Raw genomic sequence first — 57,671 nt, 5'->3', positions numbered from 1 at the left:
CGGGAGCCGCTTGAACACCATGCCGACGATCAGAAAAGCCCACGAGATCGCCTCGAGCACCGCGATGAAACGAAACCGCTTCGCGACGGTGCTCAGGTCGAAGATATTGCCCATGCGCACCATTGTGCCGGATGCACTACGACGCGTCGTAGTGGGACGGGTCACATCGCGATCTTGCCCGCTGGAACGACACAGCCCGGTGCACCAAACGACAGAGCCCGCGCACGAAACGACAAAGCCCCGCGAACGAAATTCGCGGGGCCGTCGAGGACTCGGGCGGGGACTAGACCCGGACGATCAGCGCATCACCCTGGCCGCCACCACCGCACAGGGCGGCAGCGCCGACGCCACCACCGCGGCGCTTCAGCTCGAACACCAGATGCAGCAGAATGCGCGCGCCGGACATGCCGAGCGGGTGGCCGACCGCGATCGCGCCGCCGTTGACGTTCACCTTCGCCGGATCAATGCCCAGCTTCCTGGTCGAGGCGACACCGACCGCGGCGAACGCCTCGTTGATCTCCACCAGATCCAGGTCGGCAGGCGAAATGCCTTCGCGCGCACAAGCCTTCGCGATGGCGTTGGCCGGCTGGTCCTGCAGCGTCGAGTCGGGACCCGCGACGACGCCCGCGGCGCCGATCTCGGCCAGCCAGCTCAGGCCGAGTTCCTCGGCCTTGGCCTTGCTCATCACCACCACCGCGGCGGCGCCGTCGGAGATCTGCGAAGCGGTGCCCGCGGTGATCGTGCCGTCCTTGCGGAACGCGGGGCGCAGCTTGGCCAGCGACTCGACGGTGGTGTCGGCGCGGATACCCTCGTCGGCGGCGACCAGCAGCGGGTCGCCCTTGCGCTGCGGCACCGACACCGGTACCACCTCGTCGTCGAAGATGCCGTTCTTCCACGCCTCGGCCGCACGCTGGTGCGAGGCCGCCGCGAAGGCGTCCTGGTCCGCGCGGCTGACCGGCTCGGTGTCGTTGCGCTGTTCGGTCAGCGCGCCCATCGGCTGGTCGGTGAAGATGTCGTGCAGGCCGTCGTAGGCCATGTGGTCACGCAGCGTGACATCGCCGTACTTGAAACCCTCGCGGCTCTTTTCGAGCAGATGCGGGGCCTGGCTCATCGACTCCTGGCCGCCCGCGACGACGATCTCGTACTCGCCCGCCCGGATCAGCTGATCGGCAAGGGCGATGGCGTTGATGCCGGACAGGCACACCTTGTTCACGGTCACCGAGGGCACGTCCATCGGAATGCCCGCGGCCGTGGCCGCCTGCCGCGCCGGCATCTGGCCCGCACCCGCGGTGAGCACCTGGCCCATGATCACGTAGTCGACCTGCTCGGGCGCGACGCCGCCGCGTTCCAGCGCCGCCTTGATGGCGAAGCCGCCGAGATCGGAACCGCTGAAGTCCTTCAGACCGCCGAGCAGCCGACCGACTGGGGTACGTGCACCTGAGACGATCACGGAAGTGGTCACGACTAGCCTCGCTATCTTGTTTCACAGGATTCGTACTCCACGGTAACCGCTGCGCCCCGGTTGCCGGTACGCAGGTACGGGCTACCTTCGAGGGGTGAGCAACGTCAGCGATTCGTCCGATTTCATCCCCGCCGACTACGTCGTCGCCATCGACCACGTCGGGGTCGCGGTGCCCGACCTCGAGGTCGCGGTCGCCTGGTACGCCGAGAATCTCGGCATGATCGAGACCCACCGCGAGGTCAACGAGGCCCAAGGCGTGCACGAGGCGATGCTTTCGCTGCCCGGCGCCCCCGATCGCGCGACTGCCCTGCAGTTGCTAGCCCCCCTCGACGACGAGTCCACCATCGCCAAGTTCATCAACCGTAACGGGCCGGGCCTGCAGCAACTGGCCTACCGTGTCACCGACATCGATGCGGTCTCCGCGCACCTGCGCGCGCGGGGCCTGCGTTTGCTGTACGAGGCGCCGAGGCCTGGAACAGCGGATTCCCGCATCAATTTCATCCATCCGAAGGATGCTGGCGGTGTGCTGATCGAGTTGGTCGAGCCGAACGCGAATGTTACGCACTAGTATCAAGATCGGGTGCGAAAAACTCTTCGGAATCACATTCGCGGTCGAGTCACCATCAGGTCTCTGTAGGCTGTAGTTTGTGTGCCATGTCGTCACCTGAGTCCGATCGCAATCGCTTCGTTGCACTGCCCTTCACCGTTGTGCGCAAGGGTTATGCGCAAGACGAGGTACGCAACTACTTCGACCGCTTCGACGCCGAACTAAGGGTCACCGCTACCGACCGGGATGCTGCTGCGGCACAAGCCCGTAACCTCGCGAGCCAGCTCGAGGACGCGCGTGACGAGATCGACGAGCTCCGCAAGGAGGTCGACCGTCTCTCGGTGCCGCCGACCACCGCGGAAGGCATGTCCGACCGCATCTCCCGGATGCTGCGGCTGGCCTCCGACGAGGCTTCCGAGGTCCGTGCCCTGGCACAGGCCGAGGCCGCGGAAATGGTGTCGATCGCGGAGCAGCAGGCCACCGAGATGCGTGGCAAGTACGAGTCGTTGCTGGCCGAAACCAAGGAAAAGCGCGAGGCGCTCGAGATCGAGTTCGAGCAGACCCTTGCCAACGCGCGCACCGAGTCCGCCAAGATCATCGAGGCCGCCCAGGCCGAGGCCGATCGTCTCGGCAAGGAAGCCGACGCCAAGCGCAAGGCGACCCAGCAGGACTTCGAGGTCACCATGGCCGAGCGGCGCACCAAGCTCACCCGCGCCATGGAAGAGCTGGAGGCCACCAGCCGCGCCGAGGCCGCCCAGCGGATCAAGGACGCGACCGACGAGGCCAACCGCCTCATCACCTCCGCGACCCAGACCTCCGAGCGCAAGATCGCGCACGCGAAGGAACTGGCCGAGGAGATGCGCGTGCTGCGCGGCCGCGTGCTCGCCCAGCTGCTCGGCATCCGCGGCCAGCTCGACTCGGTGCCCGCGATGCTCGCCGCGGTCAACCGGGAAAGCGAACTGCTGGACGGTGTTCCGGATCAGCGCAAGTCGATCGGCAACAACACCAAGCAGGTCTCCGGTTCCAGCCGCAAGGCCATCCCCGAGGTTTCCTCCGAAGAGGATGACATTGTCGACGAGGAGCGCGAGAACGCCGACATCAGCAACTAACGGCGGGCCACGCGGCGACTAACGCAGTACCCCAACCGAATTCAGCTCGAAGGCCGTCCCACACCGGGGCGGCCTTCCTAATTCCCGGGGTCGGCCACGTAAGCCTGCGCAGTAAAAAGATTTGCGACAAAACGCGCGTTTCGAAGAATTAACTTCTACGCCACGGACATTCGGAACAAATGCCACGTTCCGGACGAATCTCCTTGTCCGGCACAGTTCCTTATGACCAGCGCCGGGTGATGCCGCGGGTCTGGCGGCCGTTCCAGCAACCACGGTGCCAATGCCTGCGATCGTCCTCGCCGCCATAGGCGGGCCAGGCGACGATGTGCGCGACGCCGATCGCGATCTCGTGGTCGCACCCCGGGCAGCGGTAGATCTTCACCGCACGGGCGCCTGGGATGGTGCGAACGACGTAGGTCTCGTCGCCACCCGGCCCCGCCTCGGTCCGGCCGAAGACATCCCCCAGCGGTGCGCCGCCCGTCCGCGAGCGACCCACCTGACCGGCTGCGCGCGGTTTCCGACGGGGCATGCCGTCCAGACTATTACTCGATCGAAAGCGCGCCTCAGCCCGTGTGAACCCGACCGGTCAGCGGTGACCGCTGCCGAAGCTCAGAACAGCCGGAATTCGGTACTCTCGGTGCCGCGCAAGGCGTCGTAATCCAGTGTGAGACAGCGGATGCCGCGATCCTCGGCGAGCGTGCGGGCCTGCGGCTTGATCTGCTGGGCGGCGAAGACGCCCGCCACCGGCGCGAGCAGCGGATCGCGGTTCAGCAGCTCGAGGTAGCGGGTGAGTTGCTCGACACCGTCGATCTCGCCACGGCGCTTGATCTCGACCGCAACCGTGGCGCCGCCTGCGTCCCGGCACAACAGATCCACCGGGCCGATCGCGGTCATGTATTCGCGGCGGATCAGCGTGTAGCCGGGGCCGAGGGTCTGCACGTGTTCGGCGAGGAGAACCTGAAGATGCGCCTCCACACCGTCTTTCACCAAACCCGGGTCGACGCCGAGCTCGTGCGAGGAGTCGTGCTCGATGTCCTCGATGGTGATGCGCAGTTCCTCGCCGCCCTTGTTGGTGACGACCCAGAGCGCTTTCGCGCCGTCGGGAAGATCGGCGGCCCCACGCTCTTCCAGCCAGCACGGCGGGCTCATCCAGTTCAGCGGCTTGTACGAGCCACCATCGGAGTGCACGAGGACCGAGCCGTCGGCTTTGATCAACAGCAAGCGACGGGCCATCGGCAGATGGGCGGTGAGTCGCCCCACATAGTCGACCTGACAGCGAGCAATCACTAGGCGCACCCCAGCACTCTAGGTGAATGATCGACGGCCGTTGACGTCAGCCCGCCTCGACTCGCGGCCCTTGCCGCTCAGCCGAAGAGCACCGCGGCGGCCAGAATCACGCTGGTACCGAGCAACGCTCGCTCAACCTTGGTGAACCGTCGAGTGACCGGCGTCTTGGTCCGGATCATGCCGTAACCGACGGCCGAGCCGATGCAGAAGGCCAGCAGATGTCCGACATTGGTGAACGTCTGCCCGAGCAGCACGCCGGCGACCGCGGCCGCGAACCACACTGTGGCCCAGGCGATCCGCAGCCGGTGCGGCACGACGAAGACCAGCGCGCCGATCAACGCCATCGCGCCGTAACTGATACCGACATCCTCGCTCCAGCGCACGCTCGCGGGCAGCCAGTCGAACTCGACGGCCACCCAGAGCCCGACCGCGACGAGCAGCGTCGCGCCGATGTGCCCCGCCAGGAAGACGCGAACCATGTGCAGCGCGCCGAACCGCAGTTCCGCCAGTGCGAGCAGGCAGGCCAGCAGCGGCATGATCAACCACGCGGTGCCGACATCGCCGATCACCAGCGCACTCGACAGCAGCGTGACGACCCGCCCCTGAAGCAGATTGTGCAGATTGGTGCTGGCCTGCAGCACCACCTTCGACCGAGCCGAATCACTCAGCCCCGAAAAGATCGACGTGACAATGACCAGCGCGGCCAGGTAGCCGACGGTCGCGGGCACCCTCGGTCGCCACCAACGAGAACCGACGACCGCTGTCCGGTCGTCCGTGGTCGTAGCGACGGCCATGCACACCTCCATTGTCCTGCGATATCGCTCCATGATCGAGGCCTGTGCCGGGCTCGACCAGGGGTATTTCCTGTGAGATTGCTGCGAAACCGACCACCGGTGAACGACGAGCAGGCGTTACGGCGGTGCCCTACTGTGCCACAACATGGCGATCAGGGCCGGTTGAGACCACCCTACTGATTCGCGGCTCATGCCACGTCGCGCGTCCACGGTCAGCCAGCCGTTGCAGCCCGCCAACTCCAGGCAGCGGACAAAGCCGCCCGAGCACCGGCATGCCCGGTGGCACCCGCCACCGGGCCAACCGCTCACGTCAATTCTTCAAGGCGGGGACAGCGTCTGGTACTCGTTCGGGTCGATCGATCGGGCTGTGCTCTCGGGGCCCGCCGCGGCCACCGCCCGCCGAGCTGCGGAATGCGGGAAACCACCAGTTCCAGCGACCCATGATCTGCATCAGCGCGGGTACCAGGATGAGCCGGATCAGGGTGGCGTCGATGATCAGCGCGCAGGCGGTGGCGAACCCGAATTGCTGCAAACCGCTGATGTCGGAGATCAACAGGCTGCCGAACGCGACCGCGAGAATCGCGGCGGCCAGGGTGATGGGTCGAGCGGTACGCACCAAACCGGCCACTACCGAACCGCGGTTGTCCCCGGTGGCCTGGTATTCCTCCTGGATCCGGCGAACGAGGAACAACTCGTAGTCCGTGGAGAGACCGAACAGCAGAACGAACATGATCAACGGCACCTGCGGCCAGATCAGGCCCGGGTCGTACCCGCTCAGTGCGTCGTGGTCGCCATCGCCCTGGAAGATCAGGACGGTCAAGCCGAACGCCGCGCCGGTCGACAGCAGACTCATCAGAATCGCTTTCAGTGGTAGCAGCACACTGCGGAGAACGGCGACCAGCATCAGGAACATCAGCGCCAGCACAGCGCCGATGACCCACCACAGTTTCGTGGAGGTCTCGGTGAGCAGATCGGCGACGAGGGCGCTGGAACCGCCCACCAGCACCGGTGTGCCGGGTGGAACCGCTGAAGGCACAACCTCCCCGCGGATCCGCCGCACCACCTCGACCACCGCCGGCGAGTCGGTGGTATGCCGCGGAATGACGAGGATGGCGGTTAGGTCGACGCCGTTGCCCAGCGTGCTGGCCGCCGCCACGTCGGGATCCGCGCGCAGGGCGGTCAATAGCGGCACGGTGTCCGGTTCGCCGGAGTCAGCGGGGCGACTCAGGAGAATGAACACCGCGCTCGCCAAGCCGGGCACGTCAGGGTCCATCAACTGGTGGCCGATACGGTCCGGTGTCCCGTCCAGTGCACGGCGTTCCAGGTTGATACCCAGCGCCATGTCGGGCACGGGTGTCGCGGCCAACAGGAGGCCCGCGGTGACCGCGACGGCGTACGGCCAGGGGTGGCGCATCAGGTGCCCGGCCCAGCGGGCAAGCCACTCCGTACCTGTGGACGTGCTCTCGGTGCGAAGGACAGAACGAGATGTCCACCGTGGACGCCATTCCAGCCACCGCGTCAACGACACCAGCGCGGCCGGCAGCAGTGAGAGCGAAGCCGCCAACGCGACCGCGGTGACCGCCAGGACACCGACTGCGGCCTCCGCGAATACGTACCAACGCACCATGAACAGGCATACGACCGCCAGGATCAAGAGCAGTCCTGAGTACACCACCGTCCGTCCCGTGGTGGCACCCGCCGTCGCGATCGCCTGCTCTTGGTCGGCGCCGGCCGCCAATTCCTCCCGGTAGCGGTTGGTGACGAACAACGCGTAGTCGATCCCGATACCCAGCCCGACCGCGTTGACCCCGACCAGCAGCATGCCGTCCACCGGGAACACCTCGGTCAACAGGGCGAACAATCCAAGGGTGGTCACCACCGAAGCTCCAGCGATGCCCGCGGGCACCAGGGCGGCAACCGGAGCTCGCAAGCCCAACAACAGCACCGCGATCGCGACGGGCACCGCGATCAATTCGATACGCAGCAGATCCGCGATCTCGGCGCGCTGCATTTCCTGCCCGAATGCGGAGACGCCGACAAAATAGGTCCGCACAGTACCGTCGGACGCGGCTTGGGTTGCCTGGTCGACCGCCGCCTGCTGCGCCGGTACTCGATCTTGGCGCTCCCGGTCCGAGCCAGTAGTTCCAACCATCAGGTAGGCGGTGTGTTCATCATGGAACAGCGGGCGAAGTGGTTCCAGCGTTTCGGCCATCGCCGATACCGGTTTCGGATCACCGACCAGCGGAAACACTATCGATCCCGTGACGCCCGCCTGGTGTCCGAGAGCGCGAATGGCGGCACTGATCGAGGCGCGGAAAGCCGGATCCGTCGATCGGTGCTTGTCGGAATGCAATACCGCGATCATCGGTTCGTTGCCCAGGGACGGCAGGCCATCCTCGAGAACCGCTGCGGCCCGTTGTGATTCGGAGCCGGCGACCTCTACCGACGGCGAGACCAGCGAACCCAGCAGGTGGGGTAGCCCCAGCATGCCGACTGCGACCGCGATCAGCCAACCCGCGAAAACCCGACGCCGATATCGGGCCATCGTGACTGCCAGACGTGCCAAAGCATCCCTGCGCCCGATAGGCACACGCCACCCCTTCTCTGAACGAATCCCTGCCTCGCGCAAAGCGCTTCGATGCCGAACGCCGCGTCGAACGTTGACGGCGCGGCGCGGCAACGTCGCTGCTTACTTGCCCTTCATTTCGCCCGAAATGTTGGTCACCGTGAAATTACCTTCCGGGACCGTTGAGCAGTCGGACAATTTCAAGCCCTGCACAGATCCGGTGCCGGTCACTTTCGCCGACTCACTCTCTTTGTCCTCGGTGCTCGTGGTGAGAGTGACTTTTGCATCACCCTCACTCAGCGGGGCCATCATGGTGACTTGACCGGAGTCGGCTTTCTCCTTCTCGGTCTCATTTCCTTTGCCCTGTTGCACTTCGGCTTCACCGTCGGCGATTTTGGCCTTCAGCTCGCAGCCTTCGCCTTTTTCCTTGATGGAGATTTCCCCCGATGAGCCGATCGGATCGTCACTGGGACCTGGGCAGCCGTCCTCTTTGAACTCGCCGGTCAGAAAGGCCTCACCGATGTATTTTTCGCCCTTCTTGGAGATGGTGATCTTGCCCTCGCCGCCCGTGCACTTGATGTCTTCCGACTTCGTGGAGTCACCCTCCTCCTGGGCCGAGGAATTGGGGGCAGACACGACACCGTAACCGACCGCCGACGCCGCCAGCGCTCCCGCGGCCACCAGCACCAAGCGGCTCGGCCGCTTGCGCTTCCTCGCCGACTCGACTTCTTCCGCGCGTTCTATTGCCATCGCAAACCTTCCCATCGACTGTGCGGTCATTCGAACGACAACCCCGTGCGTGAATGACCAAGGCAGGGTTGTCACGGATCCTGCTCGGAGCCGGTAAGCAATTGGCTGCGGCAGAACCTGCCATCCCGGAATGGTCATGAAGCATTCGTTGCCAAAGTGCTTCCGGATGGGCCGTTTACCCAGTCATTCGGTTCATTTCCGGATCAAGGTGGAAACAGGCTCATGTATCCGGAGGGCTCGATCTCCCCGGGGGCACGAGCGCTTGACCGAAGACGGGAACCACCAGTTCCAGCGGCCCATGATCTGCATCAGCGCGGGCACCAGGACGAGCCGGATCAACGTGGCGTCGATGATCAATGCGACGGCGATGGCGAAGCCGAAGGACTTCAAGCCGTTGATCTCGGACACCAGCAGGCTGCCGAACCCGACCGCGAGGATCACCGCGGCCAGGGTGATCGAACGTGCGGTGCTCTGCAAGCCGGTGGCGACCGACCGTCGGTTGTCCCCGGTGGCCAAGTACTCCTCCTGGATCCGGCGAACGAGGAACAACTCGTAGTCCGTGGACAACCCGAACAGCACGACGAACACGATCAGCGGCACCTGCGGCCAGATCATGCCCTGGTTGGCCAACCCGGACGCCTGGTCACCCCCATCATGCTGAAACACCAGCACGGTGAGTCCGAAGGACGCTCCGGTAGCCAGCAGGCTCATCAGGATCGCCTTCAACGGCAGTACCAGGCTGCGGAGCATGACGACGAGCACGGCGAACATCAGGGCGAGCACCCAGCCGAATACCCACCACAGCTTCGTCGAAGTCTCGGTGAGGATATCGCTGATGACCGCGCTGGGACCGCCGACCGTCACCTGAAGACCGGATGGTGCGTAGGTCGGTGCGATGTCGCTACGAATCCGGCGCACCAAATCCACGACTGACGGTGAAGTCGGTAGATGCTTCGGTATCGCGAGTACGGCGGTGAGGTCGATCCCGTTGTCCCGCTTCGAGACCGCGGCCACTTCCGGATCCGCACGCAGCGCTGCCAGGAGGGGCTCGGTGTCCGGTTCAGGAGTGTCGGCAGGCCGGCTGAGCAGGATCGTCACCATTGCCGCAAGGCCGGGAACGTCTCGTTCTGTGATGACGGAACCGGTGATGACCGGCGAGCCTGCCAAGGCCCGGGCTTCCGCATCGAAACCCAGCGTCATGTTCGGTGCCGGTGTCGCCGCCACCAACAGACCGGCGGTGACCGCGATTGTGTACGGCCACGGATGGCGCATCAGATGGTTCGCCCAGCGCGTCAGCCGTCCTTCCGTGCCAACTTCCTCGCCGAGTTGGGCAGGCCCCGGCCGCGCTATCCCGCCGGATCCCCATTCCAGCCACTTCGTCAGCGATACCAGAACGGCGGGGAGCAGGGTAACCGCGGCCACCGCGGTTACCGCGATCACTGTCAGGGTGCCGACCGCGGCCACGGCGAAAATATGCCAGCGAACCAGAAATAGACTCGTGCAGGCGAACAACAAGATCAGTGCGGAGTAAACCACCGTCCGTCCGGTGGTGGCCGAGGCCGTCCTGATGGCCGCCAGCGGATCGGCGCCGACCGCCAATTCTTCGCGGTAGCGGTTCATCACGAACAGCGCGTAGTCGATGCCGATGCCCAACCCGATCGCGTTCACCCCGATCAGCAGCATTCCGTCGACCGGAAATATGCCGCGGATCAACGCGAACAGGCCCAATGTGGTGAGCACTGACGCACCGGCGATGACCACCGGCACCAGCGCGGCGACCGGCGCGCGCAGACCGATCAGCAGGACCAGAATCGCGGCGGGCACGGCGACCAACTCGATGCGCATCAGGTCGGCGATCTCGGCCTCCTGCACCGCCTTGCCGAAGGCGGCGCCGCCGAGCAGATGGGCCCGGACGGCACCGGCCGACGTGGTCTGCATCGCCTCGTCGAGAATGGCTTGGTGGCGAGGTACGCGGTCTTGGCGTTGCCGATCGTCGCCGGACGAGCCGATCAGCAGATATGCCGTGTGCTCGTCCCGGAACAGCGGGCGCAGCGGTTCCAAGGTGGACGTCAGCGCCGGGACCGGGCGAACGTCGCCGACCCGCGGAAGTAACACCATGCCGTCGACGCCGTCCCGGGGTCCGAGGGCGGCGATGGCGGCGTTGATCGCCGCGTCGAAGACCGGGTCTGTCGTCCGATGGTCCGGCGAATGCAGAACCGCGACCATCTGATGACTGCCGAACGAGGGCAGACCCGCGCTGATCACCGCCGCTGCCCGCTGCGAATCGGAGCCAGAAACCTCCATCGGTGGGGACGCCACCGACCCGAGCAAGAAGGGCAGTCCGATCAGGCCGGTGACGACCGCGACCAACCAGCCCGCGTAAACGCGGTGCCGCTGCCGGACCATCAGGACTGCCAGCCGTGCCAACGGATCGCTATGACCAGTGGACACCCTCCACCCCCTATTTCCGGTGATTCACTACGCGTGCCGCACAACGTCGATATTCGGCGACGCTGTGCGGCGACAAGCGCGAACGCGTTCTGCGGGAGGCCTACTTATCCTCGTTCGGTGATTCGGATTGGCTGCTGCTGATGTCCGTCACCGTGAAGTCCCCGGTCGGGACGGTGTCGCACGACGTCACACCGTGGTCTTGAACCTTGCCGGTCCCCTTGAAAATGTCTTCGGCCGACGGGCCACTGTCGTCGGCTTTGATCGTCGCAGCCACGGTTCCCGACTTACCATCCAACTTCAGAGTGGCCGTCACCTCACCATTGGCGACCTCGAACTCGTCCGGCTCACCATCTTTGTTGTCGTCGTTCTCTTCCTGGCCCCCGCCCTTGATCTTCTTGGTCGTGAGAACACAAGATTTGCCGTCCTCGCTCAGCGCGGCGGAGATGTCGGTCGCACTGCCCTTCCCGCCGCCCTCGCAATTGGCCGGGAATTTGCCCTCCGCGACCGCTTTGAAGCCGGAGCCATTCTTGGAGATGGTCACCGAACCCGTTCCCTTGGAACATGATTCGTTCGGCGCCTCCTTCGTCTCTGCTTCTTGTGCCGCTGAACCGGGGGCGTTGACCACGGTGTAGCCGAGAGCGGCCACCGCCATCATTCCCGCCGCGACAAGTCCGAAATGCCGGGTCCCCCGGCGGAAACCGCGAGTCGCGCCGGTCGAGTCGAAGCCTTCTGTCCGTGTGCTTGCCATCGCAAACCTTCCCATCGACTATGTGGCCATTCGAACAACGCCTCTGTGCCCGGATATCCCGAGGCGGAGGTTGTCACGATCCTGCTCAAAGCCTGGCGAAGAATTCGACTGCGGGCAGAACCTACCATCCGGAATCGTCACCTAGCATTCGGAGCCGCTGCGCATCTGGATGGAAATCTATTTGCGCCACTACTCGGCTCGCGTGCGGGTGCGGACAGGCGGGGACTCCAGGGAAGCCACCAGTTCCAGCGGCCCATGATCTGCATCAGCGCAGGCACCAGGACGAGCCGGATCAGCGTGGCGTCGATGATCAGGGCCGCGGCAATGGCGAAACCGAATTCCTGCAGGCCGTTGATGCGGGAGACGAGCAGGCTGCCGTAACCGACCACAAGGATCACCGCGGCCAGTGAGATCGGTATGGCCGTGCGCTGCAGGCCGATCGCGACCGAGCCACGGTTGTCTCCCGTGGCCTGGTATTCCTCCTGGATGCGGCGTACCAAGAACAACTCGTAATCGGTGGATAGCCCGAAGAGCAGCACGAATACGATAAGCGGCACCTGCGGCCACAGCGCCGCCGTGCCGGATCCGTGCCCGAACACCAGTACGGTGAGCCCGTAGGCGGCGCCGGTGGCGAGCAGGCTCATCAGGATCGCTTTCACCGGCAATAGCAGACTTCGCAGTACGACGACGAGCACGAGGAACATCAGGATCAGCACGTAACCGATTACCCACCAGAGCTTCGTCGAGGTCTCGATCAGAATGTCGGCAGCCAGCGCGCCCGGCCCTCCTACCAGCGTTGAGACGCCGCTGGGTGCACTCGCGGGGACGATGTCCGTGCGGATCCGCTGGACCAGATCCACGACTGCCGGCGAGTCGATCGACTGCTTCGACCACACGAGAATGGCCGTGACATCATCGCCGTCGTCCATGGCAGTCACCGCGACGACGTCCGGGTCAGCGCGCAGGGCCGCTTGCAGCTGTCGGCTGTCCACCTCCGCGGTGTCGGTCGGCCGGGACAGCAGGACGGCGATCGCTCCCGACGAACCGGGAACCTCGTTCTCGGCGAGGGTGAGACCGGCGAAGTACGGCGTGCCGCCGATCGCGTCGCGTTCGAGGTCGATACCCATCGACATATCACTGACCGGTATTGCCGCACACAGCAATCCGGCAGTGACGCCGATCGCGTACGGCCACGGGCGGCGCATCAGATGCTCTGCCCAGCGTGCCAACCGGCCCGTCCTGCGGTTGGTCCCCGGAGCCGCCGAGTCCAGCCACGGAGTCACGCGAACCAGAACGGCGGGCAGCAACGTGACCGCCGCCAGCGTGGTAACGACGATCACCGCGATGGTCCCGATTCCAGCCTGGGCGAAAACGTGCCAGCGGACCATGAACAGACTGGTGCAAGCCAGTAGCAAGATCAGTCCGGAATACAGCACTGTGCGGCCGGTCGTGGCCGCCGCCACGGCGATCGCACGTTCCGGTGCTGCCCCAGCGGCCAGCTCCTCTCGGTAGCGACCCATGATGAACAGGGCGTAGTCGATACCGATGCCGAGTCCGAGCGCGTTTACTCCGACGAGCAGCATGCCGTCCACTGTGAAAACGCCGGTCAGGAGAGAGAACAACCCCAGAGTCGTCACGATGGACGCGCCGGCGACAAGCACGGGCACCAACGCCGCCACCGCTGCACGCAACCCCCACCACAGAACCGCGATCGCGAGCGGAATGGCGATCAATTCGATTCGCAGCAGGTCGGCGATCTCGATCTGCTGCACTAGGTGGCCGAACGCGGACACACCGACCAGATACGCCCGCACCTCGCCGTTCGATGCCGCCTGCGCCGCCCGATCGACCGCGATTTGCAGCAGCGGTGCGCGTTCCTGGCGTTGCCTGTCGTCGCCGGTGGCACCCACCATCAGGTATGCGGTGTGCTTGTCATGAAACAGCGGACGCAGCGGTTCAAGCGTGTCGGCCAATGCGAGCTTGCGGTCGGGATCACCGGCCACCGGCATCAACAGCACGCCGGATACGCCGTCTTCTTGGCGTAATGCCTTCGTGGCGGCCGTGATCGCCGCGCGGAACATCGGATGAGCCGTCTCGCGAACGGATGAGTGGAACACCACGGTCATCGTTTCGTCACCGAGCGTCGGCAGATTGTCGGCCATGAGCCGGCTCGCCCGTTGCGATTCGGAGCCGGAAACCTCGATCGGCGGCGCCAGGACCGATCCCAGCAGGTGGGGCAACCCGGCCAGCCCGACGGCGACCATGATCAGCCACCCAGCGAAAACGCGGCGGTGGTGGCGAGCCATGGTCACGGCGAGTCGGGCTAGGACGCCGTGGCATTTGCCGCACGACATAAGATCCGGCCTAAGACTTCGGAGTGAAGCCGCCCTTACCTTCCGCCGTCACCGTGGCAGCCTCCGGAACACCGCTGCTGTCACACGTTTCCAGTTTTATGCCGGTGCCCTTCCCTTCAGCATGGATGGTGCCTGCCCCGTTCTCGCTGTCCGCGGTGGTCGTGACCTCGACCTTCACCTTCGCCGGCCCGCCCCCGATCGGAACGGTGATCGAACCTTTTCCACCACTGACCCTGTCTCTGTCACCGTCATCGTCTTTCCCGTTCCCGACGACTTTCGATGCCGCTATTTCGCAAATGTCGCCCTTTTTGGTGAACGTGACGTCGGAGTACTTCACTTCGCCGAGTACCTTCACCGCATCACATCGGGGGTCCTGGTCATCCGCGAATTCGATCTCGGTCGAGACAGCAGTGAAAACCTCACCCTCCGTGTCGTTCCCGATGTCGACCGTCGCCTTGGTGACCTCGCAGTTGAACGGCCCCTTCTCATTGGCCTGTGCCATCGAGGTTGGCGTCGCTATGACGCCGAATCCGAACGCGGACAGAGCGAACAGTCCTGCGGTGAGGAGGGTACCGCGCAGCATGCGGTTGTCGTGGCGCCCCTTCGAGCCCGCGGACACCGGTGGTACTGATCGTTCGATTGCCATCGCAAACCTTCCCAGCGGCTGAGTGGTCATTCACGCAATCTCTGCGGTACCGCCCCGCTCGGCGGCTGTCGCGGACCTGCCGCGAGGCCGTTGAAGAACGGAGAGGTCATGTAGCATTCGATGCCGGATCGTGTCTGGATGGAATCAGTTGCGCATTGGTTCCGAACGAGGCGATCATCGCTGCGGATGCCGATACCACCGCACGTCCTGCAGGGAACGGGGTAGCGATTCCGCTCTCGGAGATCCGGCTATAGAGACGACGAAAGCCCCCCAGCACAGCTGGGGGGCTTTCGTGAAGGATGTTCCGGCGGTGTCCTACTCTCCCACACCCTGTCGAGTGCAGTACCATCGGCGCTGGCAGGCTTAGCTTCCGGGTTCGGAATGGGACCGGGCGTTTCCCTGCCGCTATGGCCGCCGTAACTCTATGAAACTGTCCACACTCCGTGTCCCAGGTTCACCAGGGGAGGGAAAATGCTCAGGGGCCTGCGGCCCCTGAAACCCCACCTCGAACCCGTGGACACGGATCAGTGTGTGTTGTTTCAGATACTGCACAGTGGACGCGTAGCTTCTTTGTTGGTAAGTCCTCGGCCGATTAGTACCAGTCACCTACACCCGTTACCGGGCTTCCAGTTCTGGCCTATCAACCCCATGGTCTGTGGGGGGCCTTAACCACTCGAAGGTGGTGAGAAACCTCATCTTGGAACAGGCTTCCCGCTTAGATGCTTTCAGCGGTTATCCCTTCCGAACGTAGCTAACCAGCGGTGCTCCTGGCGGAACAACTGGCACACCAGAGGTTCGTCCGTCCCGGTCCTCTCGTACTAGGGACAGCCTTCCTCAAGTTTCTGACGCGCGCGGCGGATAGAGACCGAACTGTCTCACGACGTTCTAAACCCAGCTCGCGTGCCGCTTTAATGGGCGAACAGCCCAACCCTTGGGACCTACTCCAGCCCCAGGATGCGACGAGCCGACATCGAGGTGCCAAACCATCCCGTCGATATGGACTCTTGGGGAAGATCAGCCTGTTATCCCCGGGGTACCTTTTATCCGTTGAGCGACACCGCTTCCACTTGCCGGTGCCGGATCACTAGTCCCGACTTTCGTCCCTGCTCGAGCTGTCGCTCTCACAGTCAAGCTCCCTTGTGCACTTGCACTCGACACCTGATTGCCAACCAGGCTGAGGGAACCTTTGGGCGCCTCCGTTACATTTTAGGAGGCAACCGCCCCAGTTAAACTACCCACCAGGCACTGTCCCTGAACCAGATCATGGTCCGAGGTTAGAAGTCCAATACGATCAGAGTGGTATTTCAACGATGACTCCACAAACACTGGCGTGCCCGCTTCACAGTCTCCCACCTATCCTACACAAACCGTACCGAACACCAATACCAAGCTATAGTGAAGGTCCCGGGGTCTTTTCGTCCTGCCGCGCGTAACGAGCATCTTTACTCGTAATGCAATTTCGCCGAGTCTGTGGTTGAGACAGCAGAGAAGTCGTTACGCCATTCGTGCAGGTCGGAACTTACCCGACAAGGAATTTCGCTACCTTAGGATGGTTATAGTTACCACCGCCGTTTACCGGGGCTTAAATTCTCAGCTTCGCGCCGAAGCGCTAACCGGTCCTCTTAACCTTCCGGCACCGGGCAGGCGTCAGTCCGTATACATCGTCTTACGACTTCGCACGGACCTGTGTTTTTAGTAAACAGTCGCTTCTCTCTGGTCTCTGCGACCACCCCCAGCTCAGGAAGCAAGTCCCGTCACCGGTTGTGGTCCCCCTTCTCCCGAAGTTACGGGGGCATTTTGCCGAGTTCCTTAACCACAGTTCTCTCGATCGCCTTAGTATTCTCTACCTGACCACCTGTGTCGGTTTGGGGTACGGGCCGTGTACCAACTCACTAGAGGCTTTTCTCGGCAGCATAGGATCACTGAATTCGCCTCAATCGGCTACGCATCACCTCTCAGGCCATATGAACGGCGGATTTGCCTACCGTTCGCCCTACAGGCTTACACCAGTACAACCACTGACTGGCCCAGCTACCTTCCTGCGTCACCCCATCGCTTGACTACTACCAGCCGGGGTCATGTGCAGCCACATCCGGCTCCCCGAAGGGAGTCCATCCGCTTTTGGACACTTAGCACAACTGATTCATCATGGGCGCGGATACACGGGTACGGGAATATCAACCCGTTGTCCATCGACTACGCCTGTCGGCCTCGCCTTAGGTCCCGACTCACCCTGGGCGGATTAACCTGGCCCAGGAACCCTTGGTCATTCGGCGGACGAGTTTCTCACTCGTCTTTCGCTACTCATGCCTGCATTCTCACTCGCGTCACCTCCACAGCTGGTTCACACCGCTGCTTCCATGGTGACACGACGCTCCCCTACCCATCCACACCACTGGACACACCCCCGCAGGAATGTGCCGGTGTTAAGCATGAATGCCGCGGCTTCGGCGGTGTACTTGAGCCCCGCTACATTGTCGGCGCAAAATCACTTGACCAGTGAGCTATTACGCACTCTTTCAAGGGTGGCTGCTTCTAAGCCAACCTCCTGGTTGTCTTCGCGACTTCACATCCTTTTCCACTTAGTACACGCTTAGGGGCCTTAGCCGGCGATCTGGGCTGTTTCCCTCTCGACTACGAAGCTTATCCCCCGCAGTCTCACTGCCACGCTCTCACACACCGGCATTCGGAGTTTGGCTGATTTCGGTAAGCTTGTAGGCCCCCTAGACCATCCAGTAGCTCTACCTCCGGCGTGAAACACGTGACGCTGCACCTAAATGCATTTCGGGGAGAACCAGCTATCACGGAGTTTGATTGGCCTTTCACCCCTACCCACAGCTCATCCCCTCAGTTTTCAACCTAAGTGGGTTCGGGCCTCCACGACGTCTTACCGTCGCTTCACCCTGGCCATGGGTAGATCACTCCGCTTCGGGTCTAGAACATGCGACTCAAACGCCCTATTCGGACTCGCTTTCGCTACGGCTACCCCACACGGGTTAACCTCGCCACATGCCACTAACTCGCAGGCTCATTCTTCAAAAGGCACGCCATCACCCACAGCCGACCAAACGACTCGCAGGCTCTGACGGATTGTAAGCGCACGGTTTCAGGTACTATTTCACTCCCCTCCCGGGGTACTTTTCACCTTTCCCTCACGGTACTAGTCCGCTATCGGTCACCAGGGAGTATTCAGGCTTACCGGGTGGTCCCGGCAGATTCACAGCAGATTTCACGGGCCCGCTGCTACTCGGGTACTCACTACAAGAGCCGTCAGGTTTTCGTCTACGGGATTCTCACCCTCTACGACAGGCCGTTCCAGACCACTTCGACTAACCCAACGGTTTCTGACTCCCGCTTGGCTCGGCAGAACCAAGAAAGTGAGCCCCACTACCCCACATACACAACCCCTGCCGGGTATCACATGTACATGGTTTAGCCTCATCCGCTTTCGCTCGCCACTACTCACGGAATCACAATTGTTTTCTCTTCCTGTGGGTACTGAGATGTTTCACTTCCCCACGTTCCCTCCACACACCCTATATATTCAGATGCGGGTAACACGACATCACTCGTGCTGGGTTTCCCCATTCGGAAATCCTCGGATCTCAGCTCGGTTGACAGCTCCCCGAGGCTTATCGCAGCCTCCTACGTCCTTCATCGGCTCCTGGTGCCAAGGCATCCACCGTACGCTCTTAAACACTTACTAACAAAGATGCTCGCGTCCACTGTGCAGTTCTCAAACAACACACAAAGCTGAAACCCTCTGCAGCACCAGCCAGAACTCTCGCCCTGCGGTATGACTACGGAATCAACCTTGTCGTTATCTTGCCCAGAGAAACACTCGCGTGTTCTCTCAGGACCCAACAGTGTGTCGACTACATCCAACCCCGAAGAGCTGGCACATATCAGTGTTCCACCCATGAGCGTCCGCCGGATGACGTATGCATCCGAAACGGTCTCTGCCACAAGACGTTTAACATCCCACCTATGTGGGTGTCCGTGGAGATGTGCTCCTTAGAAAGGAGGTGATCCAGCCGCACCTTCCGGTACGGCTACCTTGTTACGACTTCGTCCCAATCGCCAATCCCACCTTCGACGGCTCCCTCCCACAAGGGGTTAGGCCACCGGCTTCGGGTGTTACCGACTTTCATGACGTGACGGGCGGTGTGTACAAGGCCCGGGAACGTATTCACCGCAGCGTTGCTGATCTGCGATTACTAGCGACTCCAACTTCACGGGGTCGAGTTGCAGACCCCGATCCGAACTGAGACCGGCTTTAAGGGATTCGCTCCACCTCACGGTATCGCAGCCCTCTGTACCGGCCATTGTAGCATGTGTGAAGCCCTGGACATAAGGGGCATGATGACTTGACGTCGTCCCCACCTTCCTCCGAGTTGACCCCGGCAGTCTCCTGCGAGTCCCCGCCATTACGCGCTGGCAACACAGGACAAGGGTTGCGCTCGTTGCGGGACTTAACCCAACATCTCACGACACGAGCTGACGACAGCCATGCACCACCTGTACACCGACCACAAGGGGGCCTACATCTCTGCAGGTTTCCGGTGTATGTCAAACCCAGGTAAGGTTCTTCGCGTTGCATCGAATTAATCCACATGCTCCGCCGCTTGTGCGGGCCCCCGTCAATTCCTTTGAGTTTTAGCCTTGCGGCCGTACTCCCCAGGCGGGGTACTTAATGCGTTAGCTACGGCACGGATCCCGTGGAAGGAAACCCACACCTAGTACCCACCGTTTACGGCGTGGACTACCAGGGTATCTAATCCTGTTCGCTACCCACGCTTTCGCTTCTCAGCGTCAGTTACTTCCCAGAGACCCGCCTTCGCCACCGGTGTTCCTCCTGATATCTGCGCATTTCACCGCTACACCAGGAATTCCAGTCTCCCCTGAAGTACTCTAGTCTGCCCGTATCGCCTGCAAGCTTAAGGTTGAGCCCCAAGTTTTCACAGAAGACGCGACAGACCGCCTACAAGCTCTTTACGCCCAGTAATTCCGGACAACGCTCGCACCCTACGTATTACCGCGGCTGCTGGCACGTAGTTGGCCGGTGCTTCTTCTACAGGTACCGTCACTTTCGCTTCGTCCCTGTCGAAAGAGGTTTACAACCCGAAGGCCGTCATCCCTCACGCGGCGTCGCTGCATCAGGCTTTCGCCCATTGTGCAATATTCCCCACTGCTGCCTCCCGTAGGAGTCTGGGCCGTGTCTCAGTCCCAGTGTGGCCGGTCACCCTCTCAGGTCGGCTACCCGTCGTCGCCTTGGTGGGCCGTTACCCCGCCAACAAGCTGATAGGCCGCGGGCCCATCTCGCACCGATAAATCTTTCCACCAACCAGCATGCACTGGAAGGTCATATCCGGTATTAGACCCAGTTTCCCAGGCTTATCCCGAAGTGCGAGGCAGATCACCCACGTGTTACTCACCCGTTCGCCGCTCGTGTACCCCGAAGGGCCTTACCGCTCGACTTGCATGTGTTAAGCACGCCGCCAGCGTTCGTCCTGAGCCAGGATCAAACTCTCCGTTGAAGACTCTCGAAACACTCCGAAGAGCGAATCAGAAATATCTAACTAGAGTCCGAAAACCTAGCAAAACAAAACGCCAGCAAAAAGTATTTGCTGACTAAATGTCCAACCTCATCAACCGGGGGGTATGAGAGGCCGGAACCAATAAAATAATTGGCACTGACATTCATCGACACACTATTGAGTTCTCAAAGAACACACGCACACACCACCGCCCGGAGTTCAATCCGCTTGGTCAGTGAGGCAACTTATCCAGCTTAGCTCAGCCGCTCCCCCAGATCCAAATCAGGGTCCCGATCAAGCCAGTGTGAGCGTCAGGCGCTCCTCGTACTACCTCGTGTCCCTGGCCTCGCTCAGCGTTTCCGCTCAGCTCGCGGCCCCGGGTCGGTGTCCGTGTCGCTCTGACTTGAATAAAGTTACGTGTCTGCGTGCATCATGTCAAATCGCCTGGTCAGGAAGCGTTTTCGGCGTTAGCGCCTCATTCGGCAGCGCCGACGCGCTTCACTTCACCGCCCAAAGCCTGTAGCTGCTCGACGAAATTCGGGTAGCCACGGTCGATGTGGAAGACGTCGTGCACTTCGGTCGTCCCGTCGGCAACCAGACCGGCGAGTACCAATCCGGCGCCTGCCCGAATATCGGACGACCACACCGGCGCGCTCGACAAGCGCGGAATACCGCGCACCACTGCGTGATGCCCATCGGTTCGCGCGTCGGCGCCGAGCCGGATCATCTCCTCGACAAAGCGGAAGCGCGCCTCGAAGACATTCTCGGTAATCATCGACGTGCCGTCGGCGATCGCGGCGAGGCCGATCGCCATCGGCTGCAGATCGGTCGGGAAGCCGGGGAACGGCAGCGTCGAGAAGTTCACCGCACGTGGCCGCTCGGCCTGCACCACTCGGAAGCCGTCCTGCTCGAATGAGATCCGCGCGCCCGCCGAACGCAACTTGTCCAGCACCAGCGACAGATGCTTGGGATTGACGCCGGTCACCCGGACATCGCCCATCGTCATTGCCGCCGCGATGCCCCACGTCGCCGCGACGATGCGGTCGCCGATCACCCGATGCGTCGTCGGGGACAACCGCTTGACGCCCTGCACGGTCAGCACGGAGGTACCCGCACCGGTGATCCGAGCACCCATCTGCACCAGCATGTTGCACAGGTCGACGATGTCGGGTTCGCGTGCGGCGTTGTCGATCACCGTCTCGCCCTCGGCGAGCACGGCCGCCATCAGGATGTTCTCGGTCGCACCGACCGACGGAAAGTCGAGTCGAATCTTGGCGCCCTGCAGTTCGTCCGCCCGCGCGACCACACAGCCGTGCTCGATCTCGCTGGTCGCACCGAGCAGCCGCAGGCCGGCTTGGTGCATGTCCAAGGGACGGGAGCCGATCGCATCACCGCCGGGCAGCGCCACGACGGCCCGCTTGCAGCGCGCCATCAGCGGCCCGAGCACACATACCGACGCACGGAACTGGGTCACCGCCGGAAAGTCCGCGTGGTACTTCGGTTCCGCCGGGGTATTGATGGTGACCACCCCGGCATCGATCGCGACATCGCAGCCGAGGCCGCGCAGCACGTCGCCCATCAGCGGCACGTCGAGGATGTCCGGGCAGTTCGTGATCGTGGTGGTGCCCTCGGCCAGCAAGGCAGCGGCCATCAGCTTGAGGACGCTGTTCTTCGCGCCCCCCACCGCGACTTCACCGACGAGTCGATTCCCGCCGGTAACCAAAAACCGTTCCATGCCGCCTCTCCGCGTATTCGGCGCACTGTTGGGTGCAAGGATAGTTGCGGCACTGTTCCGCCACTCCGGGTATTCAGCGCACCAGTGGGTGCCACGGTAGTTCGGTTGCGGGCCGGCGGTTGGGTGCGCTACCCATGTACTCAGGACGGGTGTCCTCGTGTCTCGAGCATTATCAGGTGCTCGACCTGGTTCCGCCGGGCTTCCACAGGATATCGCCGCCCGGATTGGCGACCCGGCTCAGGATGAACAGCAGGTCCGACAGCCGGTTGAGGTATTTCGCAGGCAAGGCGTTCGTATCGTCCGGGTGTGTCTCGATCGCCGCCCAAGCGGAGCGTTCCGCACGGCGGGCAACGGTACGCGCTGTGTGCAGCAGCGCCGCCAGCGGTGTCCCACCCGGCAGAATGAACGAATTCAGCGCAGGCAGTTCGGCATTGAACTCGTCACACCAGCCCTCGAGCCGGTCGATATAGGGCTGAGTGATGCGCAGCGGCGGATACTTCGGCTCCGCGACAACGGGGGTAGACAAATCAGCACCCGCATCGAACAGATCGTTCTGTATCTGAAGCAGGACCCCACGCAGGTTCTCCTCGGGCTGCCCGAGCGCGATCGCCACCCCGATGGCGGCGTTCGTCTCATCGCAGTCGGCGTAGGCCACGAGGCGCGGATCGGTCTTCGCCACCCGCGAAAAATCACTGAGACCGGTCGTCCCGTCATCGCCGGTACGCGTATAGATCCGCGTCAGATGCACACTCACAGCCCCCACCATATCCGCTGCTCACGCAACAACTGATTTCGCGAGTACATGGGTAACTCCTCGGGCACCAGCGAACCCCGCAACACCGCGACCGGCAGCCGCCCAACCATCGTCCCCCCGCACCTGAATCCGGCCTGAATACGCGGAGAGGCGGGTAAGCGAGGCGGGTAAGCCCCGCGCTAGCGCATCCTGCGGGTTCGGTCCGACGGGCGGGATTCGACCCAGGACAGAAAGGCGGTCCGCGACGCGCGATCCAGGGCCAGCTCGAAGCTGCCGTCCCGATCGGAAACGGCGATCACCGCGATGTCGTCGCTCATGATGTCGTATTCGTCGCCGACCGGGCCGCGACGTTCGCCGATCTCGATGCCTTGCCGCTGAATTGTGCAGTCGGGTCCGAGTTTTAGACTGGTCAGCTTGAAAAAGACCATTCGGTCCTCGTCGTAGCGGATGAGTCCGTGCCGCCAGCCCTGCCCACCGCGGGCGGGCAGTACGCGCAGCAGGGCGGCAGTTCCGCCGCGCCGCAACATGATCAGGCGATAGGTCGAGGCGAGGGCCAAGAACACGAGCGTGAGCACCAGAATGATCAGGAGAACCATCCCGGTCTGCAATGCAGTTCGTCCCTTCGCTCTGTCGCCGTGTCGTCGACACCCCGCGGTCATTCAACCACGGCGCCAAGTTTACAAACTGGGGGGCCGTGTATTAAGACGACCGTCAACCGTCTTTAGACGACTGTCGGCGGCGAAGAACCCTTCGCCGCCGACAGTGTCGTGCGCATTATTCGGTTGTCGCTTACGCGTTCGCGATCTGCTCCACCGCGCGGACCTGGGCTTGCGCCGCCAGCTGGTCCTCTTCGCTGGCCGCCGAGTCGGCCAGCACGCGACGTGCCGCCTCGACATCCACCTCGTCGGCGAATTCCGCGGACTCGGCCAGGATCCGGACCGTCGTCGCGGTCACCGAGAAGAAGCCGCCGTGCACCGCCGCGACGATGCGCTCGCCGTCGGTGGAGACGATGGCCACCGTGCCGCCCTCGACCAGCTGGCCGAGCAGTGGCTCGTGGCCCGGCATGATGCCGATCTGACCCTCGGTGGTCTGCGCGCTGACGAACGTCGCCTGCCCGGCCCAGAGCCGTCGTTCGACGGCGACCAGGTCAACTGACATTTCCGACATCGGTGACTACTTTCCGGCGATCTTCTTCGCGGCCGCCTCGACATCGTCGAGACCGCCGCAGCTGTTGAACGCCTGCTCCGGGAAGTGGTCGAACTCGCCCTTGCAGACCCGGTCGAAGTCGTCGATCGTCTGCTCCAGCGGAACCACCGAACCGACCTGGCCGGTGAACTTCTCGGCCACGATGAAGTTCTGGCCGAGGAACTTCTCCAGGCGACGGGCGCGGCCGACGAGGACCTTGTCCTCTTCGGAGAGCTCGTCCATGCCGAGGATGGCGATGATGTCCTGCAGTTCCTTGTACTTCTGCAGGATTCGCTTCACCTCGTTGGCCACGGCGAAGTGCCGGTCGCCGACGATCGAGGCCTCCAGGATGCGGGAGGTCGAGGTCAGCGGGTCGACGGCCGGGTAGATGCCCTTCTGCGAGATCGGGCGGGAAAGCTCGGTCGTCGCATCGAGGTGGGCGAAGGTGGTCGCCGGGGCCGGGTCGGTGTAGTCGTCGGCGGGCACGTAGATCGCCTGCAGCGAGGTGATCGACCGACCACGGGTCGAGGTGATGCGCTCCTGGAGCTCACCCATCTCGTCCGCGAGGGTCGGCTGGTAACCGACGGCGGAGGGCATCCGGCCGAGCAGGGTCGACACCTCGGAACCGGCCTGGGTGAACCGGAAGATGTTGTCGATGAACAGCAGCACGTCCTGGTGCTGCACGTCGCGGAAGTACTCGGCCATGGTGAGGGCCGAGAGGGCGACGCGCATACGGGTGCCCGGCGGCTCGTCCATCTGGCCGAAGACGAGGGCGGTGTCCGGGAGGACGCCCATCTCTTCCATTTCCAGGCGGAGGTCGGTGCCCTCACGGGTGCGCTCGCCGACGCCGGCGAACACGGAGGTACCGGAGAACTCCCGCGCGATACGGGTGATCATCTCCTGGATGAGCACGGTCTTGCCGACACCGGCGCCACCGAACAGGCCGATCTTGCCACCCTTCACGTACGGGGTGAGCAGGTCGATGACCTTGATGCCCGTCTCCAGGATCTCGGTCTTACCCTCGAGCTGGTCGAATGACGGGGGCTTGCGGTGGATGCCCCACTGCTCGCCGTCGCGGCCCAGGCCCGGGCTGTCCAGGCAGTCGCCGAGGGCGTTGAAGACGTGGCCCTTGACGACGTCGCCGACCGGCACCGAGATCGGCTTGCCGGTGTCGGTGACGGGAGCGCTACGGACCAGGCCGTCGGTGGGCTGCATCGAGATGCAACGCACGATGCCGTCGCCGAGGTGCTGGGCGACCTCGAGGGTCAGGGTCTTGGCCACCGAGGTGAGCTCGATCTCGGCGTGCAGAGCGTTGAACAGCTCTGGGATCGAGCCCCGCGGGAACTCGACGTCGACGACGGGGCCGATGACTCGGACGACGCGACCTGAGTCTGCGCCGGTCCGACTCGTGTTGTCTTGCGTGACTGCTGCGGTCATTTTTCTCTTCCTGCGCTTAGTCGCGGTCCGAGCTCGAAGCCAGGGCGTTTACGCCGCCGACAATCTCACTGATTTCCTGCGTGATCTGGGCCTGCCGCACCGAGTTCGCCTGCCTGGAAAGAACATTCGCCAGGTCGTTGGCATTGTCGGTGGCTGCCTTCATTGCGGTGCGCCGAGCCGCGGACTCGGATGCCGCTGCCTCGAGCAACGATGAGTAGATACGCGTGTTGATGTACTTCGGCAGCAGGGCCGCCAGCAGCACATCGGCGTCGGGCTCGAACTCGTACTGCGCGTGCACATCCGCCGTCGGCGAATCGGACACGAAGTCCTCACCCATGTCGAAGTTCTCGTCGACGTAGCTCACCTGGATCGGCGCCAATCGGCGCACCTCCGGTGTCTGCGTCAACATCGACACGAACCGCGTGTACACGATGTGCAGCTCGTCGACGCCGGCGATGTTGCCCGATCCGTCCGGAGCGGGCACCTCGCCGTCGGCGCCTGCCATGAAGGCGTCCACCAGGTGGTGGCAGGCTTCCGAGGCGTCGCTGTACTTCGGCTGCTGCGAGAACCCGGACCACGCGGCGACCAGCGGGCGGTTGCGGAAGGTGTAGTACGTGATGCCCTTGCTGCCCATCACGTAGATCACCGGCTCTTTGCCCTCGCCACGCAGGGTATGCATCAACTCTTCGGCGCGCTTGAGCACGTTCGAGTTGTAGCCACCGGCCATGCCGCTGTCACTGGTGATCACCAGCACCGCTGCCCGGCGCGGGTCGGCGCGCTCGGTCAGCAGCGGGTGGGTCAGGTTCTGCGACGCGTTCGCCAACTCGCCGAGGACCTTGGTGATCTCCTCGGCGTACGGCTTGGCGGCCGCGACCCTGGCCTGCGCCTTGGAGATTCGCGAGGTCGCGATCAGCTCCTGGGCCTTGGTGATCTTCTTGATCGAATTCACACCACGAATGCGGGAGCGCAATTCACGCAAACTTGCCATCAGCGGTTCACACTCCCTTCATTCGTTTGCATTGAACGAATAGCTCGCATCAGTCCCGAACCTGGGTCACTTCTCGACGTGCTTGCGGGTGACCGACAGCGTCTCGACCTCTTCGTGCTCGAGATCGGCCGCCTCGGCCTCGTTCACCACACGGCTGCCGTCGGAGGCGAGGAAGCCCTGCTTGAATTTGTCGGTGGCCGCCTTGATCTGATCGGCCGCCTCGTCCTGGAGCACCTTGCCGCCCTCGATCGACTTGAAGGCGTCGGCCGCGGACCGGTGCAGGTCTTCCAGCAGTTCCTTGGTGAAGCGACGGATGTCGCCGACCGGAACCGAGTCGAAGTAACCGGCATCGACCAGGTAGATCGAGACGATCTGGTCCTCGACCGGGACCGGCGAGTACTGGTCCTGCTTGAGCAGCTCGACCCAGCGGGCACCGCGCTCGAGCTGCGCCAGCGACGCGGCATCGAGGTCGGACGCGAAGGCGGAGAACGCCTCCAGCTCGCGGAACTGCGCCATTTCCAGACGCAGCGAACCGGCGACCTTCTTCATGCCCTTGGTCTGGGCGGCGCCACCGACACGGGAGACCGAGGTACCGACGTTGATCGCCGGACGGACGCCCTTGTTGAACAGGTCGGACTCGAGGAAGACCTGACCGTCGGTGATCGAGATGACGTTGGTCGGGATGAACGCCGAGATGTCGTTGGCCTTGGTCTCGATGATCGGCAGACCGGTCATCGAGCCGGCGCCCATCTCGTCGGAGAGCTTGGCGCAACGCTCCAGCAGCCGCGAGTGCAGGTAGAAGACGTCACCCGGGTAGGCCTCGCGGCCCGGCGGGCGGCGCAGCAGCAGCGAGATGGCGCGGTAGGCCTCGGCCTGCTTGGTCAGGTCGTCGAACACGATGAGGACGTGCTTGCCCTGGTACATCCAGTGCTGACCGATGGCCGAACCGGTGTACGGCGCAAGCCATTTGAAGCCGGCGGAGTCGGACGCGGGGGCGGCGACGATGGTGGTGTACTCCAGCGCACCGCGGGCCTCCAGCGCGGACTTGACGCCCGCGATGGTGGAACCCTTCTGACCGATGGCCACGTAGATGCAGCGCACCTGCTTGGCCGGGTCGCCCGAGTCCCAGTTCGCCTTCTGCGCCAGGATCGCGTCGATGCAGACCGCGGTCTTGCCGGTCTTGCGGTCGCCGATGATCAGCTGACGCTGGCCACGGCCGATCGCGGTGAGCGCGTCGATGGCGGTGATGCCGGTGGCCAGCGGTTCCTCGACCGGCTGACGCTCCAGCACGGACGCGGCCTGCAGCTCGAGCACGCGGCGCTCGTCGGACTCGATCTCGCCGAGGCCGTCGATCGGGTGACCGAGCGGGTCGACCACGCGGCCGAGGAAGTTGTCGCCGACCGGAACCGAGAGCACGTCGCCGGTCCGGCGGACCTGCTGGCCCTCTTCGAGGTCGGCGTACTCACCGAGGATGACCGCACCGATCGAGCGGTCCTCGAGGTTCAGCGCCACGCCGAGCACGCCACCCGGGAACTCGAGCAATTCGTTGGCCATCGCCGACGGCAGACCGCTGACATGCGCGATGCCGTCGCTGGTGTCGGTGACAACACCGACTTCCTCGATGGAGGTTTCCGGGGTGTAGCTCTGCGTGTAGCTCTCGATCGCGCTACGGATCTCGTCGGAGGAGATCGTCAGCTCCGCCATGTTCTTCCTGCTCTCGCTGTGTCGAATGTCGGGGGGTTGGGGGTCAGGTCAGAGACCGACGCAGCCGTTCCAGTCGGCCGATGGCGCTGCCGTCGATCACGTCGTCGCCGACGTGTACGACGAGCCCGCTCAGCAGACTCGGGTCGACCTGCACGTGCACCTGGACCGGCTTGCCGTAGATGCGATGCAACGAAGCGGCGAGCCGCTCGCGCTGCTGCGCCGACAGTTCGATCGCCGCGCGCACGTGCGCCACGATCTGGTCGCGACGGGCCGCGGCCAGGTCGGACAGTTCGTCGAATGCCACCCCGACGGCCGTCTTCTGCCTGGTCACCACCTGCTCAGCCAGGGTGAGTGTGATGGATTCGGTCTTGCCGGTGAGCAGGCGCTCGATCAGTTCCCGCTTGGCCTCGGCCGGCTTCGTCCGATCGGAAAGTGCCTGCTCCAGCTCGGGGTTGTCGCTGATGATCCGACCGAGCCGGAACAGCTCGTCCTCGACCGCGTCGAGGCGGCCACTATCGGCCGCCGACTCCAGCAACGCCTCCTGCCCGAGCAACACCAGGGTGTCGACCAGGTCGGCGGTCCGGGACCAGTCCTGGGCCACCGCGGTGGTCAGCACGGCCTGCGTGGCCGGGCTGACCTTGCCGCCGAAGACCCGCTCACTGAGCTCGGCCCGTACCGAACCGGGCACCGACACGTCCGCGAGCGCAACACGCAGCGAACGCTGGTCGTCCAGCACGGCGACAACGGCGAACAGTTCGGACCCCGTCGTGGCCGCGACACTGTCGCTTCCGGTCAGAGCGGCCCTGAGCGCCTCCCGAGACCGGGCGCAGGCCTCGCGGCTCGCTGCGTACATGCTTCTCACTTTCGCGTCGCTACCTTCCGACCCCGATGCCGGCTTTCGACTCGTCGTCGAGCTCGGTCAGGAACCGCTCGATCGACGCCGCCTGCTTAGCTTCGTCCGAAACCGACTGCCCGATAATCTTTTCGGCCAAATCTACGGCGGTATGGCCGAGTTCGGTGCGCAGTTCGGTCAGGATCTGCTGGCGCTGTGCTTCCAGCTGGCTGTGGCCCGCGGCGACGATGCGGTCACTTTCGGCCTGCGCGTCCGCGCGCATCTGCGCGAGGATCTGCTGGCCCTGGGTGCGCGCTTCCTCACGGATGCGTGCGGCCTCTAGCCGGGCTTCGGCCAGCTGCTGCTGATACTGCTGCAGCGTGAGCTGGGCCTCTTCCTGGGCGATCTCGGCGCGCTTGATGCCGCCTTCGATCTTGTCGGTGCGCTCGTCGAGCGTCTTCATCAGACGCGGGATCACGTACTTGTAGAAGAGGACCGCGATGATCGCGACGCAGACGATCGACCAAACGATGTCGTACGTCTCGGGGATAAGAGGATTCACATCCTCTCCGCTTTCCGCTGCGAGAACAGAGAACTCGTTCATCGGAATCAGAAGATGAAGCCGGCGACGAGGCCGATCAGGGCAAGCGCCTCAGTGAACGCGATGCCGAGGAACATGGTGGTCCGGATCTGGCCCTGCAGCTCAGGCTGACGGGCGATGCCTTCGATGGCCTTGCCGACGACGATGCCGACGCCGATGCCGGGGCCGATAGCCGCCAGACCGAAGCCGATGGCGCCGTATCCCTTGACCTTCTCAGAGGTGGTTGCGGCTTCCTGGGCCAGGTACGCGAGGCTCATGAGTCTTCCATTCCCTTTCTGTTGCACACCCGCCGGTCGGCGAGGTGTAGCAGGTTTTCCGGTAGGTAATCAGGCAGGTCAGTGTGAATCCGCGTTTTGCGCGAGTCCGATGTAAACGGCGGTCAACAGCGCAAACACATAGGCCTGCAGGAAGATGACCAACATCTCGAAGAGGGTGAACCCGAGGCCTGCCGCCAACGAGAACGGCGAGAACACCTTCATCCATGCCACGGCGTCGAACAGGAAGAACCAGGTAGCGCTGAAGAACAACACCAACATGATATGTCCGGCCAGCATGTTCGCCATGAGTCGGACCATCAGCGTGAACGGACGCAGGATGAACGTCGAGAGGAACTCGATGGGAATCAGCAGCAGATGCAGCGCGGGCGGCACATTCGGCACCACGATGCTGCTGCGCATGTACTTGAGGAATCCGTACTTCTTGATACCCACGTAGTTGAAGGCGATGTACGCCACAGCGGCCAGCACCAGCGGCATGCCGATTCGGGCGTTCGACGAGATGTTCAACCCGGGAATGATGCCGGAGAAGTTCAGAAAGAGGACCGTGAAGAAGACCGTCGCGATGAGCGGGAAGAACTTGCGGCCGGATTCCTTACCCAATACTTCGTCGGAAATTTGTTCCTTGACGAAGACGAGACCGGTTTCGGCGACGTTCTGCAGCCCGCGCGGGATGATGCGGGGATTCCGAAATGCGAGGAGCATCACGATGACCAGAACCGCCGTCATCAAGAGCCGGATACCCATCAAACGATCGATTTCGAACGGCGTACCCTCGAACAGCAGCGCTGGAGGGAAGAAGTCGGACAGCGATGGCGCGTGGAACTCGCCCGCCAAAGTGGTGACGCTCAGCGTTCTCTCCCGTGTTCGGGCCGTGGGTTCGGTTGATCCCGCGGTTCGATCGGACATTGACGATCAATTTGGGTCGACTCAGGTCGGCTCGAAGTTCGTCAGCAGCTGTGCGGCGGGTTTTGATTCCACCTGGCGTCTGTACGTGTGTCGGCGACATCGTCGACATGCAGAACCGGAACCCTCAGAGCCCGGCACGGCAGTAAGCATAGCGGCACTCGGAGGGATCTTGGCGATCCCCCCTCGTTTGGTTGCTTGCTTACCAACACTTTACCAAGTTATCTACGACAGCGTGTAGGTGGGTGGGATCAATCTTCCCGAGCAGGGGATTCCGGATCCGCATCGGGCACCGTCACGTACGGAACCCGCTGGCGGACAACGCCGTACGTCTCGGCCCCGAGCACGATGACCAGGGCGCCGATCACGGTAAGGAAAAGGACCATTCGGTCATAAAAGTCGAATTGATTCAGTATCGCTATGACCAAAAGCGCCACCAGCATTTTGCCCACCCAGCTGGCCAGCATGACCATCCCCGCGGTGGACGGCGGCAACTTCGCGCCGTACAGCACCACGGCCGCGGTGGTCAGGATGAAGCCACCGCCGATGGCCGAGCCGATCAGCGCGCCCCACAGGCCGGGCATGCCCGCCGCGATGGCGCCGATCGCGACGGACAGCACCACCAGCACGCCGAGTCCGATCAGGCCGTAGCGCAGCGCCGCCTTGAGCGGGGCGTCGGGACCGGGGACCGGGGTGGGAGTAAAGCTCACGTCTGCGAACCTTACCCGGACGTCGGCCGGTCCTCCGCCGCCTCCCCACGGCGCAGCCCCGGAACGGCCGTCACGACGAGCGCGAAGATCAGCCCGCCCGCCATCAGTAGGACGACCAGCGTGCGGTCCATCAGCGCGCTGCCGACCGCGCCGAACGCGAGGATGCCGACCCACAAGTAGATGAGCAGCACCACGCGCCGATGCGAATGCCCGATCTGCAGCAGCCTGTGGTGCAGGTGCATCTTGTCCGGAGTGGAGAAGCTCACACCGGCCCGGACCCGCCGCAAGATCGCCAGCACCAAGTCGAGCACCGGAATGAACATCACCGCACCCACCAGCAACAGCGGCGACAGCAGGCCGACGATGTCCCGCGGCCCGAAACCCTGCAGCGGAATGCGCCCGGACGCACTGGTCGATACCGCGGCGAGCACCAGGCCGATCAACATCGAGCCGGAATCGCCCATGAATATCCGCGCGGGCTGGAAGTTGTGCGGAAGAAAACCGAGACAGGCACCGGCCAACGCGGCGGCAAGCAATGCGGGCGGATAGGTGTCGACCGAGCCGCCCTGTTCGTTCATCAAGCCGAGCGCGAACACGAATACCGCGATCGCCGCGATCAAACCCAACCCGGCCGCGAGCCCATCGAGCCCGTCTACGAAATTCATCGCGTTGACCAGGGTTACGGTGACCGCCACCGTGATCAAACCGCCTTGCAGCGCGTCCAGAAATACCGTGGTGTTGTTGAACGGGTTGTAAATGCTGTACCAGCTCAAACCCATCACGGCCATCACGCCCGCCGCCGTCACCTGTCCGGCGAATTTCGTGAGCGCGTCCAGTCCCCAGCGATCGTCGACGATGCCGACCAGCACAATGATCGTGCTGGCCACCAGCACCGCGGCCGGAATGTTCGGGCTGTAGTCGAATCCACGGCGCAGCGCGGGAAGTTGGTGCGCGAACAGCATCGCCGCCACCACGCCGATATAGATGCCGACGCCGCCCATGCGGGGAATCGGCTTGACGTGCACATCACGCTCGCGCGGCACCGCAACGGCGCCGAATCCGATGGCGAGCACCCGGATTCCGCCGGTGGCCAGGAACGTCACGACCGCGGAAATGAGCAGTACGAGCAGTAATTCCCGTAGGGGGACGACTGCGCCCGAACCGGTCATCCGCGGCACCCAGCGATCATCGGGTGGAGGCGCTGCTCAGCGCCTCCGGCGACATTCCGAGGACGTCGGCGATATCGCCGATGGGCACCGCGCCCTCGCGCAGGATGCGCGGCTGGTCGGCGGTCAGGTCGACGATGGTGGAGGCGACGGCCTGTGCGGCGGGGCCGCCGTCCAGGTAGACGTCGACGAGCTCGCCCAGCTGGTCGCGGGCTTCGGCGGCGATCTTGGCGGGCGGTTGACCGGAGATATTGGCGCTGGAGACCGCCAGCGGGCCGACCTCGCGCAGCAGTTCCAGCGCGACCGGATGCAGCGGCATCCGGAGCATCACCGTGCCACGCGTGTCGCCGAGATCCCAGGCGAGCGAAGGTGCTTGCTGCACAACGAGACTCAGACCGCCGGGCCAGAACGCCCGGATCAGCTCGCGCGCCTGCGGGCGCACCGAGAAGACCAAGCCGTCGATGGTGTGCCAGGAACCGACCAGAACCGGCACCGGCATGTCGCGACCACGGCGCTTGGCGGCGAGCAGCAAGCCCACTGCGGTGGAATCGAAGGCGTCGGCGGCCAGGCCGTACAGCGTGTCGGTGGGCAGCACGACGAGCCGCCCGGATTTCAGGGCGCTGGTGGCTGCGGTCAGTCCGGCGGCGCGCGTGTCGGGATCCGCGCAGTCGTAGACGGTACTCACGGCCCCCATCCTGTCACGGGCATCCGCCGAGACCATCATCCCCTGGCCGGTGGTCATGGGAAATGCCGCAATCCGGGCAGCACCGCCGGGTCAAGATCGGATTGCGGCGACGAAGCGGGGCTTGCCCGCGAGGTCGGGGTGTTCGACGATGTCGGTGAAATCGCCTTGTTTGCCCAGCAGAGCGGCGAGGTCCGAGCCGTTGGCGTCGTCGTGTTCGATGGCGGTGGCGCCGCCGGTGCGGAGCAGACGGGTGATGGTGGGGATCATGCCGCGGATCACGTCGAGGCCGTCGGCGCCGCCGAACAGAGCTAGATGCGGGTCGTGGTCGGCGACTTCGGGATCCAGCTTCGCGTCCTCGGGGATGTAGGGCGGGTTGGCCACCACCAGGTCGACGCGTCCGGTGAGCTCGCTCAGCAGGTTCGGATCGGTGACGTCGTCGGCGTGCAGGGTGATGGGGGTGTCGCCGTCGGCGATGCACCGGTCGGCGTTGCGGCGGGCCCATCGCAGTGCCGCGGCATCGATTTCGACAGCATGGACGTCGGCGTCGGGTCGCGCGTGCGCGATGGCCAGAGCCAGCGCACCAGAGCCGGTGCACAGGTCGACCACGATCGGGCTGTGATCGTGCGGCAGCGCTTCGAGTTGTGCCAGGGCCCACGCGAACAGCAGCTCCGTTTCCGGCCGCGGCACGAAGACACCGGGCCCGACCGCGAGGTCGATATCGCCCATCGCCGCGGTTCCGGTCAAGTGCTGCAACGGAATTCGCTGCGCACGCCGATCGACCAGCGCGCGATACTCGGTCAGTGTGTCCGGGGCAACGAGCGGGGTCAGCGCCAGCCGGGTGCGCTCGACACCGAGCACATGCGCGGCCAGGTGCTCGGCATCGGCCTGCGGACTGTGCACCCCGGCCGCCCGTAACGTCTCGACGGCGGCGTTGATGGCGGGGCGCAGCGCTACGCGGGTCATGGACATGGCCTCGACTCTGCCGGACTGTCGCTTATTCCGCGGCCATTCGCGCTTCGCGGTCCGCCTTGCCGAGGGCGTCCAGCAGCGCGTCCATGTCGCCGTCCAGTACGGCGTCCAGGTTGTGCGCCTTGAAGCCGATGCGGTGGTCGGCGATCCGGTTCTCCGGGAAGTTGTAGGTGCGGATGCGTTCGGATCGGTCGACGGTGCGGATCTGGCTGGCCCGGCCCGCCGCCGCTTCCTGATCGGCCTGCTCCTCGGCGAGTGCTTGCAGCCGGGCGGCGAGCACCTGCATGGCGCGGGCCTTGTTCTGCAGCTGCGAGCGCTCGTTCTGGCAGGTCACCACGATGCCGGAGGGCAGGTGGGTGAGGCGGACGGCGGAGTCGGTGGTGTTGACGCCCTGCCCGCCCTTGCCGGAGGAACGGTAGACGTCGATGCGCAGGTCGCTTTCGTCGATCTGCACCGCCTCCACCTCGTCGGGTTCCGGGTAGATGAGAACACCGGCGGCCGAGGTGTGGATGCGGCCCTGCGACTCGGTGACCGGCACCCGCTGCACCCGGTGCACGCCACCTTCGAATTTGAATCGCGACCACACACCGTCGCGCGCGGCGTCGCGGCTCTTGATCGACAGCGTCGCTTCCTTGTACCCACCCAGCTCCGAGAAGGTGTAGTCCAGCATCTCTACCTTCCAGCCGTGCCGTTCGGCGTACCGGATGTACATGCGCGCCAGATCGGCGGCGAACAGCGCCGATTCCTCGCCGCCCTCACCGGATTTCACCTCGAGCACTACATCGTCGCCGTCGTGCGGGTCGCGCGGGGCGAGCAGGTCCGCGAGGGTCTGCTCCAGCTCGGCGACCTGGCGTTCCAACTCGGGAACCTCGGCGGCGAAAGTCGCGTCGTCGGCGGCGAGTTCCCGCGCGGCGGCGAGGTCGTCGCGGGCGGACTTCAGTTTGGTGTAGGCGGCCATGATCGGCGCGAGTTCGGCGAACCGCTTGCCGACCCGGCGCGCGGCGCCCGGATCGTTGTGCAGCGCCGGATCGGACAGCTGCGTTTCCAGGCCCGCGTGCTCGGCCAGAATGTCGTCGATCGCGGACGGTTGCGTCACGGTGCTTCCTCTTCCTGTTTTTCCTGTCGCAGGGGCCCCATAGAAAACACCGACGCCCGGCCTGCTGAGCAGGACCGGGCGTCGGCGAGGAAGCTACTTGGCTGCGGTTTCGTCCGCGTCCGCCTTCTTGCCGGCACGCTTGCCGTAGCGGGCCTCGAAGCGGGCCACGCGGCCGCCGGTGTCGAGGATCTTCTGCTTGCCGGTGTAGAACGGGTGGCACTGCGAGCAGACCTCGACGTTGATGTGTCCCGACTCCTTGGTGCTGCGAGTCTGGAACGTATTGCCGCAACCACAGACGACCGTGGTGTCGACATACGTCGGGTGGATTCCTGCCTTCATGGGTGTCCTCTCGATATTGGTCGCCGGGTCGCTCGCACGGGAATCGCGGGAACGTGAACCGGAACCGACTTAGGCGGGAGGTCTGCTCTAAGAGAGCAGACGCAACGACCGTTCAGTATGCCAGAACAGTCCTTACGCTCCCAAAACGCCCCCTGCGCGCGGTTTGTTCCCGCCCCAGGTACTCCCCCTATCGGCACCGCCCCAGGAAGTCCGGGCACGCGCATCCCCGCTGTCTCAGGAACCCTGAAGTCGGGTAGTCCGCTACTCAGGAATGCGAACAGCTTCGTTCATAGAGTTGGAGACCAATGCACAGTGGCGTGCCCGTGACAGAGAGAGGAGAAGTTATGAGCACCCGAATCGCTTCCGCGGTCTTCGGTCTGCTGATTCTCGCTGTCGTGGGCGGCTGGTGCGCCCTGCCGGACACCACGACCACGGCCGCCCCGGAGACCACCGGGTTCTTCGAGGCCTCGAGCACCGCCCCGGAGGGGAGTGCGGTGACGACCTCGGCGATCATTCTGAGTTTCCTGATCGGCGGCGCGGCCATCATCGGGCTGATGTTCTTCAGCCCGCAGACGCCGAGAGGGCCCCGCTCGTCCGGAGCCCTCTCGGCAGAGGCCAGCGCATCAACTGATTTCGCGAGCACATGGGTAACTCGCCGGGTACGCCCAGAACTCCGACGAGCACTTACCGTCGGCCGCCAACGCCACCGTCGCGGCACCCGAGTCTGGCCTGAATACGCGGAGAGGCGGGACAGCCTGATGTTCTTCAGCCCGCGGACGCCGAAAGGGCCCCGCGAACGCGAGGCCCTTTCGGCGGAACAGTTTGCGAACTTACTCGTCCAGTGCGCCAGGCGCGGTCTTGCTCACCTGCATCAGGAACTCGAGGTTGTTCTTGGATTTCTTCAGGCGGTCGATCAGCAGATCGATCGCCTGGTGCGAGTCCAGGCCGGACAATACGCGGCGCAGCTTGTGCAGCACCGCCGCCTCGTCGGGGTTGAGCAGTAGCTCGTCCTTACGAGTGCCGGACGGGTTGACGTCCACCGCGGGGAACACGCGCCGTTCCGCGATCTTGCGGTCCAGCTTGAGCTCCGCGTTGCCGGTACCCTTGAATTCCTCGAAGATCACCGTGTCACCGGTCGAACCGGTCTCCACCATGGCGGTGGCGATGATGGTGAGCGAGCCACCGTTCTCGATGTTGCGGGCCGCGCCGAGGAACCGCTTGGGCGGGTACAGCGCGGTGGAATCGACACCACCGGAAAGGATTCGACCCGAAGCGGGCGAGGAGTTGTTGTACGCGCGACCCAGTCGAGTGATCGAGTCGAGCAGCACCACAACGTCTTTGCCCATTTCCACCAGCCGCTTGGCCCGCTCGATGGCGAGTTCGGCGACCGAGGTGTGGTCTGACGGCGGACGGTCGAAGGTCGAGGCGATGACCTCACCCTTCACCGAACGCTGCATGTCGGTGACCTCTTCCGGCCGCTCGTCGACCAGCACAACCATGAGGTAGACCTCGGGGTTGTTGATGGCGATGGCGTTGGCGATGTCCTGCATGATCGTCGTCTTACCGGCCTTCGGCGGCGAGACGATCAGGGCGCGCTGGCCCTTACCGATCGGCATGATCAGGTCGATGACGCGGGTCGTCAGCTTGTTGGGCTGAGTTTCCAGGCGCAGTCGCTGGTTCGGGTACAGCGGGGTGAGCTTGCTGAACTCGGGGCGCCGCTTGGCCGCCTCGACCTCACCACCGTTGACCGTGTCGAGACGCACCAGCGGATCGAACTTCTGCCGCTGGTTGCTCTGCTCGCCGTCGCGCGGGGCGCGCACCGCACCGGTGATCGCGTCACCGCGGCGCAGGCCGTTCTTGCGGACCAGGTTCATCGAGACGTAGACGTCGTTCGGTCCGGCCAGGTAGCCCGAGGTCCGGACGAAGGCGTAGTTGTCCAGCACGTCGAGGATGCCCGCGACCGGCTGGAGCACGTCGTCTTCGCGGATCTCCAGCTCGCGCGCCTCGCCGCCACCGCTACCCGGCTCACGGTCGCGACCACGACGACGCTCACGGAATCGGCGTCCCCGCCGGCCGCGACCGCCTTCTTCGTCGTCGTCACCGCGGGTGTTGTTGCGGTCGTTGCGGCCACCGCCGGCGTTTCCGCCGCCGTTGCCGTTCTGGTTGTTGCGCTCACCCGACTGACCACGGTCACTCGACTGACGCTCACCCGACTGGCCACGCTCACCGGACTGCGTGCGCTCGCCCTGATTGCGCTCACCGGACTGCGTGCGCTCGTTCGTCTGAGTGCGCTCGGACTGGTTCCGCTCGCCCGACTGATTGCGCTCGCGGCGCCGCTCGCCCTGCTCGGTGTCCTGCTTCGGCTCGTCACCACGCGCATCGGCCGACGCGGTCTCGCCGCCGCCGGATCGCGCCTGGTCACGGCCGCGCCGCTGCCGACCACGCCCACGCTGACCGCTCTCCCGGCCGGAATCCTCGGTGGATTCGGGCGCGGTGGACGGTGTGGCCTCGGCCGGGGCCGAGTTCACCGGAGCGGATTCCTTTGCCGGAGCCGCGGCTTCGGCAACCGGAGTTTCCTTCGCCGGGGCGGGAGCTACATCGAGGGTCCCCTGCTCTGCCCGAGCGGGTGCAGACGCGGTGGCCTGAGCTTCCGCATTAGCGGGTGTGTCGGCCTTGGCGGAAACCGCGGACTTGGCCTGTCCCCCTTCGGGCTTTTCACCCTTGGCCGGTTTACCGGCCTGATTTTCCTTGATTGCGGCGATCAAATCGCCTTTGCGCATTCCGGAGGTGCCTCGGATACCGAGCTCCCCCGCGAGCGCGCGCAACTGCGGCAACAACATTCCAGTCAGCCCCGATCGTGCGACGTCGGTTTGTTCGCTCATCTTCGAAATCTGTCCGGAGTCACTTTCGCTGTCGCCCGGAGATGTTGGGTTGGATTCCACCCCGGGTGTGGCGAGCAGGTCCGTATCTGTCACGGAAATCCTTTCCTTCCCCCGATTGCCGTGTGCTGTTTCGAGGGTTCGTCCCGCAGTCCGGGCATTCTGCCGGACTCGGATGCGTCCGTCCGCTTCGCCACCGGTGGTGTGAGGTGGGAGAGATCATTCCAGTTGCGCAGCTACGCAGCACCCCCATGGCCTGGAGGCTCGAGCCTGGAGCCTGCTGGAGCGATTGCCCTGATGAAGCACCGGCGTCTGATGCGCACGATGTACGGACTCGCTCAGGATAGCTGCCCATTGTGAATCTCGGCAAGCCAGACGCGCCGTCAGTCGATCAGGACTCCATCGGCCAACCCTGGTTCGACTACCCGCAAGCCGTCCAACGCCGCGAGTTCACGTAATTCTGCGGGAAATTCGCAGGTACCAAGGGCAAGCACGGTCGGGCCAGCCCCCGAGACGGTGGCCGCGATACCCGCCGCTCGCAGCCGGGAAATCCAGGTGGTGGTCAGCGGTAGCGCGGGCGCGCGCTGCGCCTGGTGCAGCCGGTCCGCCGTCGCGGGCATCAGCAGGTCGGGACGCTGGGTCAGCGCCACCACTGCCAGCGCGGCCCGGCTGACGTTGAACGCGGCATCGCCGTGCGGCACGACCTCGGGCAACAAACCCCTGGTGTGCGCGGTGGCCGAGCGCACATCCGGGATGAGCACCACGGGCCGCAGCGAGGGATGCGCCGCTAGCCGGACGGCGCGATAGACCCGGCCGTGATGCTCGGCCACCGGAACCCCGTCCTGGCCGATGTCGGCGGCCCGGTCGGTCTCGGTCCAGGACACCACGATGCCGCCGAGCACGCTGGCCGCCGCGTTGTCCGGATGACCCTCGAATTCGGCTGCGAGCTGCACTAATTGGTCGGTGGATGCGGCCAGCGCCGGATCGAACTCGGCGGCGAGGGCACAGCCGGCGGCGAGCCCGCCGACCACCGCCGAGGCCGAGGAGCCGAGTCCGCGCGAATGCGGAATCACGTTGCGGCACACCACTTCGAGGCCGTCGGCCCAAACGCCCGCCGACTCCAGTCCGCGCTCGATCGCGCGTACCACGAGATGCGAAGGGCCCCATGGCACATCGTCCGCGCCCTCACCTTCGACCCGGATGTTGAGTCCGGAATCGGTAGTGCGTACCTCGATCTCGTCGTAGATCCCCAGCGCCATGCCGAGCGAATCGAACCCGGGCCCGAGATTCGCGCTGGACGCGGGCACCCGCGCGGTCACCGAAAGACCCGCGGGCAGCGTGCGACTCATCTTCGCGCCGCGTGCACGCTGTGCTGCAGCAGCTGGCTGAGCCCCGGCATATAGCTGGCCTTCGCGCGAATTCAACTCAGGCCAGCTCTAGTTCGGCGGCGACCGCGACCGGGTCGACCGGAATCGCCTGCACCTGCGGCATTCCCAGCAAGGCGGTGTCGGGATCCTTGAGTCCGTTGCCGGTGACGGTGCACACGACGGTGAGGCCGGAATCGAGCCAACCCTCCTTGCGTGCGGCGAGCAAACCGGCGACGCTGGCCGCCGACGCGGGCTCGACGAACACGCCCTCCCGCGCCGCGACCAGGCGGTATGCCTCCAGGATCTCGTCGTCGGTGGCGGCGCGGAACGCACCACCTGACTCCTCCTTGGCCGCCACAGCGGCGTTCCAGGACGCGGGCGCGCCGATCCGGATGGCCGTCGCGATGGTCTCCGGGTTGCTCACCGGAGCGCCGTTGACCAGCGGCGCGGCACCCGCGGCCTGCACACCGAGCATGCGGGGCAGCTGAGTGGTGACGCCGTCGGCGTAGTACTCGCGGTAGCCGCGCCAGTACGCGGTGATGTTGCCAGCGTTGCCCACCGGCAGCGCGTGCACGTCGGGAGCCTTGCCGAGCACGTCGCAGATCTCGAACGACGCGGTCTTCTGCCCCTCGATGCGGGCCGGATTCACCGAGTTCACCAGGCCGATGCTGGGAAAGTCCGAGGTGACCTTGCGCGCCAGCTCCAGGCAGTCGTCGAAGTTGCCGTCCACCTGAATGATCTTGGCGCCCAGCATGACCGCCTGGGCCAGCTTGCCCATCGCGATCTTGCCCTGCGGGATCAGCACGGCACAGGTCATACCCGCGCGGGTGGCGTAGGCCGCGGCGGATGCCGAGGTGTTGCCGGTCGAAGCACACAGCACCGCCTGCTGACCCTGGTACTTGGCGTCGGTGATCGCGACGGTCATGCCGCGGTCCTTGAACGACCCGGTCGGGTTGAGACCCTCGACCTTGAGATATACCTCACACCCGGTCAGCTCGGACAGGTGCGGTGCGGGCACCAGCGGCGTACCACCCTCGAACAGGGTGACCGGCTCCCAATCGGCCGCGCCCGCGATCCGATCGCGGTAGGCCGCGATCAGACCTGGCCAGCGGGAGTGCACTCCCGCCTGCGGTGCGACGCCAGCGCTCACCCACCCCGCCGGCTCCGCCGTCTGCCGTCCCCGGGACGTGTTCATTCTTCGGTGCCTTCCAATCGCAAAACGCTGGTGATAGATGTGACGGATTCCATTTCCGCCAGGGCGGCGACGGTGTCCGCGAGCGCCGACTCCACGGCGTGGTGGGTAACCACGACCAAGCGAGCACCCGTGCCGTGCCCCTCTTGGCGGACGGTCGAAATGCTCACCCCGTGCTTGGCGAATTCGCCCGCCACCGCGGCCAGGACCCCGGGACGGTCTGCCACCTGCAGGTTCACGTGATAGCGGGTGGGTGTATCGCCGATCGGCGCGATCGGTAGCTCAGCATAAACCGATTCGCCGGGAGCGCGGCCACCGTAGAACTTGTTGCGCGCGGCCATCACCAGATCGCCGAGCACGGCGGAAGCGGTCGGCGCTCCGCCCGCGCCCTGTCCGTAGAACATCAGCCGTCCGGCGTTCTCCGCCTCGACGACGACGGCGTTGAATGCGCCACTCACCGCGGCCAACGGGTGCTTGCGCGGCACCAGCGCCGGGTAGACGCGCACGGAGACGCGCTCCTTGCCGCCTTCGTCGGGTCCCGGCTCACCTGGGCCCGCGGCCACCCGCTCGCAGATGGCGAGCAGCTTGACCGTGCAGTTCAGCGCGGACGCGGTCTCCAGGTCCTCGGAGCTGATCTTGGAGATGCCCTCGCGGTACACGTCGGCGGCGGTCACCCGGGTGTGGAACGCGAGCGAAGCCAGGATGGCGGCCTTGGCGGCGGCGTCGTAGCCCTCCACATCGGCGGTCGGGTCGGCCTCCGCGTAGCCGAGGCGGGTGGCCTCCTTCAGGGTGACCTCGTAATCGGCGCCGGTCTCGTCCATCGCGGAGAGGATGAAGTTGGTGGTGCCGTTGACGATGCCGACCACCCGGTTGACCCGGTCACCGGCCAGCGACTGGATGAGGGGGCGGACCACCGGGATGGCGCCCGCGACCGCTGCCTCGAAGTAAAGGTCGGCGCGGTTGCGTTCGGCGGCCGCGGCGAGTTCGCCGGTGTAATCGGCGAGCAGCGCCTTGTTCGCGGTCACCACGGATTTGCCCGCGTTCAGTGCGGCCAGGATCAACCGGCGCGGCGGATCGATGCCGCCGATCACCTCGACCACGATATCGACGTCGTCCCGGGCGACCAGGGCGTCGGCGTCGGTGGTCAGCAGGTGCGCCGGGAGCCCTCGGTCGTTGTTCAGATTGCGGACGGCGACCCCGCGCAGCACAACCGGCGCGCCGACGCGGGACCGCAGGTCTTCGGTGTGCTCGCGCAGAATCCGCACGACCTCCGTGCCGACATTGCCCATGCCGAGGACCGCAACCCCAATAGGCTGATCCCTCCCCCAGGTACCGTTCTTCGCGGGATCGGTCATGAATCCACCTCCAGGCTGAGCAAGTCCGCCACCGTTTCTCGGCGCAGAATGAGTCGCGGTTGTCCGTCACGCACCGCGACCACCGCAGGGCGGGTCAGCTGGTTGTATCGGCTGGACATCGAGTAGCAATACGCACCGGTCGCGGCGACGGCGACGAGATCGCCGGGCCCGACATCGGCGGGCATCCAGGTGTCGCGGATGACGATATCGCCACTCTCGCAATGCTTTCCGACGACCCGCGCGACCACCGGCGCGGCCTCGGACGATCGGGAGACCAGACGGCAGTCGTAGTCCGCCTGGTACAGCGCCGGCCGGATGTTGTCGCTCATGCCGCCGTCGACGCTGATGTAGCGCCTGCGCAGGCCGCCGTCGAGCGAAACGTCCTTGGTGGTGCCGACCTCGTACAGGGTGACGGTGCCAGGCCCGGCGATGGCCCGGCCCGGCTCCACCGCGATCTTCGGCTGCGGCAGGCCGATACTCGCCGCCTCGGCGGCGACCAGGTCGCATACCTTCGCGGCGAAGTCGTCCAGCGGCGGCGGATCGTCGCTCGGCAGGTACGAAATGCCAAGTCCGCCACCGAGGTCGAGCGTCGAGATCTGCGCGGTGCGCTCGACGCCGAACTTCTCGATGGCGTCGTGCAGCAGCCGCAGCATGCGGCGCGCGGCGATCTCGAAGCCGTCGATCTCGAAGATCTGCGACCCGATATGGCTGTGCAGGCCGACCAGGCGCAGGTTGTCGGCGTCGAAGACGCGGGCGAGCGCCTCCATAGCGTCGCCACCGGCGATCGAGAAGCCGAACTTCTGATCCTCGTGCGCGGTCGAAATGTATTCGTGGGTATGGGCTTCCACGCCCACAGTGACGCGCACCAGCACGTCCTGCACCACACCGGCGCGACCCGCGATGGCCTCCAGCCGTTCGATCTCGATCAACGAGTCGACGACCACGTGGCCGACACCGGCGGCGACCGCGGATTCCAGCTCGGTCGCGGATTTGTTGTTGCCGTGCAAAGCAATTCGCTCCGCCGGGAAGCCCGCATGCAGGGCGACCGCGAGTTCGCCGCCGGAACACACGTCCAGCGAAAGCCCCTCGTCGCGAATCCAGCGCGCGATCTCACCGCACAGGAAGGCCTTGGAGGCGTAGTGAACTCGGGCGTTCGGGCCGAACGCGCGCACCATATCGCGGCAGCGCGAACGGAAGTCGTCCTCATCGACCACGAACAGCGGGGTGCCGAATTCGGCCGCCAGCTCGTGCACCGGCACGCCGGCCAGCCGCACCACGCCGTCGGCATCGCGGGATGCGTTGCGCGGCCACACATTTTCGGGCAGATCGATCATCTGCCTGGCCTCACGCGGGCGCTCCGCCAGGCTCGGCGCGTGCGGAATCTCGGCATGGCGAGGTCCGGCCGGATGGGCACTCATAATAGTCGTTCCTTCCTGGCGCTCGTCTGAAAGTCCTTGTGCCCGTTCACATGCGCTCCGGCGCACTGACGCCGAGCAGGGCGAGGCCGTTCGCGAGGACCTGACGGGTCGCGTTGACCAGCACCAGGCGTGCGGCGTTGGTCGGGCTTACGGGCTCGTCCCCGAGGGGAAGCACGCGCAGGTTCTTGTTGGTCTGGAAGCGGTGGTAGGCGCCGGCCAGTTCCTCCAGGTAGCGGGCCACCCGATGCGGCTCACGCAGGACCGCGGCGCTGCTCACCACCCGGGGATACTCACCGAGGGTGCGAATGAGTTCGCCCTCTTCGTCGGAAGCGAGCAGCGCGAGATCCGGGGTTACCTTGTCGTATTCGAACTCGGCGGCATTGCGAGCGATCGACGCGGTCCTGGCGTGCGCGTATTGCACGTAGTAAACGGGATTCTCGTTACTTTGACTGGTCCAGATGCTCAGGTCGATATCGATGCTCGAATTCACCGACGAGCGCACCAAGGAATACCGCGACGCGTCGACGCCGATGGCCTCCACCAAGTCGTCGAGGGTCACCACGGTACCCGCCCGCTTGCTCATCTTCACGGCGACACCATCTTTGAGCAGATTCACCATCTGCCCGATCAACACCTCGACCGTGGCCGGATCGTCGCCGGAGACCGACGCGATCGCCTTCAACCGGCCGATGTAGCCGTGATGGTCGGCGCCGAGCATGTAGATACACAGGTCGAAACCGCGCGCCCGCTTGTCCTGGAAATAGGCGATATCACCCGCGACGTAGGCCGGTTTGCCGTCGCTCTTGATGACGACGCGGTCCTGATCGTCACCGTATTCGGAGCTCGCGATCCACCACGCGCCGTCCTTCTCATACAGGTCGCCGGAATTCTTCAGCTTCGCAACGGCCGCGTCCACCGCACCGGACTGGAACAGCGAGCTCTCGTTGAAGTACACGTCGAAGTCCGTGCCGAACTCGTGCAGCGACTGCCGGATCTGCGCGAACATCAGCTCGACACCCTCGGCGCGGAACAGCTCCAGCCGCTCGTCCTCCGGCAGTGCCACCGCGTCCGGATGCGCGGCCACAATGGTGCCCGCGATCTCGCCGATGTAGGCGCCCGCGTAGCCGTCGTCCGGCGTCGGCGCTCCGGTGGCCGCCGCGACCAGCGACCTGGCGAACCGGTCGATCTGCGCGCCGTGATCGTTGAAGTAGTACTCGCGCACCACGTCGGCGCCCTGCGCGGCCAGAATCCGGCCGAGCGCGTCACCGACCGACGCCCACCGGGTACCGCCGAGATGAACCGGCCCGGTCGGGTTGGCCGACACGAACTCCAGATTGATCCGGGTGCCCTTCAGCGCCTCCGAGGTGCCATAGGCAGTACCGGCGGCGAGCACCTGTTCGAGAATGGCGCCCTGCGCGGACGCGGCCAGCCGGATGTTCAGGAAACCGGGCCCGGCCACCTCGGCGGAGGACACCTCGTCGGCCGCATCCAGCGCCTCGGCGAGCCAGGTCGCCAGCTCGCGCGGATTCGTTCCCGCCTTTTTCGCCACCTTCATCGCCACATTCGTGGCATAGTCACCATGTTCCGGGTTGCGAGGGCGCTCGACAGTGACCTCGTCGGGGAGGACAGCGGGGTCCAATCCACGTTCGACAAGCACCTTCGCGGCAGTGGCACGAAGGAGATCTGCAAGGTCAGCTGGAGTCACGAGTCTCTATCCTATGGTCTTGGCGGGTGTACACCTCTAGTGGGCACTGCGCCGGAACCGTCCGCAACCCAGTTACGTCCCGCGGATCCATCACGTCGAGAGAGCACCACGAGCGATGCCGAGCAGTCCCAGCGCCAAATCTGCCAAAGCCGCCGCCAAGTTGTCGGGTTCCCGCAAAGGGGGTGGCCGGGGTCAACTGCCCAAGAAGAACCGTCAGATCCCCTGGCTGGCCATCGGCGCGGCCGTAGTCATCATCGCATTGATCGGTGCCCTGGCTTACAGCCTGGTACCCAAGTACCAGGAGAAGGCCGAACTGGAGAAGTTCACGCCGAGCGCGGAGCGCAAGGATCCGTCCGACTCGATCGAGGGCGTGGTCAAGAAGGAGTACCCGGCCGGGCTGCACATCGGCCCGACCCAGCGGGTCGCCTATGACCAGAGCCCCGCGTTCGGTGGTCCGCACGACAGTTCCTGGGCGACCTGCACCGGCGTCGTGTACGACAAGCCGATCCGGATGGAGAACGCGGTGCACTCGCTCGAGCACGGCGCGGTGTGGATCACCTACAACCCGGACAAGGTGGATGCCTCGGGCCTGGACTCGCTGAAGAGCAAGGTGCAGGGCAAGCCGTACTCGATGATGTCGCCGTATCCCGGCCTGGACACCCCGGTTTCGCTGCAGTCGTGGGGGCACCAGCTGAAGTTGGACCGCGCGGACGACAAGCGCGTCGGCCAGTTCATCACGGCACTGCGCCTGAACAACTACACCTACCCCGAGGTCGGCGCGGACTGCTCGACGATCGCGTTCGACACCGACAACCCGCCGCCGTTCGACCCGACGCCGCCCGGACCTGACGCGGTGCCGATGGACGGCAAGGGCTTGCAGCCGGATCCGTCGGAGGTGCCCGGCGGTCTGCCAGGAGTGCCCGGGGTGCCCGGACTGCCAGGTCTGCCGCTGCCGAACCAGCCGCGGCCTGCGCCGGGTCAGTCTGCACCGGGTCAACCCGCGCCAGGTCAACCCGCACCGGGCCAGCCCGCACCGGGTCAACCCGCGCCAGGGACCGACCGCTAGTGGCCAACCAAGTCGAGCCGGATGCCACGGCGTCCGGCCTCGGTGCCCAGGTCCGTCGTCAGCGCACCGCATTACTGGTCCTCGGCGTGATCGGCGCCATTCTGATCGGCGTCGCCATCGGCGCGCTGATTCGGCTGCCGCTGAACAATTCGTCCGAACCGGACCCCGGCGCGGTAGACATCGGCTTCACCCAGGACATGTCGGCACACCACGCGCAGGCCGTCGAAATGGCGGGCGTCGTGCTGGTCCGTTCCACCGACACCGACGTGCGCCGCCTCGCCTACGACATCATGACCACCCAGCAGAACCAGGTCGGCCGCATGCAGGGCTGGCTCCAGTTGTGGGGCAAACCCGCGCAAGGCGTCGACGGATACATGGGCTGGATGAGTACACAGTCCGGCGGCCACGGGCACGCAGGCACCGCCGAAACCCCGTCCGGCCCGATGCCGACCATGCCGGGCATGGCCACCCCCGCCGACCTCGCCGCGTTGCGCCAAGCCACCGGCCCCGAGCTCGACACCCGGTTCCTGCAACTCATGCTGCGCCACCACCAGGGCGGCTTCCCGATGATCCAATACGCCGCCGAACACGCCGAAACCACCGCCGTGCGCACCCTCGCCGACACCATGAACAAAACCCAGCGCGGTGAGGCCCAACTCATCACCACCATGCTCACCGCCCGCGGCGCCACCCCCCTCCCCCCGAGCTGACCCGAACCCCCGCCCTATCACCCTTTTTGGCCAACAGCACCCGATGCGATACGCTTTCCCCGCCCGATCGGCGGCGTCAAACCCCCGATCGAGTCCTATCCCGCCCTCGTAGCTCAGGGGATAGAGCGTCTGCCTCCGGAGCAGAAGGCCGCAGGTTCGAATCCTGCCGAGGGCACCAATGAGGAAGGCCCCTGATCAGCACATTCGCTGACAGGGGCCTTCCTTGTTCGAACACGCAACCCGCCTCGATGTCACGTTTTCCATCGTTGTGGTCACCAAATGTGGTCGGTTTTCCGCGTCTGCCAGCGGGGGTTTCCGCCGCCACGTGGGACAGAGCTACTGCATGAGTTGGATGTGCGGGTGATCGGGCGATGCTGGGCAGACGCGCAGGATCATGTTGTAACCGCGAGCGATTGTGACGCCGGGACCGATGGCTGTTCCAGCTTCCAGGGCTTGATCTTCGTACGGTATCCAGCTGCGTGTTGCGCCGTCCCATTCGGTCGAGGCGATGGTGAGCAGTGGCTCGGTTTCGGTTCCGCAGGTGGGACATGGCTGCGGAAAGGGGTCCGTGAGCCCCCACCTGATATGGCCGCCGACTTTCCACCCGGGGGCTACACACAGCTCGTCGAAGTGTTCGAAGCCCGCCTCCACCTCGAGGCCATCCGGAACATCGACCCCGGCATGCTGGACCGCCCACCGTCGCACCTGCTCCAGCGGCTCACCGCCATGCACGCGGAGGTCACCCGAGTTCGGGTACTCGACAATGCATTCCGGTTCCACCGTGCACGGCACGGGCACGTAGTCGCAACCGTATTCCACCGCCGCGGGCTCCGGCGGAGCAGCCAGAATATCGGTGACGTCGGCGGCAGAGCGCCACACCACGGTGGTCTCGGGCATACTTTCGGCGTTGTCCAACGGGCACCACAGAATCTGCAGCAGATCCTTGCCCGGAGGCGGCCGCAACCCGGGCACATCACGCGTATACAACTGCGCCACAGGCAACATGGCGTTCGGCCCCTCGGGCAGCGGAACCCCCTGCGCCAGCCTATCGATTGTTTGCCACTCCTCCGCAGTGAAGGTCCCCCCACTCGAGGCATGGATTTCAGCCATCCGCCGCGACGGTACCGGGCTGTCCCGCTGCAGCTTGGCATCCGCAAACGACTGCAATGGGTTCAGCCCGTGCGGATTCAACGGGTCGGTTACCAAGTGCCACCCGTGCGGGCCGTGACAGTGTGGCCACGGCTCGTCGGCTGGCCACAACAAAGGGCCGCCGATCGAACTGTCGTATGCCGATGGTGTGCCGCGGCGCGGGTGCAGCCGGGTCGCCGGACGAGCCAGCGGTACCAGTGCGGGACACACGGCTGCGACATCAACAGCTCTGGGTGGCGTGGTGCGGGTCATGAACAAACCTCATCGAATCAGGGTGTTCGAACTGTAGTTCGGATCGTATCGAACCCCACGATGGGAGCATTCGGTCGGACGCCTTACCTTCTCCCCCTTGACTATCCCTCCCCTCAGCACAGGACAGCCAGTATGAGGAAGCAGGGGGAAGAAAGTCGGTCGATGTCACCACGGTGTCACAAGTCCCGCGAATGCAGCCGTACGTCACCGAACACCGTCGGACTGAATCCCACGACACCAGACAGCGGCGACCACCCGGAGACCCCGAAATCCTGTGGCACAGACTCAGCCCGCGTCGATGACACGAAGCCCCCCACAGTCCGCGCGGTCTCTCCAGCGCCGACTGCTGTGAATGGACGTAGAGCCCATGTCACACCTGCGGCGTCTGTGTCGTCTCCTCGATAACTGCGGATAACCGCGAGTGCTGAGGTATGGAGCGGAAAATGACTGTTACACACGAGATCACGGTGGACGAGGCGTCGACGGAACAGGGCGCGCCGAATGTTGCCCATCCGGCGAAATGGAAGTTCTGGCTGCTGACCCTGGTCGGCCTCTACCCGCTGCTCACCGGCTTGGTGACGGTCACGGGCCCACTGCTGGAACCGCTTCCGACCCCGCTGCGGCTGGCCTGCATCCTGCCCGTCGCGGTGGCGGCCATGGTGTGGGGCATCATGCCCGTGCTGACCCGGTGCTTCGCCGGGTGGCTGATGCGCTGACGGCCGAGCAGGGCTCCGGTCACGTGGGTCGGATGGCGGACTGGAGGTAGTTCACGTCGATGTCGGACGCCGGGGTGGGTGGGCCGAGGGCAGCGCGTACTCGGGAGTCGTCGTAGCGGCGGTGGTGGCGGGCATAGCCGAGGAAGGCGGTCTGTTCTCCCAGGAGCTTTTCCAAGGGGGATTGGTCCTCGGGGGGTCTGGGTACCAGGCGGGCGTCGACCGGGTAGGTGCGCTGGAAGGCGGTGAGCATGTCGGAGATCAACGTGTTTCGGTAGTGGACAACGTGATAGGTGTCGATGCCGCCGGACGGTGCGCGGTCGGCGAGGCGGGCCATCGTCGCGGCGGCACTGTCCACCGGTACGAGGTTGATCGACGCGGTGGGGTCGCCGGGGATCCGCACCGGGAGTCGCGGGGCGAGAGGTGATCGGGGGTCCAATCCGAATCCGGTCATGCCGCTTTCGATGGCCTCGGCGACAAAGCTGAGGGTGTGCCTGGGAAATTCGGGGCGTCGAGGCAGATCGGTGATGAGCACGCTGGGACGGAACACGATCACCGGCCTTGCGTGCTCGGCAAACCATGCGTGCACAACAGTTTCGGCCTCGTATTTGCTTCGCTCGTAAGGGTTTTCGAAGCCGCACGTGTCGTCTTGTCGTTGCTCCGGGATCGTCCCGTGCCGTCTGGCTCCCGCCACGCCGACCGAACTGGTGTGGCAGACCAGCGGCCGTTGCGTCCCCGCCGTGGCCAGCTCCAGGACGTGGCGGGTGCCGGTGACATTGATCTGCCGTAACCGTTCGAGCGGAGCGGCCAGCGTGGTATCGCCCGCGCAATGCCAGATCACCTGCAACTCATCGGCCAGCTCACGGAACCTCGTTTCCGACAAACCCAGCCTGGGCCGGACCGGATCCACCTGCACCACGCGGACCCGTTCCGCGAGTTCGTCGCAGCGGCCCCCGGTCCACCGAAGCAGCCCGATCAGCCTGTCCAGCACGGACTTCGGTTCGCCGCGGGCCAGCACGGTCAGCGCGGCGTGCCTGCGCAGCAGCTCCGGCACGAGGTGGATACCGAGGAATCCGGTGGCACCGGTGATGGCGACCGTCGGTTCGGCCACAGTACTCAGCTCCTCACTTGGACCGGTTTCAGCGCGGCCAGGACGACGCGGCTGAGTTGGGCCAGCGAACCGCCCCGCGCAACGTCCATGACCGAAAGCTCGCACCCCAGTTGGTGGCGAATCGCCGCCAGCAGTTCGGCGGCCATCAGCGAGTCCAGCCCCAGCTCGTCGAGCCGCCGGTGCGGGTCGATTCGGTCGGGAGTGGTCTGCATGACGTGCGCGACCAGTCCGATCATGGCCTCCCGGACGAGCTCCTCGGCATCCTCGGGGGCAGCCGCCGCAATGGCCGCGCGAAACGCGCTCTTGCCGCCTTCCACGCCGTGGATCACCGGCGGTCGCACGCTCTCGAACCGCGGCGCCAAAATGCCGGGGAGCATAGTGGCCAGCGGACCCCAGTCGATTCGCACGACGGACGTGCCGTTGCGCTCGGCGCCGAGCAGTTGCTCGAGGCCGGCCAGCGCCTCCTCGGCGGAGATGGCGCGCAACCCGAACCCCGCCAGCTGGTCGGCCATACCGGTGCGGGCGACATGTCCGGCGTCGCTGATGGCGCCGTAGGCGATGACTTGGGTGACGAGACCGGATTCCTCCCGTTGCCTGGCGAATGCCTCCATGAACAAATTGCCGGCAACGTAATTGGACTGCCCGATCTGCCCGACCACCGACGTGGCGGACGAGATCAGCACGAAGAAGTCGAGCGCGCGCCCTTCGACCAGTTCGGCCAGGGTCAGCGCCCCCTGCATCTTCGGAGCCAGCACGGCGGCGAACCGGGCGTCATCGAGCTCGGCGAACGGCGCGTCGTCGAGCACCATCGCGGCATGTATCACGCCGCGGACCGGATGCCCGGTGGCGTCGACCGCCGCGAACACCGCGTGCATGGCGTCCCGGTCGGTGACGTCGGCGGCGTGGGCGGTGACGGCGACGCCGCGCAGGGTCAGTTCGTCGATGAGCTTCGGCGCTTCCGGCGCCTGTGTCCCGCTGCGGCTGACCAACGCCACATTCCGGGCCCCACGGTCGGCGAGCCAGCGCGCCGTTGCGGCACCGAGCCCACTCAACCCTCCAATGACCAGATAGGTGGCCGCCGGATCGAGCCGCGCCGGTGCGGGCGCGCGCTCGACGGGCAGCGCACCGTCGAAAGAGACGACGACTTTGCCGATGTGCCGGGAATGCTGCAGTACCCGGAAGGCTTCCTCGATGCGTGCGGCGGGATACACCACATGTGGCAGTGCGGCGTGGCCCCGCGACGCGATCTCCCCGGCGACATTCTGGAACTGCATCGAGCCGAACACCGGGTGATCGACATCCATGGTGCTCAGGTCGGCGCAGAACACGCTGATATTTCTCTTCAACGCCCGAAGCAGCAGGGGATTGTTTTCGAGCACGTCCCGCTTACCCAATTCGACGAACCGGCCGTGCGGTCGCAACAGCTCCAGACTGCGATGCAGTGCCTCCCCGGCGAGGGAGTTGAGCACCACATCCACCCCGCGTCCCTCGGTGACGGCCTCGACGTCGGCCACGAAAGCCATGCTGCGCGAATCGAAGACGTGCTCGACTCCCAGCGAACGCAGGAACTCGCGTTTGATCGCGGACCCGGCGGTCGCGATCACCGTCGCACCGAGCTGCTGGGCGTATCGGACGGCGGCCAGGCCGACACCGCCTGCCCCGCCGTGCACCAGCAGCACCTCCCCCGGCGCCAGCTTGGCCAGGGTGTGCAAGGAGTAGTGCACGGTGGACACGGCGACCGGGAGTGTGGCGGCATGGGCAAAGGACATGGAATCGGGCATCCTGCCGACATTCTCGGCGTCGGTAACGACGTGTGACGCGAGCGCGGCGGGGACGAGTCCATACACGCGGTCCCCCGGCTGGAAGTCGCGGACCTGCGCACCGACCTCGGTGACCACCCCGGCGCACTCGAAACCGAGTCCCTGTTCGGCGAACGTGCCGTCGATGGCCTCCGGCGGCAGCATCCCGACCGCTTGCAGCACGTCGCGGTAGTTCAACGCCGTGGCACGGACCGCGACAACCACCTCCTTCGGTCCGGCAACCTTCGGCGCGGTCGGTTGCCAGGAGAATCCGCAGGACAGTCCGGGATTGTGCAGCGCGAGCCGGTAGGGCTTCGCATCGCCCGGCACGACCACGGTCACCTCCGGCGGAGCGTCGATGACGCGTGGCACGAAGCGCCCTTCGCAGGTCAGCACCACCTCGTCCTCGTCGGTAGGCGTGAGCAGCTCGCGCGCCAACCGGTCGGCGGCTTCGGTGAGTTCCGGACCGCGTTCGAGGGAAACTCGCTTGAGGCCGAGCGCCGGCTGCTCGTTGGTCAGCGTCCGTGCCACCCCCCAGAGCGCGGCGTCTACTGGCATCTCCGCCCGCTCCGGCGCGGGCAGCGCGCCACTGGGCCGGGTAACGAGCCAAGACTGCACCTGCACGGTGGCAGGCAGCTCCCGGAGACAAGCGGCGACGGCGCGCAGCACGGCGGCACGGCGCACCGTCCGTTCGATGGCGACGGCAGGCTCGGCCGAGGGCGCGGCGGACAGCAGAAACGCGAGCCGGACCGACTCGGTATCGGCGGCGATCGGCAATCCCTCGCGGAAGTATTCGCTCGCGGTGATGACGTGCGTCCCGGCACTGCCTGCCTCGCGCAGCTGGTCGGCCAGTGCTGTGGCGAACACGCGTTCCGTGTCGTCCTCGGCGAGCAAGATCCATTGCACTCCCAGCGGGGCCGGTGGCAGCACTGGGACGATTTCGGTGACCGCGGCCCTGGTGGCGAGAATGACCGAAGACGCGTCGGCCATGGACTCGCGCTCACCGCCCAGCTGCCGCACGTCGGCGAAGCCGCAGCGGCGCAGTAGATCTGGCCATTGCGCACGCGACAGCAGCGGCGATCGGGTCCGCAATTCTGTGTCGGTGAAGTTCCAGAAGCCGTCCAGCACACCGTACGGCAGCGCCAACAGGTGCGGCTCGTGCATTTCGGTGGCCAGCAGTAGCCCGCCCTCGGCGAGCAGGCGGCCGATTGAGGTCATCGAGCGGGCGAGGTCGGCGGCCACGTGCAGCGCGTTCGAGGCGATGACGAGGTCGAAGCCGCGATCGGGGAAGCCCTGGGCATCGAGGTCCTGGTCGAGGTCGAGCCGGTGATAGTCGACGAATTCGTAGGCGGCGAAGCGCTTCTGCGCCTTGACGAAGAAGGCGGCGCTCACGTCGGTGAACAGATAGCGGGTCCGCTCCGGCGGCAGCAACGGCAGCAAGGCCGCGGTGGTGCCGCCGGTCCCGGCGCCGATCTCGAGCACCCGCAGCGGCCGATCGTTCGGCCAGCGCTCCACTACCGCCTTCAGCACCGCGCGCAGCATCTCGTTGTCGTACCGGGCGACAGGACCGACGTCGTAGGTCTGTTCCAGCAGCGCCGCACCGTCGGTAAAGATTTCCTGCAGCGGATCCCCTTGCCCGAGGAGGAATTCCGGTAGCCGCCGCGCCGTATAGGTACTCAGTGTCGCCTCGGGCACGTCCTCGGGAAACTCGGTCAGCCAGGCGCGCAGCCGTGACTCCGGTTCGGCTTCACCGATCCAGCGCCAGTGCCGTTCGCCCACCGGCTCGGCCAAACCGTGTGCGCACGCCATCGACAGCAGCAGTTCGACCAGCCTCGAATATTTCGGAAGCAGACCGGCCGCCAAGGCGTCATCGAGGGCGAATGTCGGTGACTCGGGCATGAGCCGAGTCAGCGCGGCGACGGCGTAATGGGCGCATGTTTCGATTGCCCGGGCCACGAGAGCGGGGGATGGCGGGGACACGGCGGCACCGTGTTCGAGCCACACCCGCGCTGCCGCCGCCAGCTCTCGGGCCGGCGGCACGGGTGTACTCGTGATCGGCGCCTCATGGTGCGGCGCGGCTTTCAGCACGCATACGGGCTGTTGCACGGGCTCGCCGATGGCCGCTTCGAACCGTCGCAGCCACACCTCCGTGAGCTCCACGCTGACGACGCCCTCGGCATCGGTGACCGTGATGTCCCAGCGGACATAGTCGTTGTGGCGGGCACGCGACCGGACCCGGATGAACCCGTGGGCCGGGGGCTGGGTCCAGCAGCGCGCGATCCCCACCGCGTGTGGCAGGAAGCAGGCACGGCCGTCGGCGATGTCGGCGAGCAATGGCGCGCCCGCTTGCAGTGCACCGTCCAGCAGTGCCGGGTGGATCTCGTATCCGGCCTGCGAAGCGTCGAGGCGATAGGCGGCCAGCACCTCGTCGTGGCCGACCTCCAGCTGCTCGAGCACCTGGAACGATGGGCCGTAGTCGAGGCCGGCGCGGGCGGTAGCAACGTAATGCTTTGCCCCGCTTATCTTCTCGATCAGGGTGGCGCGCAGTTCGGCGAGGTCGACCGACGCGGGCCGAGGCCGCCACAGGCGCCGGACCCGGCCGGTCGCGTTGGCCTGCCAATCCGGATTCCCGTCCGCCTTGCTTGCGATCCGCACGGCTCCGCTGGTTTCGGACAGCGACACCTGAAGGCTGACCGCGGGGGCGGACGCGTCCTGTGCGAGCACGAGAGCATTCGTGATCTGGAGGTCGGTGACCTCGACGGGAGCGTCGTGGACCCGGCGCCCCGCGGCGAGGGCCATTTCGAGGAAGCCGGTGGCAGGCATGACGACCGCTCCGGCGACTCGGTGGTCGGCCAGCCACGGCACCCGCAGCGGGGTGATGACGTCGCGCCAGGTCGGTTCGAGCACCGTGAGTCGTTCGCCGAGCAGTGGGTGATCGATCGTGCCGTCGCCGCCGTCGCGGAAGCTCCAGTCCGGGGTGCCATTCCAGTGCTGTTCCCGTTGCCACGGATAACGTGGCAGATCCGCGACGCGTCCGGGGCTGGGGAAGTAACGGGTCCAGTCGAGCGACGCGCCCGCCTCGATCAACCGCTCGACCGCGGCGTCGACGGCCCGCGCTCCGTCGGTCGCTCGAACGAGAGTGGGAACCACGACGGCAGGCGTCTCCGACGACCCGGCCAGCCGCCGCAGATAACCCCGCAGCACCGGATGCGGGCCGACCTCTACGAAGATGTCGAAGCCGTCGGCGATCAATTGCTCGATGGCAGTGGCGAACAGCACCGGTTCGCGCACGTTGCGCCACCAGTACTCGGCGCCGAGCTCGGTGCCGTCGATTTCGGCTCCGGTCACCGTGGAAATCAGCGGCACCTCGGATGCGGTAGGGCTGAGTCCGGCCAGCCCCGTGTGCAGCATCGGCCGCAGGTCGTCCATGGCCCTGCTGTGGAACGGATAGTCCAGCTCGAGCTCCCGGAAGAAGACATCGCGGTCGGCCAGACGTGCCGCCAGCTCGGCGAGTTCGCCGGCATCGCCGCTGACCGTGACGTCCTTGCCGCTGTTGATCCCGGCAATCTCCAATCCGGGCAACGCGGACAGCAGCTGCGCGATCTCACCGGCGGGCAGGCCGACCGCGGCCATCCGGCCCCGGCCCGCGGTCGTCGCCTGAGCGCGGCTCCGTTCGGCGATGACCTGGCACGCCGCATCCAGCTCGAGCGCACCGGCCAGGTATGCGGCCGCGACCTCGCCCACGCTGTGACCGACGACGGCTGCCGGGGTGACGCCGCGGACCCGCAACATTGCGGCCACGCCGAGCTGCACCGCGAACAGAGCAGGCTGGGCCACCTCCGTGGCCGACATTCGGGAGCACTCGGTCGGTGCGGACAGTTCCTCGGCGATCGACCAGCCGAGGCGAGGTCGCAACAACGCGTCCACCTCCGCGATCACACCGCCGAACACCGAATCGGCAAGCAGGTCGGCGGCCATGCCCGCCCACTGAGAACCGTTGCCGGAGAACACGAACGCCACCCGGCCGCGTGCGGTCTCCGGCACCCGCTCGTGGATGGCTTCCGCGCCCTCGGCGATCGCGCGCAATCGCTTGGCCGCGGCCGGGCCGTCATCGACGAGCACGGCCACCCGATCCGAATGGCGGCTGCGCCTGCGCGTGAGGGTGTAGCAGACGTCGTAGAACTTCTCCGGGGTCGCATCGGCAAGTTGCGCACCGAGCAGCCCGGCCGCTTCGCTGAGCGCGCCCGCCGAGCGGGCCGACACGACCAGCGGCAGCCGCCGACGGGTCGGCTCGGTGCCCGGCTGCCGCGGCGGCGCCTCGGCGAGGATCGCGTGCGCGTTCGCCCCGCCGAAGCCGAAGGAATTGACGCCAACCACACCGGGCCGGTCATTGTCCATCGCCGTCGGTTCGATGGCCGGAGCCAAGCGCAGTCCGTCAAAGTCGATCGCCGGATTGAGCGGCGTCGCGTGCAACGAGGGCGGGATGATCCGATGGCGCAGCACGAGAATCGCTTTCAGCAGGCCCGCGATGCCCGAGGCCGCCTCCAGATGCCCGAGGTTGGTCTTGACCGAACCGATCGGCAGGAAACGCCCCGACCCGCGGGGCATACCGAGGGCTCGACCGAGCGCGACGCACTCGACCGGATCACCCGCCGGCGTGCCGGTGCCGTGCGCTTCGACATAACCGACCTCATCCGGCTCGACCCCAGCCATGGCATACACCCTGCGCAGCAAGGCTTCCTGCGCAACGGCGCTGGGCAGCGCAAGCCCGGGAGTACGGCCGTCGCAGTTGACCCCGGTGCCACGGATCACCGCGTGCACGCGATCGCCGTCGGCGACCGCATCGGCCAACCGCTTCAACACCACGAAGCCGCCGCCCTCGGCGCGGACATATCCGTCGGCGTCGGCCGAAAACGCCCGGCACCGGCCGGTCGGTGAAAGCATCGCCGCCTGCGCGAAGCCGACCATGGTGTACGGATTGAGCAGGATGGTTATCCCACCGGCCAGCGATACCCGGCTCTCGCCGGTACGAAGTGCCTGGCAGGCCTGGTGCAAGGCCACCAGGGCCGAGGAACACGCCGTGTCGATGGCCATGCTCGGTCCGCGGAAATCGAAGAAGTGGGATATCCGGTTCGCCGCGATCGACTGCGCGACGCCGGAATTGGTGTACGCATCGATATTCCGGAACTCGAATTGCTGGGTGGCGTATCCGACCTCGGAAAGACCGACGAACACGCCGGTGTCCGAGCCGGACAGCTCGCGAATATCGGCACCCGCGTCGTCGAGTGCCTCCATCGCCAGCTCCAACAGCATTCGCTGCTG

General features: G+C 65.4%; 43 protein-coding genes, 1 tRNA gene and 3 rRNA genes (2 of these 47 cut by a window edge). 6 read left to right on the top strand and 41 right to left on the bottom strand.

The annotated features are described in order from the left end of the window. Window positions 1-123, bottom strand: the 5' end (the start) of a protein-coding gene (locus tag KV110_RS06945; protein ID WP_218478226.1) for a DUF3817 domain-containing protein. 255 nt of this gene lie to the left of the window's left edge; only the first 123 of its 378 coding nucleotides appear in the window; it begins with the start codon at window positions 121-123; its stop codon lies off the left edge, out of view. A gap of 160 nt (window positions 124-283) precedes the next feature. Then, on the bottom strand, window positions 284-1,462 hold the full coding sequence (locus KV110_RS06940; RefSeq protein WP_218474426.1) for an acetyl-CoA C-acetyltransferase: 1,179 nt from the start codon (window positions 1,460-1,462) through the stop codon (window positions 284-286). Window positions 1,463-1,556: 94 nt separating this feature from the next. On the opposite strand from KV110_RS06940, the gene mce reads away from it, so the two are divergent. Both mce and KV110_RS06930 read left to right on the top strand, forming a co-directional pair. After that, the gene (mce, locus tag KV110_RS06935) at window positions 1,557-2,030 is read left to right on the top strand and encodes a methylmalonyl-CoA epimerase (RefSeq protein WP_218474425.1); all 474 of its coding nucleotides are present in this window, start codon (window positions 1,557-1,559) and stop codon (window positions 2,028-2,030) included. A gap of 86 nt (window positions 2,031-2,116) precedes the next feature. Continuing rightward, complete coding sequence (locus tag KV110_RS06930; protein WP_218474423.1) at window positions 2,117-3,118, top strand: coiled-coil domain-containing protein; 1,002 nt, start codon at window positions 2,117-2,119, stop codon at window positions 3,116-3,118. Window positions 3,119-3,338: 220 nt separating this feature from the next. On the opposite strand, the gene KV110_RS06925 is transcribed toward KV110_RS06930, so the two are convergent. The 36 genes from KV110_RS06925 to argS all read right to left on the bottom strand — a co-directional run bounded on the left by KV110_RS06925 (window position 3,339) and on the right by argS (window position 45,549). Then, window positions 3,339-3,647: an ATP/GTP-binding protein gene (locus KV110_RS06925; RefSeq protein ID WP_218474422.1), complete on the bottom strand. Its 309-nt coding sequence runs from the start codon at window positions 3,645-3,647 to the stop codon at window positions 3,339-3,341. A gap of 80 nt (window positions 3,648-3,727) precedes the next feature. After that, entirely contained in the window at window positions 3,728-4,414 is a 687-nt protein-coding gene (gene nucS, locus KV110_RS06920) for an endonuclease NucS (RefSeq protein WP_218474420.1), read from the bottom strand. Between the two features lie 68 nt (window positions 4,415-4,482). Then, complete coding sequence (locus KV110_RS06915; protein ID WP_218474419.1) at window positions 4,483-5,199, bottom strand: rhomboid-like protein; 717 nt, start codon at window positions 5,197-5,199, stop codon at window positions 4,483-4,485. A gap of 310 nt (window positions 5,200-5,509) precedes the next feature. Then, window positions 5,510-7,765 carry an MMPL family transporter gene (locus KV110_RS06910; protein ID WP_218474417.1) on the bottom strand — a complete coding sequence of 752 codons (2,256 nt, stop codon included), beginning with the start codon at window positions 7,763-7,765 and terminating at the stop codon, window positions 5,510-5,512. A 123-nt stretch (window positions 7,766-7,888) separates the two neighbouring features. Then, on the bottom strand, window positions 7,889-8,653 hold the full coding sequence (locus tag KV110_RS06905; RefSeq protein ID WP_218474416.1) for a hypothetical protein: 765 nt from the start codon (window positions 8,651-8,653) through the stop codon (window positions 7,889-7,891). 54 nt (window positions 8,654-8,707) lie between these two features. Then, the gene (locus tag KV110_RS06900; protein ID WP_218474414.1) at window positions 8,708-10,966 is read right to left on the bottom strand and encodes an MMPL family transporter; all 2,259 of its coding nucleotides are present in this window, start codon (window positions 10,964-10,966) and stop codon (window positions 8,708-8,710) included. Between the two features lie 100 nt (window positions 10,967-11,066). Further along, window positions 11,067-11,714 carry a hypothetical protein gene (locus KV110_RS06895; RefSeq protein WP_218474413.1) on the bottom strand — a complete coding sequence of 216 codons (648 nt, stop codon included), beginning with the start codon at window positions 11,712-11,714 and terminating at the stop codon, window positions 11,067-11,069. Window positions 11,715-11,851: 137 nt separating this feature from the next. Then, window positions 11,852-14,020 (bottom strand): MMPL family transporter, encoded by a 2,169-nt coding sequence (locus KV110_RS06890; RefSeq protein ID WP_246634697.1) that lies wholly within the window; start codon window positions 14,018-14,020, stop codon window positions 11,852-11,854. A gap of 58 nt (window positions 14,021-14,078) precedes the next feature. Further along, window positions 14,079-14,744 carry a hypothetical protein gene (locus KV110_RS06885; RefSeq protein WP_218474410.1) on the bottom strand — a complete coding sequence of 222 codons (666 nt, stop codon included), beginning with the start codon at window positions 14,742-14,744 and terminating at the stop codon, window positions 14,079-14,081. Window positions 14,745-15,016: 272 nt separating this feature from the next. Then, a 5S ribosomal RNA gene (rrf, locus tag KV110_RS06880) occupies window positions 15,017-15,133 on the bottom strand. Between the two features lie 153 nt (window positions 15,134-15,286). Further along, window positions 15,287-18,420 (bottom strand): 23S ribosomal RNA (locus KV110_RS06875). A 312-nt stretch (window positions 18,421-18,732) separates the two neighbouring features. After that, window positions 18,733-20,251 (bottom strand): 16S ribosomal RNA (locus KV110_RS06870). Together the 16S, 23S and 5S rRNA genes form the textbook arrangement of a ribosomal RNA operon. 475 nt (window positions 20,252-20,726) lie before the next feature. Next, a complete protein-coding gene (gene murA, locus KV110_RS06865) occupies window positions 20,727-21,986 on the bottom strand; it encodes a UDP-N-acetylglucosamine 1-carboxyvinyltransferase (protein WP_218474409.1) in 1,260 nt (419 codons plus the stop codon). A gap of 172 nt (window positions 21,987-22,158) precedes the next feature. After that, entirely contained in the window at window positions 22,159-22,740 is a 582-nt protein-coding gene (locus KV110_RS06860; protein ID WP_218474407.1) for a cob(I)yrinic acid a,c-diamide adenosyltransferase, read from the bottom strand. A gap of 179 nt (window positions 22,741-22,919) precedes the next feature. Beyond that, window positions 22,920-23,336: a DUF2550 domain-containing protein gene (locus KV110_RS06855; RefSeq protein WP_218474406.1), complete on the bottom strand. Its 417-nt coding sequence runs from the start codon at window positions 23,334-23,336 to the stop codon at window positions 22,920-22,922. 193 nt (window positions 23,337-23,529) lie between these two features. Continuing rightward, window positions 23,530-23,907, bottom strand: coding sequence for a F0F1 ATP synthase subunit epsilon (locus tag KV110_RS06850; RefSeq protein ID WP_218474404.1), 378 nt, complete (start codon window positions 23,905-23,907; stop codon window positions 23,530-23,532). Between the two features lie 6 nt (window positions 23,908-23,913). After that, window positions 23,914-25,362 carry a F0F1 ATP synthase subunit beta gene (gene atpD / locus KV110_RS06845; protein ID WP_218474403.1) on the bottom strand — a complete coding sequence of 483 codons (1,449 nt, stop codon included), beginning with the start codon at window positions 25,360-25,362 and terminating at the stop codon, window positions 23,914-23,916. A gap of 16 nt (window positions 25,363-25,378) precedes the next feature. After that, window positions 25,379-26,350 carry a F0F1 ATP synthase subunit gamma gene (locus KV110_RS06840; protein WP_218474401.1) on the bottom strand — a complete coding sequence of 324 codons (972 nt, stop codon included), beginning with the start codon at window positions 26,348-26,350 and terminating at the stop codon, window positions 25,379-25,381. 66 nt (window positions 26,351-26,416) lie between these two features. After that, window positions 26,417-28,054, bottom strand: coding sequence for a F0F1 ATP synthase subunit alpha (gene atpA, locus KV110_RS06835; protein WP_218474399.1), 1,638 nt, complete (start codon window positions 28,052-28,054; stop codon window positions 26,417-26,419). A gap of 43 nt (window positions 28,055-28,097) precedes the next feature. Then, entirely contained in the window at window positions 28,098-28,907 is an 810-nt protein-coding gene (locus KV110_RS06830; protein ID WP_218474398.1) for a F0F1 ATP synthase subunit delta, read from the bottom strand. A 19-nt stretch (window positions 28,908-28,926) separates the two neighbouring features. Then, window positions 28,927-29,490 carry a F0F1 ATP synthase subunit B gene (locus tag KV110_RS06825; protein WP_107654447.1) on the bottom strand — a complete coding sequence of 188 codons (564 nt, stop codon included), beginning with the start codon at window positions 29,488-29,490 and terminating at the stop codon, window positions 28,927-28,929. 5 nt (window positions 29,491-29,495) lie between these two features. Continuing rightward, window positions 29,496-29,744 carry an ATP synthase F0 subunit C gene (locus tag KV110_RS06820; protein ID WP_107654446.1) on the bottom strand — a complete coding sequence of 83 codons (249 nt, stop codon included), beginning with the start codon at window positions 29,742-29,744 and terminating at the stop codon, window positions 29,496-29,498. Window positions 29,745-29,822: 78 nt separating this feature from the next. Then, window positions 29,823-30,671, bottom strand: coding sequence for a F0F1 ATP synthase subunit A (gene atpB / locus KV110_RS06815; protein ID WP_218474396.1), 849 nt, complete (start codon window positions 30,669-30,671; stop codon window positions 29,823-29,825). 248 nt (window positions 30,672-30,919) lie between these two features. Further along, entirely contained in the window at window positions 30,920-31,378 is a 459-nt protein-coding gene (locus tag KV110_RS06810; RefSeq protein ID WP_218474394.1) for a Cg1360 family ATP-synthase-associated protein, read from the bottom strand. An 11-nt stretch (window positions 31,379-31,389) separates the two neighbouring features. Continuing rightward, window positions 31,390-32,547 carry an MraY family glycosyltransferase gene (locus tag KV110_RS06805; protein ID WP_218474392.1) on the bottom strand — a complete coding sequence of 386 codons (1,158 nt, stop codon included), beginning with the start codon at window positions 32,545-32,547 and terminating at the stop codon, window positions 31,390-31,392. 16 nt (window positions 32,548-32,563) lie between these two features. Continuing rightward, window positions 32,564-33,229: an L-threonylcarbamoyladenylate synthase gene (locus tag KV110_RS06800; RefSeq protein WP_218474391.1), complete on the bottom strand. Its 666-nt coding sequence runs from the start codon at window positions 33,227-33,229 to the stop codon at window positions 32,564-32,566. Between the two features lie 90 nt (window positions 33,230-33,319). Next, window positions 33,320-34,192, bottom strand: a complete 873-nt coding sequence (prmC, locus tag KV110_RS06795) for a peptide chain release factor N(5)-glutamine methyltransferase (RefSeq protein ID WP_218478224.1) — start codon at window positions 34,190-34,192, stop codon at window positions 33,320-33,322. 31 nt (window positions 34,193-34,223) lie between these two features. After that, window positions 34,224-35,294 carry a peptide chain release factor 1 gene (gene prfA, locus KV110_RS06790; protein WP_218474389.1) on the bottom strand — a complete coding sequence of 357 codons (1,071 nt, stop codon included), beginning with the start codon at window positions 35,292-35,294 and terminating at the stop codon, window positions 34,224-34,226. Window positions 35,295-35,387: 93 nt separating this feature from the next. Beyond that, window positions 35,388-35,633: a 50S ribosomal protein L31 gene (gene rpmE / locus KV110_RS06785; protein ID WP_218474387.1), complete on the bottom strand. Its 246-nt coding sequence runs from the start codon at window positions 35,631-35,633 to the stop codon at window positions 35,388-35,390. 265 nt (window positions 35,634-35,898) lie between these two features. Then, complete coding sequence (locus KV110_RS06780) at window positions 35,899-36,276, bottom strand: hypothetical protein (protein ID WP_218474385.1); 378 nt, start codon at window positions 36,274-36,276, stop codon at window positions 35,899-35,901. A 187-nt stretch (window positions 36,277-36,463) separates the two neighbouring features. Then, the gene (rho, locus tag KV110_RS06775) at window positions 36,464-38,608 is read right to left on the bottom strand and encodes a transcription termination factor Rho (protein WP_218474383.1); all 2,145 of its coding nucleotides are present in this window, start codon (window positions 38,606-38,608) and stop codon (window positions 36,464-36,466) included. 287 nt (window positions 38,609-38,895) lie between these two features. Then, on the bottom strand, window positions 38,896-39,861 hold the full coding sequence (gene thrB / locus KV110_RS06770; protein WP_218474382.1) for a homoserine kinase: 966 nt from the start codon (window positions 39,859-39,861) through the stop codon (window positions 38,896-38,898). Window positions 39,862-39,937: 76 nt separating this feature from the next. Further along, window positions 39,938-40,999 carry a threonine synthase gene (gene thrC, locus KV110_RS06765; RefSeq protein ID WP_218478223.1) on the bottom strand — a complete coding sequence of 354 codons (1,062 nt, stop codon included), beginning with the start codon at window positions 40,997-40,999 and terminating at the stop codon, window positions 39,938-39,940. 71 nt (window positions 41,000-41,070) lie between these two features. Then, on the bottom strand, window positions 41,071-42,426 hold the full coding sequence (locus KV110_RS06760) for a homoserine dehydrogenase (protein WP_218474380.1): 1,356 nt from the start codon (window positions 42,424-42,426) through the stop codon (window positions 41,071-41,073). Continuing rightward, window positions 42,423-43,844 (bottom strand): diaminopimelate decarboxylase, encoded by a 1,422-nt coding sequence (lysA, locus tag KV110_RS06755; protein WP_218474377.1) that lies wholly within the window; start codon window positions 43,842-43,844, stop codon window positions 42,423-42,425. The genes KV110_RS06760 and lysA overlap by 4 nt, the downstream gene beginning before the upstream one ends. A 46-nt stretch (window positions 43,845-43,890) precedes the next feature. Then, complete coding sequence (argS, locus tag KV110_RS06750) at window positions 43,891-45,549, bottom strand: arginine--tRNA ligase (RefSeq protein ID WP_218474375.1); 1,659 nt, start codon at window positions 45,547-45,549, stop codon at window positions 43,891-43,893. A 115-nt stretch (window positions 45,550-45,664) separates the two neighbouring features. Between argS and KV110_RS06745 the strand changes: the two genes are divergently transcribed. The 3 genes from KV110_RS06745 to KV110_RS06735 all read left to right on the top strand — a co-directional run bounded on the left by KV110_RS06745 (window position 45,665) and on the right by KV110_RS06735 (window position 47,503). Then, on the top strand, window positions 45,665-46,615 hold the full coding sequence (locus KV110_RS06745; protein WP_218474372.1) for a DUF3105 domain-containing protein: 951 nt from the start codon (window positions 45,665-45,667) through the stop codon (window positions 46,613-46,615). Continuing rightward, a complete protein-coding gene (locus KV110_RS06740; RefSeq protein ID WP_218474370.1) occupies window positions 46,615-47,325 on the top strand; it encodes a DUF305 domain-containing protein in 711 nt (236 codons plus the stop codon). Before KV110_RS06745 ends, KV110_RS06740 begins: the two co-directional genes overlap by 1 nt. A 102-nt stretch (window positions 47,326-47,427) precedes the next feature. Continuing rightward, window positions 47,428-47,503, top strand: a tRNA-Arg gene (locus KV110_RS06735). 158 nt (window positions 47,504-47,661) lie between these two features. Here KV110_RS06735 and KV110_RS06730 read toward each other — a convergent pair. After that, window positions 47,662-48,516: a hypothetical protein gene (locus KV110_RS06730; protein ID WP_218474368.1), complete on the bottom strand. Its 855-nt coding sequence runs from the start codon at window positions 48,514-48,516 to the stop codon at window positions 47,662-47,664. A gap of 653 nt (window positions 48,517-49,169) precedes the next feature. Between KV110_RS06730 and KV110_RS06725 the strand changes: the two genes are divergently transcribed. Further along, complete coding sequence (locus KV110_RS06725) at window positions 49,170-49,442, top strand: putative antibiotic biosynthesis monooxygenase (protein ID WP_218474366.1); 273 nt, start codon at window positions 49,170-49,172, stop codon at window positions 49,440-49,442. Between the two features lie 19 nt (window positions 49,443-49,461). On the opposite strand, the gene KV110_RS06720 is transcribed toward KV110_RS06725, so the two are convergent. Beyond that, window positions 49,462-50,550, bottom strand: a complete 1,089-nt coding sequence (locus KV110_RS06720) for an SDR family oxidoreductase (RefSeq protein ID WP_218474364.1) — start codon at window positions 50,548-50,550, stop codon at window positions 49,462-49,464. Between the two features lie 5 nt (window positions 50,551-50,555). After that, window positions 50,556-57,671, bottom strand: partial view of a type I polyketide synthase gene (locus KV110_RS06715; RefSeq protein ID WP_218474363.1) — the 3' portion only. 300 nt of this gene lie beyond the right edge of the window; only the last 7,116 of its 7,416 coding nucleotides appear in the window; its start codon lies beyond the right edge, outside the window; its stop codon occupies window positions 50,556-50,558.

It is taken from the genome of Nocardia iowensis, assembly GCF_019222765.1.
In the GTDB taxonomy this organism is placed as follows: Bacteria; Actinomycetota; Actinomycetes; order Mycobacteriales; family Mycobacteriaceae; genus Nocardia; species Nocardia iowensis.
This window is presented reverse-complemented; position numbering and strand designations above follow the sequence as displayed.

Coding starts and splice junctions, on each gene's coding strand:
- KV110_RS06925 (WP_218474422.1), bottom strand. CDS start 3,647: ATGCCCCGTCGGAAACCGCGCGCAGCCGGTCAGGTGGGTCGCTCGCGG.
- KV110_RS06855 (WP_218474406.1), bottom strand. CDS start 23,336: ATGGTTCTCCTGATCATTCTGGTGCTCACGCTCGTGTTCTTGGCCCTC.
- KV110_RS06745 (WP_218474372.1), top strand. CDS start 45,665: ATGCCGAGCAGTCCCAGCGCCAAATCTGCCAAAGCCGCCGCCAAGTTG.
- atpD (WP_218474403.1), bottom strand. CDS start 25,362: ATGACCGCAGCAGTCACGCAAGACAACACGAGTCGGACCGGCGCAGAC.
- atpA (WP_218474399.1), bottom strand. CDS start 28,054: ATGGCGGAGCTGACGATCTCCTCCGACGAGATCCGTAGCGCGATCGAG.
- KV110_RS06805 (WP_218474392.1), bottom strand. CDS start 32,547: ATGACCGGTTCGGGCGCAGTCGTCCCCCTACGGGAATTACTGCTCGTA.
- atpB (WP_218474396.1), bottom strand. CDS start 30,671: ATGTCCGATCGAACCGCGGGATCAACCGAACCCACGGCCCGAACACGG.
- KV110_RS06760 (WP_218474380.1), bottom strand. CDS start 42,426: ATGACCGATCCCGCGAAGAACGGTACCTGGGGGAGGGATCAGCCTATT.
- KV110_RS06825 (WP_107654447.1), bottom strand. CDS start 29,490: ATGAACGAGTTCTCTGTTCTCGCAGCGGAAAGCGGAGAGGATGTGAAT.
- thrB (WP_218474382.1), bottom strand. CDS start 39,861: ATGAGTCGCACGCTGCCCGCGGGTCTTTCGGTGACCGCGCGGGTGCCC.
- KV110_RS06840 (WP_218474401.1), bottom strand. CDS start 26,350: ATGGCAAGTTTGCGTGAATTGCGCTCCCGCATTCGTGGTGTGAATTCG.
- KV110_RS06930 (WP_218474423.1), top strand. CDS start 2,117: ATGTCGTCACCTGAGTCCGATCGCAATCGCTTCGTTGCACTGCCCTTC.
- rpmE (WP_218474387.1), bottom strand. CDS start 35,633: ATGAAGGCAGGAATCCACCCGACGTATGTCGACACCACGGTCGTCTGT.
- KV110_RS06890 (WP_246634697.1), bottom strand. CDS start 14,020: ATGGCTCGCCACCACCGCCGCGTTTTCGCTGGGTGGCTGATCATGGTC.
- KV110_RS06830 (WP_218474398.1), bottom strand. CDS start 28,907: ATGTACGCAGCGAGCCGCGAGGCCTGCGCCCGGTCTCGGGAGGCGCTC.
- KV110_RS06905 (WP_218474416.1), bottom strand. CDS start 8,653: ATGACCATTCCGGGATGGCAGGTTCTGCCGCAGCCAATTGCTTACCGG.
- KV110_RS06820 (WP_107654446.1), bottom strand. CDS start 29,744: ATGAGCCTCGCGTACCTGGCCCAGGAAGCCGCAACCACCTCTGAGAAG.
- KV110_RS06915 (WP_218474419.1), bottom strand. CDS start 5,199: ATGGCCGTCGCTACGACCACGGACGACCGGACAGCGGTCGTCGGTTCT.
- prmC (WP_218478224.1), bottom strand. CDS start 34,192: ATGACCCGCGTAGCGCTGCGCCCCGCCATCAACGCCGCCGTCGAGACG.
- KV110_RS06895 (WP_218474413.1), bottom strand. CDS start 11,714: ATGGCAAGCACACGGACAGAAGGCTTCGACTCGACCGGCGCGACTCGC.
- KV110_RS06850 (WP_218474404.1), bottom strand. CDS start 23,907: ATGTCGGAAATGTCAGTTGACCTGGTCGCCGTCGAACGACGGCTCTGG.
- murA (WP_218474409.1), bottom strand. CDS start 21,986: ATGGAACGGTTTTTGGTTACCGGCGGGAATCGACTCGTCGGTGAAGTC.
- lysA (WP_218474377.1), bottom strand. CDS start 43,844: ATGAGTGCCCATCCGGCCGGACCTCGCCATGCCGAGATTCCGCACGCG.
- KV110_RS06725 (WP_218474366.1), top strand. CDS start 49,170: ATGACTGTTACACACGAGATCACGGTGGACGAGGCGTCGACGGAACAG.
- KV110_RS06885 (WP_218474410.1), bottom strand. CDS start 14,744: ATGACCACTCAGCCGCTGGGAAGGTTTGCGATGGCAATCGAACGATCA.